The sequence below is a fragment of the Formosa sejongensis genome (assembly GCF_033447105.1).
In the GTDB taxonomy this organism is placed as follows: domain Bacteria; phylum Bacteroidota; class Bacteroidia; order Flavobacteriales; family Flavobacteriaceae; genus Formosa.
Map to the genome: position 1 here is coordinate 1 of NZ_JAWQUN010000030.1, position 45,970 is coordinate 45,970.

The following is a 45,970-nucleotide window of genomic DNA, read 5'->3' on the forward strand; positions in this document are numbered from 1 at the left end:
TAACAACTTCTCGATACAAACTTGTTCCGCTCCGCTCCACAAATTCACTCGAAGTGACATGATCTGTTAACAAACAACACATGATAGCCAAAACCAACAAGCCACAACATAAATCTAAAATAAACGTACGTCAGTTCGAGTGCCGACGAAGAAGGTGTATCGAGAACCGTTAACAACCAAACTTCTCGATAAAAATGTGTTCCGCTTCGCTCCACAAATTCACTCGAAGTGACATGATCTGTTAACAAACAACACACGATAGCCAAAACCATCAAGCCAGCCTATCATTCAGAACGAAGTGAAGAATCTTTTCAATTAAAACAACAACAGAGAACTCTCAACTTAAAACTGCCAACTGATAACCAACAAGCCACAACATAAATCTAAAACAACCATATGTCAGTTCGAGTGCCGACGCAGGAGGTGTATCGAGAACCTACACCAATAACAACTTCTCGATAAAAATGTGTTCCACTCCGCTCCACAAATTCACTCGAAGTGACATGATCTGTTAACAAACAACAACAGAGAACCCTCAACTGCCAACTGCCAACTGATAACCAACAAGCCACAACATAAATCTAAAACAAACATACGTCAGTTCGAGTACCGATGAAGTAGGTGTATCGAGAACCTATACCAGCCAATACTTCTCGATACAAATGTATTTCGCTTCTCTCCACAAATTCACTCGAAGTTACATGATCTGTTAACAAACAACACACGATAGCCAAAACCATCAAGCCAGCCTATCATTCAGAACAAAATGAAGAATCTTTTCAATTAAAACAAAACAGTCAACAGACAACAGACAACTGCCAACTGATAACCAACAAGCCACAACATAAATCTAAAACAAACGTATGTCAGTTCGAGTGCCGACGAAGAAGGTGTATCGAGAACCTTTAACAACCAAACTTCTCGATAAAAATGTGTTCCACTCCGCTCCACAAATTCACTCGAAGTGACATCATGTATCTAGAATATGTACCAACCTTAGTTTTTTGGCATTTCCAAACTTTAAACTAGTTTCCCTACCCGAGTGAGATACAGGAACAAGCCCGGCATGACGTGGCCAAGAACCAAAAATGATTAAAAGTAAAACCAAATATTTAGTAAAACCGTACGTCAGTTCGAGTACCGACGAAGAAGGTGTATCGAGAACCTTTACCAACCAAACTTCTCGATACAAATGTGTACCGCTCTGCTCCACAAATTCACTCGAAGTGACATGATCTGTTAACAAACAGCACACGATAGCCAAAACCATCAAGCCACAACATAAATCTAAAACAACCGTATGTCAGTTCGGGTACCGACGCAGGAGGTGTATCGAGAACCTACACCAATAACAACTTCTCGATAAAAATGTGTTCCGCGCTGCTCCACAAATTCACTCGAAGTGACATGATCTGTTAACAAACAACACACGATAGCCAAAACCGTCAAGCCACAACATAAATCTAAAACAACCGTATGTCAGTTCGAGTACCGACAAAGAAGGTGTATCGAGAACCTACATCAATAACAACTTCTCGATACAAACTTGTTCCGCTCCGCTCCACAAATTCACTCGAAGTGACATGATCTGTTAACAAACAACACATGATAGCCAAAACCAACAAGCCACAACATAAATCTAAAATAACCGTATGTCAGTTCGAGTGCCGACGAAGAAGGTGTATCGAGAACCTACACCAATAACAACTTCTCGATAAAAATGTGTTCCACTCCGCTCCACAAATTCACTCGAAGTGACATGATCTGTTAACAAACAACACACGATAGCCAAAACCATCAAGCCACAACATAAATCTAAAACAACCGTATGTCAGTTCGAGTGCCGACGCAGGAGGTGTATCGAGAACCTTTACCAACCAAACTTCTCGATACAAATGTGTACCGCTCTGCTCCACAAATTCACTCGAAGTGACATCATGTATCTAGAATATGTACCAACCTTAGTTTTTTGGCATTTTCAAACTTTAAACTATTTTCCCTACTCGAGTGAGATACCGGAACAAGCCCGGCATGACGTGGCCAAGAACCAAAAATGATTAAAAGTAAAACCAAATATTTAGTAAAAACCGTACGTCAGTTCATGTGCCGACGCAGGAGGTGTATCGAGAACCTACACCAACCAATACTTCTCGATACAAATGTGTTCCACTCCGCTCCACAAATTCACTCGAAGTGACATGATCTGTTAACAAACAACACACGATAGCCAAAACCATCAAGCCAGCCTATCATTCAGAACGAAGTGAAGAATCTTTTCAATTAAAACAACAACAGAGAACCCTCAACTGAAAACTGATAACCAACAAGCCACAACATAAATCTAAAACAAACGTATGTCAGTTCGAGTGCCGACGAAGAAGGTGTATCGAGAACCGTTAACAACCAAACTTCTCGATACAAATGTGTTCCACTCCGCGCCACAAATTCACTCGAAGTGACATGATCTGTTAACAAACAACACACGAAAGCCAAAACCGACAAGCCACAACATAAATCTAAAACAAACGTATGTCAGTTCGAGTGCCGACGCAGGAGGTGTATCGAGAACCGTTAACAACCAAACTTCTCGATACAAATGTGTTCCACTCCGCTCCACAAATTCACTCGAAGTGACATGATCTCTTAACAAACAATACACAATAGCCAAAACCATCAAGCCAGCCTATCATTCAGAACGAAGTGAAGAATCTTTTCAATTTAAACAACAACAGAGAACCCTCAACTGATAACTGATAACAGTCAACAGTCAACTAACAACCTTCCCCCCCTTTCTACTGCCCTCTAAAAAAGATAACAGTACTAACCGTTTTTACAATCACATTTAAATCTAAGAAGAAACTACGATGTTTAATGTAGAATAAATCGTATTGCAATTTCATAAGGCTATCAGAAACCGATTCGCCATATCGAACCTTAACTTGTGCCCATCCAGTAATGCCAGGTTTAATCATGTGGCGTGCTTCATAAAACGGAATCACCTCAGCCAATTCCTTTACAAACTTAGGACGTTCTGGTCGCGGGCCAATAAGACTCATTTCACCTTTCAGTATATTAAAACATTGCGGAATTTCATCAATTCGAGAGCGTCTAAGAAATTTTCCAAAAAGGGTAATCCGTGCATCATTTTTAGAAGCCCAAACTGCTCCATTTTTTTCAGCATCAACCACCATAGTTCGGAATTTTAGTATCGAAAATAATTTTCCATGCTCCCCTACCCGTTCCTGACTGTAAAACAACGGTCCGCGATTTCCAATAATATTCCCCAAGAGTACAAACGGCAGAAGCAAAACACCAATTATACATCCTGAAATAGAAAAAATCATATCGAGAATCCACCGCTGAAGCATGTATAATTTATTATGATTATTCCGATTGAACGGAAAATACTTATAAAAATCTTTCCCCAAATAGTGAACAGGTATTCTATACGTCATCTCCTCGAAAGCTTGAGTGTACTCTTTAATCGGAAAACCACGTTCCAATAACGACATCAATTCTTGATATAAATCGGGTGTAATTAATTCAGAATTATAGGTGGCTACAATAATCTCAGACACATTATTGTCCTTAATAATCCGATTAAGATCTGCTGCTTTATAAGCTGTTGTTAGACAGGTTACAGATGTGTTCTCTGGTTCACAATTAATAAATCCAACAATATTATAATTAGGGTCTACCGCCTTAAAAGACGAAACAATCTCATCGATATGCTGAGGTTCTCCTACTAAAAGCACATGTTTATAAAAACGCGGACTAGAAATTAAAGTGATATACAAAGCCCTCCAAAACAATATACCGCCAAGAATCCCTAAAAAGAAAAATAGAATTTGTATACGTTTATCTGGAAGAAAGGGAGTGAAAAAAGGTGTCATTAAATAAAAACAAACCACCACCAATGCTGTCATAAATACATTAGGTAAAGTGGACTGAAAAGTGCTAGATTTTTGTAAATCATAAATTTCAAAAACAGTTCCAAAAATCGAAATATAAATAACCAATACAATCAACCAAGGCCAATTTTCATTTGATATTTTGAAATAATCAAAATCAAAATATGAACTCAACCCATATAATACAGCTAAAACGATACAGATATCTACAATACGTAATAAAATCTTTCGTTCGGAGATATTGAAAGATATTTTGAATTTTGGCATGGAATAATAGCAATTACAAAGTAAATATATAAGAATAAGATTTGTAAAACCATCCTAACTATCAGCAATCGATGTATGGTTAATAATCCCGACAAGTAGTAATGGATAGTAAAATTAAACTTTTCAATATTAAAAATTCAAAAAACAATTAAAACCATCATTTCGAAAAGATTTCATTAGTAAAAAAAGACTCAAAATAGTGAGACATTGCGGAAATCAAGAACTTTAAACAATAGCGTCCTAAACGATTACTCTCTTTTTCTACAAAGATTTACCACTGCTGACTTTATAAAGTTAGTTGTACTTAGGGGGGTACTTTTTCTATATAAGTTGAATTTTGTTTTTTTGAATGGCCTATCGAAAATTTATCGTAAAATTTGAAGAGAAAGTATCGTAAAATTTAAAGCTGTTTGAGCTAAACGAATGTAACTATTTGTCTAAATTTTCAGTAGCGTGTTCTTTAAATTTAGATAGTGAACGAAAAATTTAGATAAAAGTTCGTAAGCCTAGATTTTTTTTGGCTTGGTTTATCCAGAGCGAAGCCGAAGGATTTTTTTATCAATGAAAAAAATGAACATATAATATTATTTAGGACACGATTGAACTTTAGAACAATTTAGAAATTCCTAAAAACAAAATAACGAATACCATAAACAACAATGATAGATAAATATCAGAATACAACACTACGCGTGTTCTAATATTTATCTATCATAACTGTAATAAATAACTACTCTTTATATTTAAAGAATATCGGTAATGCATAAGACACCTTCACTGGTCTACCACGTTGCAACCCTGGCGACATTCTAGGTAAAATACGCACAATACGCTCGGCTTCTCTTTCTAAAATTTTATCTGGCCCTCTAGATTTTATTCCAATAACATTTCCATTTTCATCTATAATAAACATCACAGAAACACGCCCCTGTATCCCTAAATCTAAAGCATCTTGTGGATAATTAAAGTGATTTTTTATATGTTCAATCATTTTTTGTTGAAAACAAGCCTTAGCTTTTTGGTTAGAGAGTCCTTCGCATCCGGGAAAAACGGGAATATTTTCTATCACTGCAAAAGGAACTTCCACATCTTCTTCAACCTCTTCCACTTGAACCTCATTCACTTCTATAACAGGAGCAGGTGCTAATACAGCAACCTCTTGAGACGATTCCGTACTCTCGATTACAGTCTCTTCTATTTCGGCAATAGACTCTACAACCTTTATAGTGGTACTTACTGTAATGGGCGGTGGTAAGGGGATACTAAACTTGGTTACGGGTATGTCTTCTTGAAAATCAGATGAAATATCAAGAATTTCAATAGGATCTATTTCGGTTTCAAAAGTTCTATATTCGAGGCCTTGCCACGTAAAAAACAACATTAAATTTAACCCAATAGCAAAATATATATTGCTATTTCTCCCAATCTCTAAATCCGGGTTTTTCTTAGCTTTCATAATTATATATTTTAATGAACATTCAGTTTCAACTCCTATTAAGGTAGAACAAATGCCTAAAAAAAACTATGATAATTATCATGTTACAAGCTCTACACAAACACTCAAAAACATCTTAAACAAATACAAATCAACATGTAAAAACTAGTAAATGGTAAAAAACAATAAATCCATAAAATCAAAATCCCAAACGGATTATTTTAAAATCAGTTCAGGTTTATATTAACAATAAAAATTAGAGTCCTCCTAACCTCAGAATGACATCTGACCTCAAAACACAAACCCACCTCTCATTCAGAACTAAGCCCAACGAAATGAAAAATCTCATGAAATAAACTCAGAACCAAAAACAGAAAACCGACAACAAAAAACCCAGAACAGATAACCAACAACCGCCAACAGATAACCCACAACCAACACCCCTACTCCAAAACCTCCAACCACAACGCCTTAACAACCTCCCAATCAAACCCCTCAACCTTCTCACGAGCCTTCAAAACCATAGTTTTAGTTTGCTCAGAATCCAACCTCAACCCTAAAATAGCCGCCACAAAAGCCTCAGCATCATTTGGTGGTACCAAAACACCATCAACACCATCATCTATCAAAAAAGGCATCCCACCGACATTGGTGGACACTATAGGCAAGCCCAAAGCCATAGCTTCAATCACACTGACAGGCATATTATCGAAATTCGTAGTATTTATAAATACGTTATAATCTCGAGCAAGCGTTGTCCATTCCGTTTTGCTAAGTTTCCCAGGTGTTAGAAGGTCTACGCCCAAAGCTTTAGCATGGGCTTGTACTTTAGCAAGGGAACCATCCGTATCAGGCCCTGCCATACATAACGTAGCGTCATACCCTAAATCTTGCAATATTTTTAAAATATCGACAGCTAGACACGGATTATAAATTTCAGAAAAAGACCTCACCCACAATAAACGAATCGTATCTAATTTTCTTGGAAGAAACGTATAGTTCTGCAACTGCAAACTATTCGGAATATAAACCACATTGTCAAACCCATGTTTAACAAAAGCTCCTTTTAGATACAACGACGGAGATACCAAAACCTTAGCAGGTTTAAACAGAAAACGACTCAATCTCGGACTATGTTCCAAACGATGTGGTAAATTCCCCCCATGTAAAACAGGAACATAAGGTAAACCAATAAGCCTACAACACAGACTCACAACCACGGCATAATAAAAGTTCTGAGTACTATAGGTGTCTATTAAGGCAACATCCATACGGTGTCCATGTATAAAAACACCTTTAACCATATCTATAATACGTCCTAGTTTATTCTGTATAGCCGACTTACAAACCACAGTAACCCCATCTCTCTCCAAGGCTTGCGTTAAGCCTTTCATATAAGACACGTTTGTTTTACTGCTCGATAAGTTGTTTCCTAGGTAGAGGACGTTTTTTTTCATCAGTTACATTTAATAAAGCCAATCCATACATAAATGCAGGCATCGCAATACGCATTCCAGAGTGGTTAATTGTTGCAAACCAAAGGCATAGAAAGGCATAAAAAAACACATTACTCTTATTTTGAGAACGATAAATTAAAGGTTTAAAAATTAAAATAATTAATACAATAACTCCAAATATACCATGTTCTGCTAAAGTCCGACTCACTTCATTATGAGATATCGTAACTTGACCTGTGTTTTCTATCCGTTGATCTTTAACCCGACTCGAACCAACACCTGTAAATGGGTTAGATATAAATCCATCAATTTCATCTAAAAATAAGTCTGTACGCCCTGTACTTATATCTCCTTTTTCTCGACCTAAAGCATCTTCATTACTATAGCGCTTATACAACATTCCATTCGTCTGTATGGAAGCATAAATTAAAGAAGCAAAAACCCCCACACAAAACAGTCCTAATAATAATATAAGTTCGTTTTTTCTACGCTTATTTATCAATCTATAATAAATGACTATAAAGGCAATCAAACCAATAATAGCAGCGAAAATACCACCACGACTTAAAGTCACCAAAGCTCTAAAACTCATAATAATAAATAGACTGATATTAACTATCTTTAATCCCTTATTAGGGGATGTCATAAAAAAACGAACGGCTAATATAAACATACCTAAGCCAAAAACGGTCGACACTTGATTTGCCCCAAAACCTCCAGCTGCGTCTTTATTTGATGCCGTACTTGAAATAATTTCTTTTAAATCTGGTGTATAAAAAAAATTATAACTTACATGGACTATAAGTGGCAATAAAATATACAACAACACCGTATGGATCTCCTTTAATTTTATTTTTTTATCGTAACAATACATAGCTGCAACACCTAAACAGATAGGTCCACTTAACACAAAAGCAATATTTTTTCTAAAGTTGGCATCAAAACTTAAAGTCGTACTTGCAATAAAAATAGAAGGCACTAAACACAATAAATATATAAAATAAGGATAGGCTTTTCCTGAGATGCCTTTATAAAACATCCCGATTAGCATAAACAAAATGACCAAATACTTCGAAGCTTCATACGAAATGGAACCTTTAGTGGTACGCATTAACACCTCTAACCCCACGAAATACGCACAAGCTTTTAAAACCTCAATATTTTTTTGGGAAGTAGCAGACATGATAACCCGGTACAAAAAGTAAAAAAGGGCGCCAAAAAAGTATAGTTTAGCAAGACTTTCATTAAAATAAATCAACATTCCTAATGCGGCATGCAACGCTATGGCACTAATGTAGTTGATATCGGTTTTCAATGTTCTTTATAATAAGTTTAAGATGACCCGCAAGTTAGTATAAAATAGAGATTTAACTAAATTGAGTATAGCAATAATCTATAAGAATATATTTTTATAATCGTCTATAGGGAATTTATAATGGTAACTTTTACCTGTAACATACACCATAAAATGTATAATAAAAACGGGAATGTGAGGTCTACCCCGCTCTAGGTAGTAATCATAAGTTTTGTTATGATAGTTACAAATTAAAAATGGCGTAATATCTGTATTCAAATAATTTTTCATCAAAGGCGCTTCATCTATAGTTTTACCATCTATAAAGCAATAGTTTTTCACAGTGGCACCTGACCTAGCTAATTCAAACAATTCTAAAACAGAGACAGGTTCATCTTGAGCATTATAAAGTAACATCCCCCAAGACGGATCAATAAACACCCATTTTTTTAATTTAGTGACATACACCTCGTTAAAAGAATGGCCCCCATTACCTGTATTAAATGGTGCACTTGTGGTTCCCCATTCTCTCACTTTAACATCATTTATAACACAAAAATTATTGAAAATTTGTGCCATATCACTACAAACCCCTCCGCTACCATAAAGCATCGTTTCCAAAGCTTTTGCAGAAGATTCACTTAACCCTGGGCCCACTTTAGTATGCGCACACAACCAAACCGATAATTGAATGGCAAATTCTAATTCAGAATTAGGTTTACCTTCCGAAAAAATTTTAGAGTTAATCTTATTAAAATAATCAGGAATATCTGCTTTTGTATTCCAATCATTGTAAGACAACTCAGAGATGGCGTTGGCATTAGAGTTTTGAGATAACAATCTAAACCTTGACGTATATAGAAAAGGATGCCTCTTTAAAGTCCAGCGTAGTTTTTTAAGTAGCATCAATACATAGCAATATTAATTTGGATAAAAATATCAATTTATTTTTTATTAGAAAGATTAATTTTAATTAATAAAATAGTTGTAACTATTTTATTAAAATCTTGTTATTATAATAACGGATAACTAAAATATATGACAAAAAAAGCAGCTATATATAAATTATTCAGTGGTACAGGAATTATATATTAGTGATTATTTCTGATTCTATACGATGATTATAATAATTAAAGCTAAATGTACCCACAAGAGTTCTTTGATTCACCAATTGTTTATTAAACTCTGCGTCTGTCATTTTTAAAAGTGCGCGCATAGCACTTTGAACCCCTAAGGGCGTCACGGCTTCTAAACATATTCCGGTTTGAAGATTTATAATATATTGTCCTATTGAAGAAATATCTGAAACGACTGGTATACATCCATAGTTCATGGCTTCTGCTATCACTTTTGGGAACCCTTCAGAGGCCGTAGTAGGCATTAAGAACACTTGACTTTTTTTATAAATATTAAAAACGTCTGCACGAGATAAAAACCCATGAAACACAAAATGTACCCCAGAGGCTTCGGCTAAGGTTTTAAAATAAGCTTTATCAGGACCATCACCTACAAGGTGTACAGCTTTAATCCGTTGTTTCTCAACCGCTTTTAAACCAGAAATCCCTTTTATAAGACGTTCTACTCCCTTTGGCTTTTCTAAACGTCCCACAAAACAACACGTCAATTCACCGGAAATAACCTTTTGGCTTCCTAATTTAGCCCCTTCTATTAATTCCGCATCAGTTAGACAGGGATTCTCAAATGTTAAACAATGTTCTGGCTGATGCTTCCAGCTTCCGTTAATCGTTACTGTTCGCGATTGCTTTTTTAACATCCAACGTTGCAATCGATAGCCTATTGGTGGCTTGTCCTGATTCCAATTCCCTGCATATTTAAACCATCCAGGTGTGTGTATACATAGTGTTAAAAAAGGAATAACATACACCCCAATGCCTGTCGGCCCACGAAATTGAAAATAATCAACTTGCTTTAGTGTTGTATGGATAATTTGTATCACTTTTGGAGATTTCCATAGCAATTGTAATTTAGCCCCTAGAGTTTGACCGCCCAGAGCGGGCAAAGGAACAAAAATAATACGATCAGACACATAAGGTAATGCGCTAGGTGGTGCCTCGATGTCATGATACATGGCGACGTGATAAATAGTATCAAAAACATCTAGCAAATGATTCAATTCTGAAATAGTTGGTCCCCAACCCACAATTTGTCCGTCTGAGTTTGTATAATGTTCGGTATGCGAAATAATAGCAAGTTTCATAAATTAGGATGCAATAACCTTTATATAACGTTTAATAATAGCATTCCAAGAATGCGTTTTAGCCCATGACACAGCTTCTTTTTTAAAAACTTCTGGATGTTCTAAAATACCAAATAAAGCAGCTTCAAATGCTAATGTGTTATCACGTTCTATTAAAAAACCTGATTTACCATCTAAAATAGCGTCTTCAATCCCACAGTCTTTAGAACCAATACTAGGAATCCCTAAAGCATTAGCTTCTAAAATGGCAATCCCAAAACCTTCCACATCTCCGGTGGTGCTTTCGGTACTTAACATCACAAAAACATCAGTAGCCATAAGCATCTCCTTTAAAATCTTAGCATCTACTACCCCATGAAATGTAATATATGAATCGACACTAAGGCTTTTAGCCTGAGCCATAAAAGCATCAGCTTCTGTAGGAATACCGATACAATGATAGTGTACATCTGGAAATGTTTTTATCAATTCGGGTAAATGGCTAATCACTTGTAACTGTCCTTTTCGTGTACTCACCCGACCTACGGTTGTTAACACAGGATACCCCTTTAGACGTGCTGGAGTTAAACCTTCTGCTTCCCATTGGGCTATCTCAATACCGTTTGGAATAACAGTAACGTCTTTTTCTAGATGACTTACCAATTGACTAGTGTAATTAGAAACAGCGACTATAGTACCAAATCGATTTAAAGCCAAATCCACAGCTTTTTTTAAATACCCATTTTTAAAATTCACTTCTGTCCCATGAATCACAGCCAATGTTTTACGATTGTAAAATCTCGAACAAAAAGCAACATTCCAAAGCGAAAATTTCCCCGTTGCAATCACATAGTCTGCTTTTTTAAAAGCGTTCATGGTTTTAACTACACGATTAAAATACATGCCTAATCGTGGCGTTTTTAAAGCAATGCGTTCTACTCTAAAAGGCAGATTAGCATCAAAAGCAAGTTCCTCAACATTAATTACATCGCGCTGATCCGCAATCACAGTCACCGTATAATCGTTTTTATACAAATACAACGCTAAATAATAAGCATGATTCCCTATCCCACCAGGCTGTGGAGGAAATTCAGAAGTTACTATGAGTATGTGCTTGATCTTCATTCTAAATTATTTTCTTTCTGTCATTGCGAGACCTGAGGCACGAGCAACGTGGCAATCTCATTCACAACATACCCTCACTGTCATTGCGAACGCAGTGAAGCAATCTCATGAAACAACCTATATATTAAAAACAGTTTATTTCGTCCGCTGTCCTAGTAAAGACGTGTCCCATTGTGCATTCTTAATTATTCATCATTAATTGTTAATTATCCATTATCAATCGTCAATCGTCAATTCCTCTATCAAAGCCCCTTCCTCCAATTTCACACTAGCCAAACGCCAACTCTTCCAAACCTGAAAACATACCAAAGGCGTTAATAAAACACATAAAAAAAGTCCTACAACTAACATCGGCTTATTCTTTTTAAACTGATAAGGCATAATAGATAATGGGACAGTTCTAAACAAAGCCCAGATAGCTGCTTGCCGTCCAAAGTAACTTCTGTATAAATACAATACACTTGGAATAGGTCTTGGTGAAAACCATTTTTTTGTACGGAATGCATCCCAACTTCCCATTTCTCTTAATCCTCCAATACTTGCTTTTACATCTACACAGGATGCCAAAGGATTCGAAACACTTCGAATACCTTCCAAATACACGCGTAATCCAAACTCCCCATCACCCATACGTTGTTTTTCAAATTGCCGATCGAATAAACCTACCCTTTCAAAAACTGATTTATAAAGCATCGCATTTCCTGTTGCAAACTGTGAGGCCTGCATAAAAAACGAACGTTCTTCCGGTATTTGTTTCCCTTCCGGATAAAAGACACCTGCTGAAACCTTGGCTTTAAAAAAGTCCAAACATTTTAAATGAGTTGAAATCCAATCAGGAAAAACACGAACATCATCTTCAGATAACGCAATTAAACCTCCTTTCGAAGCTTTAATTGCTGTATTTCTAGCCAACCATAATGCTTTTTCTTCCTGTTGTATAACCTGTATATTTAAATTGAAAGCTGTATAAAATTCAGACTGAAAAGGCTCTGATTGATCGACTACAATAATTTCAAAATTAGAATAATCTTGTTTCTCAAAATCATGTAATACATCTTTTAAATATTCATATCTATTCAATGTTGGGATCACCACACTAACTAAAGATTCTTGTACTATTAAATTAGATTCATATCCTTCCCATGCTTCATACTTGATCGCTTCGATAGGCTCCTTTTTAACATGGGAAGTATTCATCCATGCTCGAATTTCAGTAATAGGATCATGGAAAGTTAATAATCGGATGAATAGCACATAAAATACCCAACCTGGATGAAATTGTTTTCTGATAAAGTGATAATTATCCTGAACAGGTACGGGCTCGAAATCTAAATAAGTTTTAGCATCTCCAATATAACCAGTTTGAACCGCTTGCCAAGACAAATCGTAATCTTTTGCGAAGTCCGAAACGTAATATGAATCTTGTTTTAATTTAGCGACTACACTATTTGGTAAATCATTAACTAAGGGAAAAACACTTTGTCCATTGGCTCTAGGTAATTGAAAATAATGAGTGGGTTGTAAATATTTTAAAAATTCGAATAGCATTAGTCAAGTTTAAAAGTGAAATTATAGAGAATTAAGATGTTTTACGCTAATCCATGACTATTTTTTATAAGAATTCTTTTTTGCTCATAAAAAAAACCTGAAAGTGTTAATTTTTCTTCCCACAACGTTCTATTCTTTTTAAATATAGACAATAACTTTTCTTGATCCAATTTCTGATGAAAATCTAACAAGATTTCACCTATTAGATGTCGATCTTTATAATCTACCCAGACCACATGTTTTTTCCAATCAATTTCATCCGACAATGGTAAGTATCCATCAGTATGCACATATAAAGGGATTCGTCCCATCATTAAGGTTTCATAGAAACGCACAGAAAAATTTCCAGCACCACGAACACATAAAACATATTGCGACTCTAAAATATTGTTGTAAAATTGAATTGTTGTGTTATGTGTCTCTTTGTTTTCAGTTACACCTGCCCGATACTGCTTACGTTTAATAAAAAGACTATTTATTTTAGGATTAATTTCAAGTTTCTTTAACAGCGATCCGCGTAAGTAACTATTAGATAAAAGGTCTTGAGGTTCTAATTTACTCAGACCACTATAATTCTTGAAATTTCGAAGGACTTGTTTTGTTAGTTCTTTAACCGCTTCAACTCTGGAGAATTTTGCTTGGCCACAAAACCCAACCTTAGGAAACTCATCATAGTTACTTTCTAAATACAAGTCTTTCAAGTTATTCAAACTCAAGTAATCTTGAATAAAAGAAGGATACCCTACATGACCTTCTTGATTATTAATCACATAACCGCCTTGTCTAAAAACAGTAAGATTTTTTATTTTCGATAATTTCACACCAAAATCCCCATTATTAATAGACCATATTGGTTTTACAACTTGTTTAGCTTCTTCTACAAATTTGTACGCTAAATCCATCTGTTTTGTACGGGCAAAGTAATACCAAGACATGGGTAAAACAATTACATCACACGCCTCAATCGTTTCTACAATTTCAAAATCTTGCTCACTTACACCATATACTCTAACTCGTTCTGCATCTGTAAAGTTTTCGTTTTTTAGAAAGGGTTTTAACAATGGAAACAACTGACCTCTAAACTGTGAATCATAAAGATGTGAAGGATAATATATTTTCATATTCAAATTTAATATACTTTAGTTGATGAAGTAATTATCTATTAATAAACTTGTAAATGTCATATCTCCTTTTTTGATTTAAACGCCAATCCCACCAATCATAAAACACATAACTCTTTAATACAATATAAACGATTTGCCATTTTAAGTTCTTAATTAATACAAACCTATATATAACAAATACTAAAGGTAAAAACAGCAAAACCTAAGGAACTAAATAACATATTATAAATTAATCGGTATAAAACTTATGAAATTTTTTCTTTTGTTGCTCCAGATTAAATTGATTTTGAACTCGTACTATGGCTGCATCAGCTATGTCTAATTTTTGGCTAGCGGTTAAATTGGAAATTTCTATAATTCTTCTAGCCATAGCATTACAATCAAATGGCTCGACTAACCACCCTGTTTTTTTATCCTGAATATTCTCTGCCAATCCTCCAACATTAAAAGTAACGCATGGTATTCCTAATGCCTGAGCTTCTAAAACAGCATTACAAAACCCTTCGTTTAAACTGGGTTGTACATATACATCTGCGATGGTTAATTCTTTTAAAGTTTCCGAATGTGTTCGTTTTCCGAGTAAATGTACATGCTGTTTTAGCTCTTTTTCATAAATATGATAGAGGTATTTTTCTTTTTCAGCATCTTCACCCGAACCAATTACCTGCCATTCAAAATCTAAGCCTGAATGTTTTAAAAAACTTGCAACTTCTATTAAATAATCTATCCCCTTAATCCAATTAAATCGGGCAATGGTAAGAATATTTAAGGGGGTTGAGTTCTCTTTCTTTTGTTTTTCAGGCAAATTAACAAGATCTACTGCAGGCGTAATAATCTGATATGGTGTATTTTCAGATAATCCAAGTCCGTAAGCCTTTTGCAAAAGATATTTCGATATAGATTGTACCTTATCAACCTGCTGCCATAATAATCTATAACAATTTGGGTGTTTTAACGGATACACATTAATATCGAACCCTCTAAAACTAACCGCCATTTTTGCACCTATCGCTTCAGCTACCAACTCGCGATCTAAGGCTAATGTAGCAAATCCAAAATGAATCCAATCCCCTTTATATTTTAATAATTGAGAATTAAGATATATTTTTTCGATAATTCGTTTTAAATCAGTGCCTTCATTTTGTTCTCGTTTAAAATACCTTAATACGACTTTAATATGTGGAATTAGCTGAAAGGCAACAACGCACATCATTATAATTTGAATTAAAAAAAAATTATAAACTTTAGGGTTCATCTTATGTGCACTGTATGTAAATACAGTGTTACTTGGACCTGTAAACAAAGTAATTTCATGTCCGTTTTCTTGCAATCCTTTTATTTTAGAATTAAAAAAGGTTTCGGAATAGCCTGGAGGTTTCGCTAATACTAAAGCTATTTTCATATACCCGTTTGTCTTTCGTAAAAATCTATTTTAAATAGATCTAAATACGTGTTTATACGTTTAAATTCTTCTTGAGTAAAAGGAGATTGTTTTTTATGACCTGTAATAATAGTACTATTCGGATGGGTTTTACTAGAGGGATGGGTAAACTTAATACTTAAATCTTCCAGAGGTTTTAAATCATGACGACTACAGAAATCTATAAATAAATTAATATTATCCCTAAAGTCTTCATATTTATATATTTCAAATTTAGCCTGATCCGAATGTAATAAAGGGACAGCATTTTCTATACACCAACGAATACATAGCGCATCTAAATCGCTTAAATGGTGTTGATTTCTTAAATTAAATCCATAATTTTTTAATAACAAATCGCACAATTCCTCCTGGCTCTTAAACCAACTTAAATCGTATAGCCAAGGAAACTTTACGCGTTGTTGGGAAGCAATAACATCGTAAGGGTTTCTTAATATAAAAACAACAGGAATATTAAACTGTTCTGCCAAATACTGTGCAGACAAATTACAACGCACAAATTTTATAATGTACTTTTTAGGTATAAAAGGCCATAAATGTCGTTTCCATGTTCTATTACTTACTTGGCCAATCCAATCACTATCTACACGATTTGCAAAAACTTGATTTAAATAGGTATCACAACTAGGGGTACTTGTTTCTGAAGTTAATAAACGATCACAAATTAATTTTCCTTCTTTTGTGTTAAACTCATGTTCTGGTTCAAACAACAATCGGTAACGATGCTGCAACGCTATAAGTTCAGAAAACCAACTGGTTCCACTTCGAGCGGAACCTAAAATAACAATATGTTTACGATAATGTCGCACTATAATTTTTTATATAAATATTCGTAAGCTTGTACTTCTTTCAGGAGATCGAATTCACGAGCTACAACAACAGCTTCTCTCTTTTTTTGCTGAAAATACACTTTATTTTGAACATAATCCAAGAGCAATTCTTTAAATTCCAATGGGTGACTTAAATCAAAAACAACCCCGCCTTTTCCGGCCTTAAAGATATAGTTAGTACCTCCTCCAGATTCCGAGCACAATACAGGAACACCACAAGCAAGCGCTTCCAATATGGAAACAGGAAGTCCTTCCCGTTTAGAAACGAGTAGGAACACATCGAAATTATTCAACACAGTTGCTAATTGATTATTCGGTACAAATTCACGGAAGTGCACACGTTGCTCTAATTTTTCCTTTTTCAGATATGTTTTACAGCGCATTAAATAGTCCGGATCGGCATTTCCGAATAGATATAAATGTATGGTTTCTGGTAATGCTTTAAGCTGCTCTAAAATATAAAGTTGATTTTTATTATCTCCTATATTCCCAATACAACACATTTTAAAAATACCATCTTCTTTAATTTTAGGTTTCGCATTGGGTTTAAATTGTTTCAAATCTATACCATGAGGAATAAAACCTACTTTATTACGCAATAACCAATGACTGAAAAACTGTGATTTCATTTCAGGGTGGTTATAAGCTATATGAGATGACAACATGCTTTTTAAAAACCACCGTTTAGACCAAGCTGCATTTTTTTTAGTATATATATACGTTTTAAAGGCTAACTTACATGCAAAAGCTTCAATAAAATTAGATTTGTAATCCCAAGAATGCACGATATCTATCTTATGTTGTGTAATAATTTTAGCAAAACGATAGGTGTCTTTGTAAAAATCTCCTGTAAACCCTAAGTTTAGCTTTCGATTTTCATGAACAACGTCCGGTATTAATTCCGGCTTATTTTCTACACCTATAAAAACATCAAATGCATCATGGTCGAGCTTACTAATAATAGCTAACAACACATATTGGCTTCCTGCTGTTTTAAAATTGGGGATAGTAAAAATTATTCGTGTTTTGCTCGTCATAGAACCTCTTAAAATTCAAAAATACATTTTTAAATACACTTTCAAAACACTATTTAGGGGCATTACTATTAATAACAATAAATGAATGCTCATTATAAGACCAATAGAAACGATTTGATTAAAATACGCTTAAATCGAGCAGAGTCAATAATGAATTTAAAGGCTGTCGACAGTACTCAAACTGACAATTAAGTCAATGAGAACTAAAAACATATATTCTTAAAAACATTTTATTTTATACTTCTTAAGTGTGTCTATTAATAAAATCTTCTATTTACTTTTATTATGCCATAAGGAAAGAGTTAAAAGCATACTCACGGGGTGAGAATATTCTACAGCATCCTCAGTATTAAATTTAGCATACATCTGCCTTGCAATATCGCTTCCTAAAAAATCATTAAAAGATGTATTAAAAAGATGATGCTCTAATTGGTTCGCATTTTCTTTCCCTAAAAATTGAAGTTCCCAATTACGCTGCACATATTTTTTTCCAATAAAGGCATTTAATTCACGTTGTAATTTATTTTTTACCCGGTAGGTTAAATATTTAAACGGTTGTGGTTCCTTATAGTTGTTTAGATTAAATGGCATACGGTCTTGCCATTCAATTTCTGCGACTTTTGGATTACGTTTTTTTATATAGGCGATCTGAAGTTTTCGATCTGCCAAATATGCCTCCGGTATTTCACAAATAAAACGACACATCCGGTCGTCGTAATAAGGTGCATTTACAGGATGGACAGCATCAAAGAAACTTAAACTTACAGATGTCCATCGCGGTGCCCAATACAAACTCTTAAAAGCACGGATTCTAGCACTTTTATTATCAATGGCAATGCCATCTAAAAGAGTTTGTAATCTTGTTTTTAAATACATTTCAAAGTCACCTTCCAAATTCCAAGACCTCCAAAGTTTTTGTGCCAATTCAAGACCTCCCTTTTTAATTATTTTTTTAAAAATCAGATCCACATCAGATAGTAGAGCATCTTTCTCTGCAATACCTCTATCGAACAACACATCTCCCCAATGCCCTAAAGAGAATGTACCTTCCATTTTTCTAAACTCATACAAAACAGCCATTTGCCTGGGATGTGTATACTCGGAATAACATTTATTAATATCTGCTGCCTCGTCTAATACATGCCATAAATAATTGGGAGGAATAATAAACGAATCAAATTTATAATCGCAAGCTTGTGCAATTTGTTCACTAATTTTATGCTCTTTAAAACCTCCAGAAAACGAATACGAATAACTGTGTACATCGGCATTTAGATGTTTTAGTGCTACAGCCTGACTTCGACTATCTAATCCACCAGATAAAGGCAAAATCACTTTGCCCTCTCCCGTTTGTTCTTTTACAATACGTTCAAATAAAGATGTAAACTCCTCTAAAGCTGTATGAAACGAAATATCTCTAGGTTTATAATACCACTTAAAATGTGCCGCTTCACTTTTCACACCTCCATCCTGATCTAAAACATATGTAGTTCCTGGTTTTAAAACAACCTCATCCTTCCAATAGGTATCCTGATCTAAAAAAAAACCGATAGCCGCAAAGACACAAATGGCCTCGTAATTTGGCACGTGCTCCGCTTCAATCTTAGCAAAGGTCTGTTTTAATGGAATTATAGGTGTCGTAATTGTTTTCATGATTGAAATTAAAGAAAGGAATAATTTAAATTTAAAAAATATTATTTAAAGGATTCTAGAGTAAGACCAAAGTAAGCAAAAACCGCTTTAATTTGCCTATCATTATCACTATTAAATACATTGGTCGAATATAAATTTTCGGTTTGTGATTCGGGTATTTCTATAAATTGCCTAAAATAAAAATTAGTAAACACTACAGGTATATTATTACTAATCTGTCCAGCTTTTAACCAAATATCATCACCTATACAATTTGTTTTTTTTATCCCCTCTAAATCATAGAACGTTTTTTTAAATAAATGAGGTTGATATAGCACCCCTCCAACTCCTGTAGAAAACAGTTTTTTTGAAGGATTTTCACCGAGTAATATATTTATAGGCCATTGCCTATATGGTTTGAATCCATCACCTTCTGTTTCCATAAATCTAACCCGGTTGGCAACAACGCTATTTGGGAATTTTTGATGATTCTCTAATAAGACTAATAATAAATTTCTAGGATATAAAACATCATCATCTACAGTAACCACTAAATCATTTGGATATTTTTGGAAAGCAAAATAATATTTTTTATGCGCTTTAAGATCTTTGCAAAATTCAATTTCTAAACCGAACGGTTTTAATTCCAATAAGGAGTTTGGCAATCCCTCCTCCCTAAGTGGAAATTGTTCAATGCCCAACCATAATACTATTTTTTGAGGCTTTGTAATTTGATTAAGCATACTTATGATAGATAAATAAATGACATCTATTCTAGCTGGAAAGGACGTCAAGCTTACAATTACATTACTATTAGTATCAATTCCTAAGGTACGCTTGTCAATCTTTTTATAATTTTTAACCAAATAAATTTTCAAGTATTTATAAAGTTGCCATTGCAACCAAACATATAGCTTACTTTTTTTTTTATCTGGTTTCCTAGTTAAAAAGTAGTTGTATAAATAATGAATCATATAGGGTTGGGTTATGAAAAAAGTCCTTTTAAATATATTTATGAGAGTTCTAAAATTTTAGGTTGTAATATAGGTGTATATTTTTTATTTTAATTTGTTTATCCATTTTTATCAAAGAAGTAAATTGATTTAAAGCTTCATATTTATCTGCGAAAACATAAAGTTTCTTATTCCTTAACAGCTTTTGACTTCATTAGTTATATACAGTAAATTACTATTAAAATATTCTTTTAATTATTCTTTAGAAAACCCTTGACTGTTTACTACATCTTTCAACACTAAATTTAGAAGTTCCACACGATTTCCTAATAAAAAATGATCAGTATGATTACTGATTTTTTAATAAAATTGGTGGCATCAAAAGAAAGATACATTATTCTTTAGGCATAAAATGCATTTTTAAATATATAAAAATCTTCTCAAATCATTCAAGGTTTTCTTCCTCCCAATCCTAAATTTATTTTGCTTCCAATAAAGAGTCATTGCCTTAAATTTACCAAGTGCATTATTAAAGGAATATACGGTATAGTTTTGATCAATTTCTTTGGTCCATTTAAATTTATAGTCTTCTGTGCCTCTAAGAAAATCGAAATACCTAAAATTATGGACAATCAAATAATCCATCATCTTTCCTATCAAAACTACACCCAAACTATATTTAGAATAACGCGGATCGATGCCTGCGGCAAAATACACGAATCGATTTGCAGAAATAAATCCATAAAGAGTTCCGATAACGGCTTCATCTCTCAAAGCTTGAATAATTAGAGTAGGGTTACTGCTATGCCCTTGAATTATTTCGTGAAAGGCCTGGGAATCAGGTTTTAAAAACTTAGACTCCATGCTCATTTCTGTCATACGTAATTTATGCAATCGATTCAAATCAATTAAAGCTGCAGGCAATAAATCTTTATGTGAATTTGATAAAAAGACAAAACTCACACCATGTTTTTCGCAAAAGTTAGTTCTGTTTTTCAACATGCGTTTAAAGGAAACGCTTAGAGACTCTAAATAATCGTTATATAATTGCGGTAAATGGACATACGGACATTTAAACTTTTTAAAAGCTACCGGGCCAGCAGTATATTTCGTAATAATTTGATAGCAAGATTGACTAATATTTTTGTATACAATTAATTGAAAAGTTTTAAATAATTCTGTAAAAAAGATTTGTAATGTGTGCTCTGTGACCTCTCTATCCATCAAAAAATTAAGATTATCCCAGCCCAGATAACTTAGATTGAAGAATTTATTTTTCCTCTTATCGAAAATACCGGGAAGTGCCATAAGAATTTTATTGTCCTTTTTGTATACAACAACCGTTACCTTTTTTTCTGTCGATTTTTCGTAGGCACTTAAAAATGGATACTGATAAAACAATACGGGGTCGCTACAGGCTTCATGGAAGCTGGACCAATCTTGCTCGATAATTTCAGAAAAAGGTACTATCTCTAATTTTTCCATTCTATATTAAACTCCCTAAGATCTCAATTAAGTCGATTTCGGAGTAATTGTATTATTTTAGAATTGTTTATAAATTCTATTTTACGTTTTTTACCTGTTCCGAATTCACTGTAGTGTCCATTATTTATAACTGCTTCACTAAATTCCTCCGATGTTAAAAACCGGCAACCTCTTTTTATCAGGTCTCCTATTAATTTATCAAGATCCTCTCTGCCCTCTTCACCAAATTTCCCAACATAGTTTATTCTATGTGAATCAATGATGACTGGTATTTTCTTATTAATTAAATTCACACATTTTTTTATAACAGACTCATATTTCCAATCGGTATTACCTCTGGAAGGTTCAAATTTAATATTTCTACTTGAAGCTATTAATCCTTTATAATACGTTGAACCGGTGGGAATATTTTTTAATCTTTTTAAATTATTCTTTTTATAGGCCTGCATATTGGTACCTTGGATAGATTGAAACCCCAACTCTGCAAACGCTCTAGCTGTTGTTGGCGTGAATACATATTGTGGGGCAATTGTACTTTTAGGATAATACCCAAACACATTAAAAAAATCTGAAATCCCTACTTCTATCCATTGCAACAATTGGTTATAAGGCAATTCCGTACCATCCTCCCATCTTTGATATTCGCTATGTAATGTCCAATTCCCTTTGTTATAATTGTTTACTCCTCCATGAAGTTGTAAATCAAATATCGCTTTACTTTCAGGATCATTCTGAATCATATCCAGCATTTTATCATAATTAAAATGCAAGCGTCCATGATATTGGGGAATAAATATTCTCCTTTTTACCCCTTCGTTCCATTTCTTGTTGAGCTCGGAATATTGTGATATAGATTTTAAAACTATGGACTGGTATCCATTTTCTTTTGTAGCCTCGAAATCCGGATTAGATACAATAAAGTTGGCTTCAATTAATGGTGGGTTGTCATTTGCATCTTTATACTTTAAAAGCATTTGAAAAATGAGCTCCAACTCCTCCTCCGATTCCAATTGGTCATACGCCCAAATTTTTGGCTCTCCAAAATTTGAAATAAAATCCTTGTTCTCTGGAGCTCTTACCATGCCCCAGTCGTCACTTTGAAATATAACAATAGGTTGCTTACATTTTAATGTCGAAAATGCTCGTAACCTTGATTTTATTCTGCTTTTAATTTTCATATTTATACTTGCGATGGATTACTTGACAAATCCATCTTTTATATCCATTATGACAAAATATATTTAAACTAATTGAAACAATTATACCGTATTCATTCTGTAAAAATACGCGCTGTAAAAGCTTTATTAAAAAACCTAAAATAATTCTGATTTGCGAAAATATAACGATGCCTAAATTTTAAGCTACAGGTTTGTTTATAAATTTTAAACCCCAGCTTTTCCAATCCTTTCCGGTTGGCACTATTTTTACTGTCGGTGTAAATCCAAACCTGATCAATGTCATTGTCCTTACAGTACCCAAGAATTTCGGAATAAACCATCCCGTTTATTTTATTACCCCTAAATTTTTCCTCCACAAATACATGATATATTACGGCTGTTCCCGGCTGAATATCCTTCCACTCTCCAGTAGGCCCAATATAATGTTTTCCATTTGTTTGCAACCAATGAAAGCTTGATAAACGGCCTGACTTTTCGGTAAGAAAACATTTATCTCCATTTTCTAAGCGTTTTTTTAAAGTTTCAATACTAAACCTTTTTTCAAGAATTGGGTCTGAGATATTGTTTATATCCAATATTCTTAAGGACACTGGAATTTTAGATTCTTCTTTCACCCATGTATCAAGAGGATGTTCGTAGAACAAACATGTATTAAGCTTAATTCTAAAATTTTCTCTAATTAAATTTTTCATACAAATTAACGTGATACTATATTGAAAAGATATATTTTTAAAATTTGAAACTTAGACCAATTATTTCGATCAGAAAAATAAATTAATGCGTAAAAATAAATTTAACTCCCAAAACTTAAGAGATAAACGTTTCAAAAGTTTTCTGCACTGATTTGATTTCTCCTAGTGGTTTGGGTTTAATCTTAAAAAAAAGATAACGCCTTCCTATTTTGAACTTTCTAATACTTATCGCCCCAAAAAGAATATTTTCTTTATAATAATTTTTCAGCTCATCCTCATTTAAATTCAATTTATTCACCACATCCCGCAACAATAATTTTAATTCCACAACTTTATTTCCCGAAAGGAATGTATTAGGATGATTCTCGAAGTTTTTAAATTTCTTTATAAAATCATTTGCATCATATATATGATAATGAAGCAAATACCCTGCAACACGTCGTAATGGTTTACTTCCATCCTTTCGGATAAAATGATGCACATTATGAGGTATTAGATCACTACTTATGCGTATGGCCGATTTTCCTACTTCATGACCATACCACCAATTAGTCTTTAATTTTGTGGAATTAAATGGGTTATTTATGTATCTATAAAACGCAACTCTATTAAATTTAAACAACGTTTCCTCGGCAAACACATTTTTATAATGCATACGTCTTTGCAAAGCTTCTAAAGTTTTAAAACTTATGACCTCTATATTTTTGGGCACAGTCTGGAAGAACACCTTTAAATTAGAGGAATCCTCCAAACCATCGGTAATAAGTTCATCCGCATCAATGGATATTAACCAATCAATCTTTTCACTTTCACATATTTTTTGTGCGTCAAAAGCATTTAAACATTGTCTGGCCGTATGGTGTTCGATAGCTTGAGAAGTGAATTTATGAAGGTAATCCAAATGAGCATAGGTCTCTGCTGGCACTGAATTTGAAATAGTCACGAAATTTAAATCCGCAATGCTTTCTTTGCCATTGTCAGTTGTATTGTCAAAATAAACAAAAGCTCTATCCACTCCAATCGCTTTATGATATAGCAAATGGTTACGCAAGAGTCGGCTTTCGTTTTTAACCGTTAAGACTAGGGCTATTTTCATTTAATAAATTTCACGTCTTTAATTATAAAATTTTCACTATTAATAAAATTATCTCATGAGCTGCTTTAATTCTTTTAATAAGCGATATCTTGATCTTGTTAATTTTAACGTAAAAATAGAGCCAATAAATTTTTTATGATAAACATCTATAATATTTTTTTTTAAAACATCTGCTAGTTCATCTGAAAAATGTTTTTTACACATTTTATAGGTATGAACATCAAGCATTAAAGTTCTACTTCCTACATCTCGCGAACCTCCAACAGGAGCTCTAGCATGTAATAATTTTGCTTTAGAATTGTACCAAGTTGTATAGCCTTTTTTATATAGTTTTATAGCAACCTCTCTATCTTCACCAGCACCAGTCGGATCCAAAGTTTCGTCAAATCCCCCAATTTCATGAAAAACTTTAGTTAATATAGAAGCACAACAGCCGGGAAAAGACAATGTGATTCGAGATTCAGAAGAATTAGGATTACTAGTTAATACTTTTATAAAGTTTAAATTATTCCGTGTAAGATAATCTCCTTTCTCTAGTAAATAATTCCCTTCTAAATCACACATTGCTCCAGCTACAGCATCAAACCTATCCTTTATAATTGGTGCAGTAATTTCTTCAATAAAATCAGGATTCACCCTAGCATCATCATCTAAAAAAACTAAAATATCTCCTTTAGCTTTTGCAACTCCAATATTTCTAGAAACACATGGCCCTGTTGTCTCTGTATAAATATAGATGCAATTATTAATTGTTTTTTCAATATTTGACTGATCTACAACTATTACTTCAAAATCTGAAACTGTTTGGTTTTGAAGATCATTAATTAATAGGTTTATGTAATCGAATCTATTTCTGGTGGGAATAATAACAGATATTTTCATTATGGATATTTATTTTACTCGAACTAAAGGGTCTGTCCCGTCTTTGGGAGATTTCAAATATATTAGTTATTATTTTAGTAAGCGTCTATAGTTTAAAATCACCAAGAATAAGTCACATCATTACGACTAATAATTCAGTATTTTTTATTTAAATTTAATGATAGTTTCAATTTATATAAAAAATACAAATTCAAATATTCTAAGCTACGCTTTTGTTTAAAAGAAACCCGATTACTCACCCGATTATAAAATCTGGAAACATAACGCTTATATGCTTTATTTGTCATCGCTTTATCTGTCGCTTTTGCATAAGAAATAAATTGGCAATGCTCTTTAAAATATTTTGAATAATACCTTAAATCCCTATAATCTAATTTAGAAATACTTGAGTCACTTTGTCTAAAATAATTAAGTGTTTTAGCATTAAAAATAAAAGCTGCATTTCTAAAACACTCAAAATAGAATACCCGATCTCCTATAATTTTAAAGCTACTATAAAAATTATCTTTTGTACCATCTAGTAACGAAGTCTTAAAGAGCAAACAACTCACGTTTAATATAGGACAATACAAAATAGAGTCCTTTTGTTTCTCTTCACTAAAAATAGGATGTGAAACTTCAGATTTAGATTTGTCTTTTACAAACGCTATCGTTTTTGCCACAGCCACATCTGAAGCATCCAAACACTCAAGTTGTGATTCTAAAAAATTAAGATCGCAAAAATCGTCGCTTTCTGCAATCCAAATAAAATCGCCTTTAATCAACTCCAACCCCTTCTCCCACTGCTTAAAAGGGGAGCCACTATTATTTTCGTTAATAATAAAATGAGATACCTTGGGATTGTTTTTATAAGGATTTAACAATTCTAAACTATGGTCTGTAGAGGCATCGTCTAATATAATGACTTCAAAATTTTGATACGACTGGTTAAAAATACTATCTAATCTGTCTTGTAGAAAAGCAGCATGATTGTAATTTGGTAGGATGATGGAGACTAACGAATTCATTAAAAACAAACTTATAAAAAAATTGTTAAATTGTATTTTTATTTACTCATTAAATGAATAAAATAATTAAATAGAAAAACAATATTTTAGACTTATCTAAAAGCATTTCCAAAATTTAAAGCACAGAAACAAATTATTACATAAATTATAATATTTAGCATCTATCTTTGGAAACCGTTTATGCTAATAATTTAAATCTATTACACTAAAAAATGAGGCTAGAGCAAATAACCTTTACACGATTTTTGGCAGCAATTTCAATTGTTATATTTCATCATGGTAAGAATATATTTCCCTTTAATCAAGAAGGTGTCTCCTTTATAATTAAACAAGCGAATATTGGAGTAAGTTATTTCTTTATCCTTTCTGGATTTGTAATGGTAATTGCTTATGGAAACAAAAAATAGATTTCACAGACTATATTAAGCGGAGATTTGCAAGAATTTACCCTGTTTACGTATTAGCGATACTTATTCTATTCATTTATTATTTAGCCATACATAAAGAAATTGATTATTACGGATTACTATTAAATATTTTAATGATACAGAGTTGGATTCCCAATTACGCATTATCTTTTAACACACCTGGATGGTCCCTATCTGTAGAATTATTCTTTTATATTACTTTCCCCTTTCTATTTAATCATTTTTACAAAAAACTACCCTTAAAAAAACTAATTCTTCCATTGTTTATATGTTTTATTATAAGCCAGATAGTACTTCATGTCTTGCTCAATTCAATTTTTTTTGAAGGACACCCTTCTGCAAGCCATAATTTTACATATTACTTTCCATTAATGCATTTCAGTGAATTTTTAATAGGAAATTTAGCTGGTCTATTTTTTCTGAAAGTTATTAAAATTAAAAATTATGACTTACCTATTATTAGCCTTATTATGTTAACAGTAATTGTATTGAAAATAAATATTAGAATTTCTTATCACAATGGAATGTTGGCTTTTTTGTTTATTCCTATAATTATACTTATTTCAGCAAATAATGGACAAATAACTAAAATTTCCAATATGAAACTTCCCGTTTTTCTAGGAGAAATAAGCTATAGTATATATATACTACAAAAACCCATTTTTTTATGGGTTAATAAGATTATGCACTATTTAAGCTTAGATAATAAAATTATTATCTTTTATTCTGCCACATTAATTTTAATTATAATATCCGGAGTAAGCTATACGTATTTTGAGACACCGCTTAGAAAAAGAATAAATAAAAAGGTTATAATAACAACTACTTAAAACACAAATCAGATTCATTATCATTAGTTATTAATCATCTTAATCTAAGCTACTCAAAACCATTTGCACTAATAATACGTTTCTAAAATGCGATAAATATATTGTAACCCTTCGCCTTTTTTAGACTCAATTTCTGTCAATTCATGTTTTATCGCAGTAATATTAATATCTAATTTACAGCCCTTAGGTACGATTACTTTTACACTCGTTCTACCCAAGAATTGTTCTACTTGTTCTAAAATATCTGTCACGTCTTCACTTTGTCTAACCGCCACATTTACGATACAGTTTTTAAATCCTGAATTAATTTTACTATCCACTATAAATTTAACGTCATCTACATCTATAATGTTTCGTTGTGCAAATTCCCAAACTTTTATATTGTGACCAGCCTTAATAGCATAGACAAAAAAATTAATTAAAGTATTTGGATTACTGGTGTGACCAACGACATTAGACACGCGGAAAATAATAAAATCCTTACACTTTGATTTTACAAGTGTTTCCATTGCCAATTTATGCTTTACATATGCATTATCTATTATAGACAAATCATACACACTACACGTACTAAAATAAATAAACGTCTTATCCGGGTGTTGTTCAATTGTTTTTAGCAGTAACTGTTTTTCTCTATCAAACGCCTTAACATCGTTTGTAGTCGAATTTGAAACACCAGATGCGAAAATTAATGTTTTGCTATCTAACTTATAGTCCGAGAACACTTTCCCAATTAAACCGCTACCTATAACCATAAACAGTACATTACTTTTGTATAAATTTTTCTATAATACTAACAATTTGAGGCGCGTTCAACTCAATATCATGACTTTTAATCGACTTCTCTGTTATGTAGCTACTATTTTCAATTAGTAAACTCCTATTATCATTGAAGAATTTTATCTTTTGTGCCGCTTCCTCAGGATCTCCATAAGGCACTAGTTCTCCTGTTTTACTATCTATAAACTCTTGCGTTCCTCCTGCATTTTCAAAGCAAATTAAAGGAATACCGTAAGACGTCGCTTCCATACTAACCATAGGGTAAGGATCTTCTCGAGAGCTTAAGAAAAATAAATCTATAATATTAAAATATTTAGCAAAATTTGGACTAGGTGGTAAAAAAATAATATTAATATTTTTGTTAGCTCTATCTAAATCATATGTGATTAGTTCCATCAACTTTTGGTTACTTGCACCTATCCATAAAAACCACACGTTTTTTGAGTCTAATCGGCTAGCAGTGTTAGCAAAAATATCGGCTCCCTTTCTCCAATTTAATTTCCCCATCATCCCCACGACCATAGAGTCTGCAGGAATGGAAAGTGATTTTCTTATCTCTTCGGCTATTTTTTTGTTTTTAGAATTGCCTTTAAGTTCAGCAAAAGAATTAACAACAGCTGTTTTAGAAGGGTTAATATTATGATTATCTATTAAGTTATTTTTTACCATATGCGAACCACATATAAAAAAGTCAGATTTCGTTAATGTTCCTTCAACAACACCTAAATTCTTATATTCATTTATACTATACTCCAATTCATGTATATAAGAAATTACCGGTGTATCGCCTTTTTTTAAAAATTTTATTTGCTTACCATTTACTATGGTATTAGAAAAAATCAAATCGAAATTCGTATTCTTTAACCACAATTTAGTTTTTCTATTTTGAATTTTATTCAATAAAACATTTAGATAATGAAACTTGGTATCGGTTTTAGTATTGAATAATTTTACATCCACTAATTTTCTAAAATCTTCGATCAAGGGTCCTCCTGTAACCGCTAATAACGTTATTTTATAATCTTTACTTTTATTATCAACTAACCAATGAATAAGATTAAGTAACAAAATAGGTGCACCAGTTCGACTTGCATTATTTGTAATAAACAAAATGTTTTTCATGCTTTTCTATTCTTAAAGTAACAACCTATAATTTATTGATTTTTATTTTATACCATGTCCGATTCGAATAATTATCGACTTCAAATCTATTATAAAAAAATATCTTTTTGGCAACTAATGTTACCGCTATAATTGCCTTTCTATAAACTTTAAATTTCAATTTTCTATGTAAAGAATACTGCTTCCAAAAATTAAAGTCTACTTTAGGAATAGCTTCTAATTCCTTCTGCAACTTACTCCAAATTTCAGATTCATTGGCCAATTTTGAATCACTTAATGTAAAATAAAAGAGTTTAAAAACTAACTTCTGAACCTCCTCTGTAAAAACGTTATTCGCTTTTAAAATTGAAATTAGTTTGAAAAAAAAATCTATTCTATTCGTAATAACGTTATAAGTCTCCTTTCTTCGAATAGATTCTCCTTTATGAAAACGCTGATAAACTCCTATCTTCGAATTTGTAACCTTAAAATAATTGGGTTTCAATAATAATGCTCTAATATGAAAATCTAAATCCTGCCAAGATTTAAGTGATTCATCAAACCTTAAATTACTCTGTATTAAAAATCCCCGCTTCCAAATTGGACCATAAATACTCCAAACTGGATTTAAACTTAAAAAATCTAAAAGATCCTCCGTATTAGGTTTTGATAAATCATTCCATATACAGTCAGAACTTGTTAAAGTATCAAAAAAACGACTGGTTTGAAATACCAAAAAATCATGATTTAAACACTTACTTATATAAGTAACTCGAAATTCTAAAGCTTCTTTGGAAAATAAATCATCCGAATCGAAAAAAATCACATAATCACCAGTACTCAACTCTAACCCATAATTACGCGCGGCATTCCCTCCTGGTAAACGTTCTGCTGGGCAGTGGTGGTATTGAAAGCGAGTGTATTTAGCACAATAGGTCTCCATTAACTTAGTTGTCCCATCTGTACTCCCATCATCCACGACAATACACTCCCAATTAGTGTAAGTTTGAGCACTTATAGAATCTAAAGTTGCTCCTATTAAATGGGCACGGTTATAAGTGGGGATAATTATGGAGACTAGCGGTTGCTTAGGCATAAAAAATATTTATTCGAATAAAAAGAATTTTATCTAAGTTGAAAAGGTCTTGCTAAAAATTGTTCTTTTGGATTGAAAATTGCGTAGCGCTCTATGATTCTACCTTTACAATTCAAACTAGTATTCCATGCCTCTAAAATTTGTTGTTCATCTTCCCTACCAACATCATCTAAAAAAACAGAATAACTTGAAGCTAATTTATCTTTGAGAAAAGGCAATGCTGAATAACGTGAATTAGGTGTCAAGCCTCCAAATGGTCCATCTACCAAAACAAGATCTATAGTATGAATTGACTTTAATTGCTCTTTAATTACAGACACATCATACCACAACTTTTGTTCTCCCAATGCTAAAGTTGGATCTATAGATTGAATTGGCGCATTAATAATTGTTACATAACTTGTTAAATCTAAAACTTCTAACTGTTTTATTATTTTATTTCCCCAATCTAAATCTGATTCTACCGAGTAAAAAGTTGCTTGAATATTATTAGACTTTAATAACTTAGCGATATAAAGTGTAGAAGCTCCGGAACCAAATTCAATAATACTTTTTCTATTATTAACGACTATATCATTTAAAACATGCGTAATGGTACTTGGAGAGATTGCCCAATCAGATAATGGAATAAAAAAGGAAGTATCTGTAAATAATTGATTTAATTGTGCGTAATTAAACTGAATCTGATTTATTTTTCTATGCTTTTCAAATAGCCTTTTCAATTTGCCATCTACATAGGTATTGATTCTATTTTTAATTTTTTTTATCATTATTTAATATAATTTGGATAATAGGTTAAAAACAAGTCTTCTTTTTGCAATTGAATAGTTTTTTCTATATTTCTTATAAGTTCATCAGACTTTAGTTCTTTACTACTTCTATTCGTTATTTCATTTTTAAAGTAAAAATGTGGATCCAAGTTACATTGAGGTTTAATCACTTTATTCATATCATCAACAAATGTTTCAAGCTTCACAACCCCCCATTTGTTCTCATCTAACATTTTCAAGTCATTATTGATATTGGTGTTAACATAACTCCAGTACCATAAACATTTTTCAGTTTGATTCATTTTACTCCAAACAGTGTAATCCACATCATGTACTTTAAAACCACATAGGCGATATTTATCAAATATAGTTATTGAAGATTCTTTAGAGGTTGGTAAGTGCCAATCCCTTTGAATATAAGATTTAACAGAATCAGAAGGATTCCTGATTAAATGAATAAAAAATGCATTTTTAAAGTATTTGGATAAATAAGGTACTAAATTCCATAAGCGATGATCAGAATGCACAATGATTTGATCATTTTTTGCTTCCCAAATACGTTCAGCGAATATAAAATCTAATTTAGAATAAATTTCCTTTTCTTGGTGTGCATTCTCTGCCAATCGTGTAGACAATTCAATTAATGGAGTTATTTCTTCATGAAAAGCCATAAACCTCGAGTGCTGATTAAATATGTTCTTAATACTAGTAGAACCACACCTCCCCGTACTTAAGATAAAAATAATAGGTTTATCTCGTTTTCCTTTATAGGTATAACCAAAAAGCCTTAGCAAATAATTTGCCATTTGGACCTTAGTCTTTTTTAATCTTTTAATTATTTTTTTTAAATCCATTTATAATTTGTGTAAAACCCTTTTTTATTGGCGGCTGGTAATTTACCGAACCCATAAAAATCGCCTTCTTCTATTACAATCTGTCCAATGCTTACCATGTGCTCTAATGAAATATTAGATTCATGAATAGAGGTATTATATGTATAAACACCTTTACTAATTGGCCATTTTTCTATAGAGAGTATTGCTTCCCCTTCCTTCTCTGAATAACTTTTATTTATTACATCACTGCGACAACCAAATAAGAAATCATCGTATTCATTATAAAAACCCAAGGATATAGACAAAATTCTTTCTTCTGGGTTTTTATAAGATACTTTTAAACGAACCTCTTGCCCTACTAAAGCATTGTCAATTCTTTGGTTTTTAGAATTTAAAAATTCAACTTTACAAATTCCAAAACTCTTATCAAAATCTTCATAAACCATAGGCTTAGACATTTTATTGTTTATGTAAAAACTTACAGCCTCATCAGTCTCTCCTTCAAATACAGAAGTCCCATGCTCCAAGACGACTGCCCGCGTACACAAGCTTTTTACAGCCGCCATGTTATGACTCACAAATAACACCGTACGACCATCACCTTTAGAAATATCCTGCATCTTCCCTATCGCCTTTTTCTGAAACTCAGCATCACCAACAGCTAGTACCTCATCAATAACTAATATATCGGGTTCTAAAAACGCAGCGACTGCAAAGGCTAATCGCACACGCATACCAGAAGAATAGCGTTTTACCGGGGTATCTACATATCTAGCACAACCTGAAAACTCTATAATTTCTGCTTCTTTGTCTTTAATTTCGGCTTTGGTCATACCAAGTATGGCACCATTTAAGTAGATATTTTCTCGCCCTGTAAGTTCGGGGTGGAAACCTGTCCCTACTTCTAATAAAGAAGCAATCCGGCCACGGGTTTTTATCTCACCTGTGGTTGGGCTCGTAACCCGAGACAATATTTTAAGCAACGTAGATTTCCCTGCTCCGTTTTTACCAATAATACCAAGAACCTCCCCTTGTTGGACTTCAAAATTAATATCTCGCAATGCCCAAGCATACTCACTTTTACCTGTACTACTGCGGTCGTTAACTTCACCAATTTTTAAATACGGATCGTCTTTACCACGTACGCGATGCCACCAACGGTTTAAATCGTGACTAATCGTACCTGTACCAATAAGACCCAGGCGGTATTGTTTACTTATGTTTTCGGCTTTAAGGATTGTCATTTGTTATTGGTTAAATGGGGTAAATAGTTAAATAGGATAATGGGTTAAAAATCATCTTATAATAAATTATTTTTAATATATTTTTTATACCCTATTAATAATTTTCTAACCGAATACAATTGTTTCATAACTATTTCATTTTTTTCATTTGTATACCCTAATTTTATTGCAATCAGAATTTGTGTTTCTAATTCACTAGCAGATCCCATAGCTATCCCAACAAATTGAAATAACTCTTTATAACCATTTCTAGCGCTCCCTTCTGCTATATTAGAAGGAATCGAGACAGCTGCTCTTCGCATCTGTGAAGTTAAACCATACAGTTCCGATTTAGGGAAATCAACTGTTAACTTATAAATATACTCCACAAGAACCATGGACTCCTTCCAAACTTCTAAGTCTTTATGATCCATAACTCCCGATATTAGTTAGTTTCATCATCTTATTCGTAAAATCACCTTCCAATTCACTTCTCCTCCATTCTACCATTTCACCACTACACCATTCTACCATTCCAATACTCCTCCACTAAACCATTACACCATTATCCCATTCAACCACTACACTGCACTAACTACAAAAACAATGGGCTAATATAATAAAAGCATCCGACTTAAAAGTTTTCAATTATTATAAAATAGAGAAAAGACCGCTAAGCTAAAAGAACAAATACTCTTAATATATCAATTTGATAATGTACCAATGACTTTCTATAAGATCCAAGACCGCTACGCTGCAAGAACAAAGAATATAGACTGATTACGTTATTAAAATATAATTCTAAAACAAATCATCATAGAACCTATGAATTTTCAATAATAAACCAAAATAAGATGACAAAACGATTGTCAGTTCGAGTGCCGACAAAGGAGGTGTATCGAGAACCTGTACTAACCAAACTTCTCGATACAAATGTGTTCCGCTCTGCTCCACAAATTCACTCGAAGTGACATGATCAATTGTATCCAACATTCGTTATTAAAATCATCAACCCAACATGTCATTTAGAACGAGAGCAGCGTAGTGAATAATCTTTTAATAGAACCCTAAAACACGATACAACCGTCAACCTGAACGCGTTTCATGTTCCCACAGGAGTAGAACACATCCTTGTTATTAAACACACAAACAAAAAACCACTCAAATGAGATACCGGAACAAGCCCGGCATGACGTAAACAAGAAACAACCTGTCATTCAGAAGAAATTTCACCCAGAAACATGAATCAAAATAGTACTGAATATTTACAGGGTGCTTGAGCGGAGTCGAAAGCTTACTAAACAATATCTCGACTCCGCTCGATAACCATTTATTTTCAAGATTTAAACCGAGCTAAAACCCATCCAATCTCAAACCATCAAACCAGCCTGTCATTTAGAACGAGAGCAGCGTAGTGAATAATCTTTTAATTAAACCCTCAAATCACGATACAACCGTCAACCTGAACGCGTTTCATGTTCCCACAGGAGTAGAACACATCCTTGTTATTAAACACACAAACAAAAAACCACTCAAATGAGATACCGGAACAAGCCCAGCATGACGTAAACAAGAAACAATCTGTCATTCAGAAGAAATTTCACCCAGAAACATGAATCAAAATAGTACTGAATATTTACAGGGTGCTTGAGCGGAGTCGAAAGCTTACTAAACAATATCTCGACTCCGCTCGATAACCATTTATTTTCAAGATTTAAACCTGGCTAAAATCCATCTAACCCCAAATTATGAAACCAACCGTCATTCAGAACGAAGAGCAATGATGTGAAGAATCTCGCGAATAGAACCCTAAAACACGATACAACCGTCAACCTGAACGCGTTTCATGTTCCCACAGGAGTAGAACACATCCTTGTTATTAAACATACAAACAAAAAACCACTCGAATGAGATACCGGAACAAGCCCGGCATGACGTAAACAAGAAACAACCTGTCATGCAGAAGAAATTTCACCCAGAAACATGAATCAAAATAGTACTGAATATTTACAGGGTGCTTGAGCGGAGTCGAAAGCTTACTAAACAATATCTCGACTCCGCTCGATAACCATTTATTTTCAAGATTTAAACCGAGCTAAAACCCATCCAATCTCAAACCATCAAACCAACTGTCATTCAAAGCGAAGAGCAAAGATGTGAAGAATCTCATGATTTAAACAAACCTAATAATATTCCCCCTACCTCTATTTTCTATGCTCTCTTTTCTATATTCTGTATTCTATATTCCAAAACCTAACAACCAAAAACCAACTCCTAAACCGTATCTATAAACTTCTTCTCCGTCCCATTAAACACGATAAGTCCAAACAAAAACACCAACACACTAACAATACCAATATATAATATTTGCACCGTTGAAATATGCCCAACACCCAACGTAATATAACGAAAAGACTCAATAACAATAGTCATAGGGTTATAAGCAACAAGCCAAGACACACTAGGTAATTTTTCTTCAAAAAAGGATAACGGATACATCACTGCCGACCCGTACATAAGTAACTGCACCCCAAAACCGACTAAAAAGGTAAGATCCCGATATTTAGTCGTCATAGAAGATATAATCATCCCAAAACCTAAACCTAACAATCCCATTATAAAGACCAAAACTGGTAATAGTATCAAACTTATATGCGGACTAGCAGCATAGGCTTTGTCTGTAAACACTATGAAATACACATAGAACCCCACAAATACCAGCATTTGAATACCAAATTTCACCAAGTTAGAAACCACAATAGACATAGGAATAATCACTCTAGGAAAATACACTTTCCCGAAAATAGACTGGTTTTTAGTAAATGTATCGCTAGTTCCCGTAAGACAGGCAGAAAAGTAATTCCATGCCGTTATCCCAGCAAGGTTAAACAAAAAGGCGGGCACACCAGGTTTAATAGGAATAGCTGCCAAATTATTAAAGATAACAGTGAATATAATAGACGTAAACAGTGGCTGTATAAAATACCACAACGGTCCCAAAATAGTCTGCTTATACACCGTAACAATATCACGTTTTACAAATAGGGATAGTAAATCCTTATATCTCCAAATTTCTTTAAAATTAAGATTAATCAATTTACTCTTTGGGGAAATGGTATATAACCAAGGAAGCTCGGTTTGGTTGGATGGATTCAATGGACTGATTTTAGTTGCGCTAATATAATAAATGCAGATGAATTATGGTTTAGGTTTTTTGTTTTGTTGGTTTATTGAAGTCTCAAAGTCTCTTAGATGCAAAGTTACAAAGGGAAAGAGCTATTGAATGGTTAGGGTTGAGTAGTAAGTAGTAAAAATATAGATGTCACTTCGAGTGGTTTTCTCATCTTTTCGTGTGAAAATTGTATCGAGAAGCAAGAACTCAACACGCTTTCCTATACACGAATGTCACTTCGAGTGGATTTGTGAAGAGAAACGAAACAAATTTGTATCGAGAAGCAAGAACTCAACACGCTTTCCTATACACGAATGTCACTTCGAGTGAATTTGTGAAGAGCAACGGAACAAATTTGTATCGAGAAGCAAGAACTCAACACGCTTTCCTATACACGAATATCACTTCGAGTGAATTTGTGAAGAGCAACGGAACAAATTTGTATCGAGAAGCAAGAACTCAACACGCTTTCCTATACAAGAATGTCACTTCGAGTGGATTTGTGAAGAGCAACGAAACAAATTTGTATCGAGAAGTTTGGTTAGTAAAGGTTCTCGATACACCTCCTTTGTCGGCACTCGAACTGACAAACAAAAAACCACTCAAATGAGATACCGGAACAAGCCCGGCATGATGTAAACAAGAAACAACCTGTCATTCAGAAGAAATTTCACCCAGAAACATGAATCAAAATAGTACTGAATATTTACAGGGTGCTTGAGCGGAGTCGAAAGCTTACTAAACAATATCTCGACTCCGCTCGATAACCATTTATTTTCAAGATTTAAACCGAGCTAAAACCCATCCAATCTCAAACCATCAAACCAACCGTCATTCAGAACGAAGAGCAACGATGTGAAGAATCTCATGATTTAAACAAACCTAATAATATTCCCCCTTCCTCTATTTTCTATTCTCTCTTTTCTATATTCTGTATTCTATATTCCAAAACCTAACAACCAAAAACCAACTCCTAAACCGTATCTATAAACTTCTTCTCCGTCCCATTAAACACGATAAGTCCAAACAAAAACACCAACACACTAACAATACCAATATATAATATTTGCACCGTTGAAATATGCCCAACACCCAACGTAATATAACGAAAAGACTCAATAACAATAGTCATGGGATTATAAGCAACAAGCCAAGACACACTAGGCAATTTTTCTTCAAAAAAGGATAACGGATACATCACTGCCGACCCGTACATAAGTAACTGCACCCCAAAACCAACTAAAAAGGTAAGATCACGATATTTAGTAGTCATAGAAGATATAATCATCCCAAAGCCTAAGCCTAAAAGCCCCATTATAAAGACCAAAACTGGTAATAGTATCAAACTTATATGCGGACTAGCAGCATAGGCTTTGTCTGTAAACACTATGAAATACACATAGAACCCCACAAATACCAGCATTTGAATACCAAATTTGACCAAATTAGAAACCACAATAGACATAGGAATAATCACTCTAGGAAAATACACTTTCCCGAAAATAGACTGATTTTTAGTAAATGTATCGCTAGTTCCCGTAAGACAGGCAGAAAAGTAATTCCATGCCGTTATCCCAGCAAGGTTAAACAAAAAGGCGGGCACACCAGGTTTAATAGGAATAGCTGCCAAATTATTAAAGATAACAGTGAATATAATAGACGTAAACAGTGGCTGTATAAAATACCACAACGGTCCCAAAATAGTCTGCTTATACACCGTAACAATATCACGTTTTACAAATAAGAATAGTAAATCCTTATATCTCCAAATTTCTTTAAAATTAAGATTAATCAATTTACTCTTTGGGGAAATGGTATATAACCAAGGAAGCTCGGTTTGGTTGGATGGATTCAATGGACAGATTTTAGTTGCGCTAATATATGAAATGCTTGGGAATTACAAATTATGATTTTGGTTTTGTTGATTTATTGAAGTCTCAAAGTTTCTTAGATGCAAAGTTACAAAGGGAAAGAGCTATTGAATGGTTAGGGTTGAGTAGTAAGTAGTAAAAATATAGATGTCACTTCGAGTGGTTTTCTCATCTTTTCGTGTGAAAATTGTATCGAGAATCAAGAACTCAACACGCTTTCCTATACACGAATGTCACTTCGAGTGAATTTGTATAGAGCAACGGAACAAATTTGTATCGAGAAGCAAGAACTCAACACGCTTTCCTATACAAGAATGTCACTTCGAGTGAATTTGTGAAGAGCAACAAAACAAATTTGTATCGAGAAGCAAGAACTCAACACGCTTTCCTATACACGAATGTCACTTTGAGTGAATTTGTGAAGAGAAACGAAACAAATTTGTATCGGGAAGTTTGGTTAGTAAAGGTTCTCGATACACCTCCTTTGTCGGCACTCGAACTGACATACGTTTGTTTTAGATTTATGTTGTAGGTTTAATTCATGAGATTCTTCTCTTCGTTCTCTATGATAGGATGGATTGATGGTTTTTGGCTATCGTGTGTTGTTTGTTAACAGATCATGTCACTTCGAGTGAATTTGTATAGAGCAACGGAACAAATTTGTATCGAGAAGTTTGGTTAGAACAGCTTCTCGATACACCATGTCATTTTGAGTGATTTACGTAGAGTAATGTAGAAAAATTGTATCGATGAAACACCCCCTTTTTACATAAAAAACATATCAGCACCTTACTTTTTTGTAAATTACAACCTATGAAAACTTATTATGTTTACATCTTAAATTGCAATGACAATAGTTATTACACAGGAATCACATCTAATCTAGAACAGCGATTTAAGGACCATCAAGCAGCAAAACATCAAAATAGTTATACGGCATCTCGCAGACCTCTACAACTAGTGTTTTACACAACATTTACTGAAGTTGAATTAGCTATATCGGCAGAAAAACAAATTAAAAAATGGTCTAGAGTAAAAAAGGAAGCACTAATAACCAGTGACTTTAAAACGTTACCTAATTTGGCTAAAAAGAGTTTTAATAAATAGCTATTTTTTAGTCCTTGTCACTTCGAGTGGATTTGTGAAGAGCAACGAAACAAATTTGTATCGAGAAGCATGGTTAGTACAGGTTCTCGATACACCTCCTTTGTCGGCACTCGAACTGACATACGTTTGTTTTAGATTTATGTTGTCGGTTTAATTCATGAGATTCTTCTCTTCGTTCTCAATGATAGGATGGATTGATGGTTTTTGGCTATCGTGTGTTGTTTGTTAACAGATCTTGTCACTTCGAGTGAATTTGTGAAGAGAAACGAAACAAATTTGTATCGAGAAGTTTGGTTAGTAAAGGTTCTCGATACACCTCCTTTGTCGGCACTCGAACTGACATACGTTTATTTTAGATTTATGTTGTAGGTTTAATTCATGAGATTCTTCTCTTCGTTCTCAATGATAGGATGGATTGATGGTTTTTGGCTATCGTGTGTTGTTTGTTAACAGATCTTGTCACTTCGAGTGAATTTGTATAGAGCAACGAAACAAATTTGTATCGAGAAGTTTGGTTAGTAAAGGTTCTCGATACACCTCCTTTGTCGGCACTCGAACTGACATACGTTTGTTTTAGATTTATGTTGTCGGTTTAATTCATGAGATTCTTCTCTTCGTTCTCAATGATAGGCTGGATTGATGGTTTTTGGCTATCGTGTGTTGTTTGTTAACAGATCATGTCACTTCGAGTGGATTTGTGAAGAGCAACAAAACAAATTTGTATCGAGAAGTTTGGTTAGTAAAGGTTCTCGATACACCTCCTTTGTCGGCACTCGAACTGACAAACATGGTCATGCAAAAGGTATAATCCAGAGCACTCCACCTACCCAGTTAATCATTCAATATTAAACCATAAACTTTTCGACCTTTAAACGGTTCACTTTAATTAACCGAGAACCGAGAACCACCTAAAAAATAACATCCCCATAACACCTCGAACTCATTTAATACCGTATTTTTGAAGCTTCAAAAAAAACACCCTATGGAATTATCTCAAGTAAAACTCGTTGTTACCGATATGGATGGAACCTTACTAAACTCTAAAGGTGAAGTAAGTCCTAATTTTTACAACCTATTTCGTGAATTACAGGCTAATAACATTCAATTTATAGCCGCTAGTGGCCGACAATATTTTAGTATTATTGAAAAGCTAGACGCTATTAAAGATGAGATTACCATTATTGCTGAAAATGGCGGTATTACTAAACGTGGCGATCAAGAATTATCAAAGATGTTATTGTCGAAAGATAAAATCAATGCTATTTTACCGCTTTTAAGAACTATAGATGATATTTTTATCGTGTTATGCGGAAAGAATAAAGCATATATAGAAACTCAAGATTTACACTTTCCTAAACTGTTAAGTGAATATTACACCGAATTTAATACGGTTGATGATCTTACTGAAGTCAACGATGATGAGTTCCTTAAAATTGCTATTTATCACATTGAAAACTCTGAAGAATTTATTTATCCACGTGTGAAACATTTGGAAGGAGAACTTCAAATTAAAGTCTCTGGAGAACACTGGTTAGACATCTCTCATCATGATGCTAATAAAGGTTTTGCTTTAAAACTGGTACAAGATGAACTGGGAATTTCGGAAGATGAAACCATGGTTTTTGGTGATTATAACAACGATTTAGAAATGCTTGAACGTGCATATTTTAGTTATGCTATGAAAAATGCGCATCCAAATGTGAAAGCTATCGCTCGTTTTGAAACAAAAAGTAATGATGAGCTTGGTGTTGAGACCATTTTAGAAGCATTGATTGCAGCTAAGAAATAGGTCAAAAGAAAAAGAAAGACAAGAATATAGAGCCTAGAACATAGGTGGCTTTAGTACTATAATTCTTAATTGAAACACGGATTTTGATTACACCGTCATTCTGAATTTATTTAAGAATCTCACATCTAACTCATAACTTACTCTTATGCGATAGCGAAACAAGTTCGGTATGATTTGACTAATTATTCTAATGTGATAATTACTTAATTTGAAAATACAGCAATTAGATATACGGAAAACAAGAAGTAAGAACCAGGAAACAGGACGCTGTTAGTCGATTCTATTTATAATTTTGAAAATGTAATTTACTTTATGAGATACCAGAGAAGAGAATATGGAAAAGAGACTTGCTACTAACTATCATTTTCTATTTCAGGACACTTGAAACTTTAGCCTTTTTAAACTTTAAACCTACTCTTATGGGATACCGAGTCAAGTTCCTTATTACGTAATCAAAAAAGGTGAACTCAAAATATTACTAGAAATTATTCTATTGCACCTTAAAACAAAATACCAATCACCTCTGTCATTCTGAATTTATTTATTCATTCTTTTCTATTATATTTCAAGGAATTCATGAATCTGCGATTTCAGAATCACACATCTAACTCACACCTTACTCAACTGCGATACCGAATCAAGTTGGGCATGACGTGACTAATTATTATAATGTGATAATTACTTAATTTGAAAATGTAGCAATTGAACACACGGAAAAACAAGAAGTAAGAACCAGGAAACAGGACGCTGTTAGTCGATTCTATTTATAATTTTGAAAATGTAATTTACTTTATGAGATACCAGAGAAGAGAATATAGAAAAGAAACTTGCTACTAACTATCATTTTCTATTTCAGAAAACTTGAAACTTTAGACTTTTAAACCTACTCTTATGGGATACCTAATCTAGTTAGATATAACGTAATCTAAAAAAGTGAACTCAAAATATTACTAGAAATTATTCTATTACACTTTAAAACAAAATACCAATCACCTCCGTCATTCTGAATTGATTTCAGAATCCTACATCTAACTCATAACTTACTCTTATGCGATAGCGAAACAAGTTCGGCATGACGAAATCCTAAACAGCACTACAAAACAATAAGTAATTACACCCCAAAAGCCGTAACAACAAGTTGCCTGGAACCTCCATAATCACGATGTTCGCATAAATAAATCCCTTGCCAAACACCTAAATTTAACCGTCCGTTTGTTATTGGAATTTGAACACTCACCCCCATTAATGACGACTTTATATGTGCTGGCATATCGTCGGCACCTTCATACGTATGAATATAATACGGCTGATTTTCGGGTACCATCTCATTCATATGACTTTCAAAATCGACACGCACTGAAGGATCTGCATTTTCATTAATAGTTAAACTTGCAGAAGTGTGCTTTATAAATACTTGAAGCATCCCTACTTTTATATGTTTCAATTCAGGAAACTCCTTTATAATCACATCTGTAATAATATGGAATCCCCGTTTATAAGGTTTTAAATTGATTTCTTTTTGATAGACCATAGCAAAGCATTTAATATAAAGATACAAACTGAATATAAATATAGAATGACCTATATAACATCATAAGCAAGTTCAACCTACCTTGAACAACATCATCAATCTACAAACACTAAAGTTTGAACACAACACACAAACTTAGTTCTTACTTATTTTTAAGGCTTGCTTTTTAAAAAACAAATACTCTCTATAAACCATATACTGAAATATGATATAAAACAAAGAGTTAAAAATCCAAATATCAATAAAGGGATCTTCATATAAAACCATCTCTAGATTTCCTGATAAAAATATAGTAATACTACAACATAGATACAGAATCAGCCCAATTGAAAAGTTGAAGTACTTATGCTCAACCTCCAAGTTTTTAAAAATATAAACCAACGCATAAAACACTAAAATAAACGAAGTCGATACAATTTCAAATATATTAAACTCCCAAAACAATTGTGGATTCGAATAATAAATCCACCCTAAAATCATTAGTTCTATTACAAAAACGAGGACAATAAATTGTTTGATCTTTTTTTCTTTAAACAATGTATAATATAAGCTACTCATGAATACAAACTGGAATATGAAGTAAAAATGAGAAATAAATAAATTTGAATTGGGATATAAAACCCCAATAACATTACAGCTAATTTCTATAAATGATAACGATACTAAATAGGCTAAGAATGTTTTAGACACTAATACACGAACAGTTTTATCTGTTAAAAATAAAGTCGTATTAACTACTAAAAAACACAATCCAATAAAGCTAATAGTATACACTAATAGTAAGTTCATATATTATTAAAATTATGTTTTCTGTTTCTTTTTCTTTGCCGCAGGGAATAATACGTTATTAAGAATTAATCTGTATCCTGGCGATGTGGGATGTAATTCTAATTCTGTTTTAGGATCTCCTACTTTATGCGTGTAGTCTTCGGGATCGTGACCACCATAGAACGTAAAAAAGCCTTTCCCCTTTATACCGTGAATGTATTTCGCTTCGCCGTTACTTTTATTCTCTCCCAACACCAAAACATTCGATTTTATCTCATCGCGTGTAAACGACGTTGTTTGTCCCATAAATCCTTTAACCAAAGCGGTATGATTCTGACAAAGCATGGTTGGTAATGGATCCCATTTTGCGGAAAAGTCCATGAGTGTAAAATAGTCGACATCTTTAGAAATTCGGCGTTTAGAGGTCATATCTATAGATGAAAACTCATATACTTTAGGTTCACGTTCTAACGTATAATCTGTAAACGCTAAGGTTTTAGAATAATCGATTTGTTTCTGATAATCGGGATCACTTCCATCTCCATCAAACATCGCTTCGCAAATATCGACACCTTCAGCAGATAATGCGATATCGAAAGAATCGGTTGCGCTACACATGGCAAACATAAACCCGCCACCAACAACATAATCTCTAATTTTTAAAGCGACTGCTAATTTCTCTTCAGAGACCTTATTGTACCCTAAACGCTTAGCCAAGGCTTCTGCATTTTTTTTATCTTCAATATACCAAGACGTGGTTTTAAAACTGTTGTAAAACTTCCCAAACTGTCCTGTAAAATCTTCATGATGTAAATGCAGCCAATCGTAAAGTAAAAGGTTATCGTTTAAAACATCTTCATCGTAAACAGTTGTATACGGAATCTCTGCATAAGTAAGTACCATGGTTACAGCATCGTCCCAAGGCAAATTACCTTTTGGTGTATAAACAGCTATTCTGGGTGCTTTTTCTAATACCACAGCTTCCATATTCTGACTCGGACTATCGATTAATTCCAATATACTTTGCGCTTTATCATTAGATAATACTTCAAAAGATACACCGCGAATCTGACATTCTTTTTGAACAGCATCTGTGTCGGGTAGTAAAAAAGAACCGCCACGGTAATTAAGCAACCATTTTACTTTTAATTGCTTATCTAATGACCAATACGTCATTCCGTATGCTTTCAGATGATTTTTTTGTCCGTCTGCATCCATAGGAATAAGGATGTATGAAGCGAATGATTCTGCTGAAATAAATAGAAATAAGAGTAAGAATAGGATGCGTTTCAAAATAATTGTGGCTGAAAATTGAAGTTGAAAGATACTTAATTTTTGATGTGGATTAAAATAGTTTACCAAAAGATTAAGGTTCTATCTATACAGAAGGACAATTTCTTGTGAGATGCTGAAACGCGTTTAGCATAACGAAAAACATTCTATTTATTAGATTATCAATATTAAAATCTCTGCCGTCAACCTGAACTTGTTTCAGGTTCGCTTACGATTGGGGGTAAGTAACCGCATATAAAAACAGCTTGTTTTTACTTTTTTGCATTGCCAAAAAAAGTAAACAAAAAACGCTAGGCTGACGATACTTTATCTAAATACTTCGTTTGACACCTAAATTTCAGGAACTCGCATTACTGTTTTTAGAAACATTTATAAAAATAGTTTAAAAGTGATCTGCTTACATATAGATTACGTTAGCTCATACAGCCTGAAATTTCACGGTGACTTCACTTCGAATTTTACGATAAAATTTCGATAGGCCGTAAAATAGTACGAATCGACATTAAGCCGTCAACCTGAACTTGTTTCAGGTTCTCATACCAATGAGGGCAAGAAACGGATCAAATGGAAAAGTTGGGGAGAATGTTATCTTTGAATAAAAAGTGTTTAGATTTTGAATATAGAATTAGCCCGTTATTTATTGCCAGAAGGCCTGTTAGAGTATTTTGATATTGTAAACCATAACTCATCAGAAGGTAAGGTCCATTTTTACTTAGAAGAGAAAAACGTGCTTCCCAAGGAGTACCAGTCAGAACTAGCCCAATCCAAAGGCTTCTTACCAGAG

At 33.4% G+C, this 45,970-nt stretch carries 37 protein-coding genes; 5 read left to right on the forward strand and 32 right to left on the reverse strand.

Translation table 11 applies throughout. The features are described from left to right. Positions 1–2,792: 2,792 nt before the first annotated feature. The 20 genes from R6X41_RS18085 to R6X41_RS18180 all read right to left on the reverse strand — a co-directional run bounded on the left by R6X41_RS18085 (position 2,793) and on the right by R6X41_RS18180 (position 26,591). Positions 2,793–4,178, reverse strand: coding sequence for a sugar transferase (locus R6X41_RS18085; protein WP_318501764.1), 1,386 nt, complete (start codon positions 4,176–4,178; stop codon positions 2,793–2,795). 730 nt (positions 4,179–4,908) lie between these two features. Then, complete coding sequence (locus R6X41_RS18090; protein ID WP_318501765.1) at positions 4,909–5,634, reverse strand: energy transducer TonB; 726 nt, start codon at positions 5,632–5,634, stop codon at positions 4,909–4,911. A gap of 422 nt (positions 5,635–6,056) precedes the next feature. Continuing rightward, positions 6,057–7,070, reverse strand: a complete 1,014-nt coding sequence (locus tag R6X41_RS18095) for a glycosyltransferase family 4 protein (protein ID WP_318501766.1) — start codon at positions 7,068–7,070, stop codon at positions 6,057–6,059. Continuing rightward, a complete protein-coding gene (locus tag R6X41_RS18100; protein WP_318501767.1) occupies positions 7,024–8,385 on the reverse strand; it encodes an O-antigen ligase family protein in 1,362 nt (453 codons plus the stop codon). The genes R6X41_RS18095 and R6X41_RS18100 overlap by 47 nt, the downstream gene beginning before the upstream one ends. Positions 8,386–8,463: 78 nt before the next feature. Further along, positions 8,464–9,270, reverse strand: coding sequence for a transglutaminase-like domain-containing protein (locus R6X41_RS18105; protein WP_318501768.1), 807 nt, complete (start codon positions 9,268–9,270; stop codon positions 8,464–8,466). Positions 9,271–9,448: 178 nt separating this feature from the next. Next, a complete protein-coding gene (locus R6X41_RS18110; RefSeq protein ID WP_318501769.1) occupies positions 9,449–10,582 on the reverse strand; it encodes a glycosyltransferase in 1,134 nt (377 codons plus the stop codon). Positions 10,583–10,585: 3 nt separating this feature from the next. Continuing rightward, positions 10,586–11,686, reverse strand: coding sequence for a glycosyltransferase family 4 protein (locus tag R6X41_RS18115; protein ID WP_318501770.1), 1,101 nt, complete (start codon positions 11,684–11,686; stop codon positions 10,586–10,588). Between the two features lie 216 nt (positions 11,687–11,902). Further along, positions 11,903–13,234, reverse strand: a complete 1,332-nt coding sequence (locus tag R6X41_RS18120; RefSeq protein WP_318501771.1) for a glycosyltransferase family A protein — start codon at positions 13,232–13,234, stop codon at positions 11,903–11,905. 41 nt (positions 13,235–13,275) lie between these two features. Beyond that, positions 13,276–14,355, reverse strand: coding sequence for an exostosin domain-containing protein (locus tag R6X41_RS18125; protein WP_318501772.1), 1,080 nt, complete (start codon positions 14,353–14,355; stop codon positions 13,276–13,278). Positions 14,356–14,587: 232 nt separating this feature from the next. Then, positions 14,588–15,760 carry a glycosyltransferase family 4 protein gene (locus R6X41_RS18130; protein WP_318501773.1) on the reverse strand — a complete coding sequence of 391 codons (1,173 nt, stop codon included), beginning with the start codon at positions 15,758–15,760 and terminating at the stop codon, positions 14,588–14,590. Then, positions 15,757–16,608, reverse strand: coding sequence for a sulfotransferase family protein (locus R6X41_RS18135; RefSeq protein ID WP_318501774.1), 852 nt, complete (start codon positions 16,606–16,608; stop codon positions 15,757–15,759). Before R6X41_RS18135 ends, R6X41_RS18130 begins: the two co-directional genes overlap by 4 nt. Continuing rightward, positions 16,608–17,666 carry a glycosyltransferase family 4 protein gene (locus tag R6X41_RS18140; RefSeq protein WP_318501775.1) on the reverse strand — a complete coding sequence of 353 codons (1,059 nt, stop codon included), beginning with the start codon at positions 17,664–17,666 and terminating at the stop codon, positions 16,608–16,610. The genes R6X41_RS18135 and R6X41_RS18140 overlap by 1 nt, the downstream gene beginning before the upstream one ends. Before the next feature lie 270 nt (positions 17,667–17,936). Next, a complete protein-coding gene (locus tag R6X41_RS18145) occupies positions 17,937–19,319 on the reverse strand; it encodes an asparagine synthase-related protein (RefSeq protein WP_318501776.1) in 1,383 nt (460 codons plus the stop codon). A gap of 41 nt (positions 19,320–19,360) precedes the next feature. Next, positions 19,361–20,272 (reverse strand): hypothetical protein, encoded by a 912-nt coding sequence (locus R6X41_RS18150; protein WP_318501777.1) that lies wholly within the window; start codon positions 20,270–20,272, stop codon positions 19,361–19,363. Positions 20,273–20,671: 399 nt separating this feature from the next. Continuing rightward, positions 20,672–21,736, reverse strand: a complete 1,065-nt coding sequence (locus R6X41_RS18155; protein ID WP_318501778.1) for a GNAT family N-acetyltransferase — start codon at positions 21,734–21,736, stop codon at positions 20,672–20,674. 23 nt (positions 21,737–21,759) lie between these two features. Then, positions 21,760–22,914, reverse strand: a complete 1,155-nt coding sequence (locus R6X41_RS18160) for a hypothetical protein (RefSeq protein WP_318501779.1) — start codon at positions 22,912–22,914, stop codon at positions 21,760–21,762. 92 nt (positions 22,915–23,006) lie between these two features. After that, positions 23,007–23,606 (reverse strand): GNAT family N-acetyltransferase, encoded by a 600-nt coding sequence (locus tag R6X41_RS18165; protein ID WP_318501780.1) that lies wholly within the window; start codon positions 23,604–23,606, stop codon positions 23,007–23,009. A 115-nt stretch (positions 23,607–23,721) separates the two neighbouring features. Then, positions 23,722–24,702 carry a glycosyltransferase family 92 protein gene (locus R6X41_RS18170; RefSeq protein WP_318501781.1) on the reverse strand — a complete coding sequence of 327 codons (981 nt, stop codon included), beginning with the start codon at positions 24,700–24,702 and terminating at the stop codon, positions 23,722–23,724. Positions 24,703–24,750: 48 nt separating this feature from the next. Continuing rightward, positions 24,751–25,584, reverse strand: a complete 834-nt coding sequence (locus R6X41_RS18175; RefSeq protein ID WP_318501782.1) for a glycosyltransferase family 2 protein — start codon at positions 25,582–25,584, stop codon at positions 24,751–24,753. 134 nt (positions 25,585–25,718) lie between these two features. Next, positions 25,719–26,591, reverse strand: coding sequence for a glycosyltransferase family 2 protein (locus tag R6X41_RS18180; protein ID WP_318501783.1), 873 nt, complete (start codon positions 26,589–26,591; stop codon positions 25,719–25,721). Positions 26,592–26,803: 212 nt separating this feature from the next. Between R6X41_RS18180 and R6X41_RS18185 the strand changes: the two genes are divergently transcribed. Both R6X41_RS18185 and R6X41_RS18190 read left to right on the forward strand, forming a co-directional pair. After that, a complete protein-coding gene (locus R6X41_RS18185; RefSeq protein WP_318501784.1) occupies positions 26,804–26,998 on the forward strand; it encodes a hypothetical protein in 195 nt (64 codons plus the stop codon). Positions 26,999–27,012: 14 nt separating this feature from the next. Next, positions 27,013–27,849 carry an acyltransferase family protein gene (locus R6X41_RS18190; RefSeq protein WP_412176282.1) on the forward strand — a complete coding sequence of 279 codons (837 nt, stop codon included), beginning with the start codon at positions 27,013–27,015 and terminating at the stop codon, positions 27,847–27,849. Positions 27,850–27,917: 68 nt separating this feature from the next. On the opposite strand, the gene R6X41_RS18195 is transcribed toward R6X41_RS18190, so the two are convergent. From R6X41_RS18195 to R6X41_RS18235, 9 genes are all read right to left on the reverse strand, one after another. Continuing rightward, positions 27,918–28,604 (reverse strand): NAD-dependent epimerase/dehydratase family protein, encoded by a 687-nt coding sequence (locus R6X41_RS18195; RefSeq protein WP_318501785.1) that lies wholly within the window; start codon positions 28,602–28,604, stop codon positions 27,918–27,920. 10 nt (positions 28,605–28,614) lie between these two features. Continuing rightward, on the reverse strand, positions 28,615–29,751 hold the full coding sequence (locus R6X41_RS18200) for a glycosyltransferase (RefSeq protein ID WP_318501786.1): 1,137 nt from the start codon (positions 29,749–29,751) through the stop codon (positions 28,615–28,617). A gap of 25 nt (positions 29,752–29,776) precedes the next feature. Further along, positions 29,777–30,826, reverse strand: a complete 1,050-nt coding sequence (locus R6X41_RS18205; protein WP_318501787.1) for a glycosyltransferase family 2 protein — start codon at positions 30,824–30,826, stop codon at positions 29,777–29,779. 29 nt (positions 30,827–30,855) lie between these two features. Further along, entirely contained in the window at positions 30,856–31,596 is a 741-nt protein-coding gene (locus R6X41_RS18210; protein WP_318501788.1) for a class I SAM-dependent methyltransferase, read from the reverse strand. Beyond that, on the reverse strand, positions 31,596–32,450 hold the full coding sequence (locus tag R6X41_RS18215; RefSeq protein ID WP_318501789.1) for a sulfotransferase: 855 nt from the start codon (positions 32,448–32,450) through the stop codon (positions 31,596–31,598). The genes R6X41_RS18210 and R6X41_RS18215 overlap by 1 nt, the downstream gene beginning before the upstream one ends. Beyond that, a complete protein-coding gene (locus tag R6X41_RS18220) occupies positions 32,441–33,676 on the reverse strand; it encodes an ABC transporter ATP-binding protein (RefSeq protein ID WP_318501790.1) in 1,236 nt (411 codons plus the stop codon). The genes R6X41_RS18215 and R6X41_RS18220 overlap by 10 nt, the downstream gene beginning before the upstream one ends. A gap of 56 nt (positions 33,677–33,732) precedes the next feature. Next, positions 33,733–34,089 (reverse strand): four helix bundle protein, encoded by a 357-nt coding sequence (locus R6X41_RS18225; protein WP_318501791.1) that lies wholly within the window; start codon positions 34,087–34,089, stop codon positions 33,733–33,735. Between the two features lie 1,840 nt (positions 34,090–35,929). Beyond that, positions 35,930–36,811, reverse strand: a complete 882-nt coding sequence (locus R6X41_RS18230) for an ABC transporter permease (RefSeq protein ID WP_318501792.1) — start codon at positions 36,809–36,811, stop codon at positions 35,930–35,932. 989 nt (positions 36,812–37,800) lie between these two features. Then, positions 37,801–38,682 (reverse strand): ABC transporter permease, encoded by an 882-nt coding sequence (locus tag R6X41_RS18235; RefSeq protein WP_318501793.1) that lies wholly within the window; start codon positions 38,680–38,682, stop codon positions 37,801–37,803. Positions 38,683–39,511: 829 nt separating this feature from the next. Between R6X41_RS18235 and R6X41_RS18240 the strand changes: the two genes are divergently transcribed. Together R6X41_RS18240 and R6X41_RS18245 are read left to right on the forward strand one after the other, a co-directional pair. Beyond that, positions 39,512–39,805, forward strand: coding sequence for a GIY-YIG nuclease family protein (locus R6X41_RS18240; RefSeq protein ID WP_318501794.1), 294 nt, complete (start codon positions 39,512–39,514; stop codon positions 39,803–39,805). A 982-nt stretch (positions 39,806–40,787) separates the two neighbouring features. After that, complete coding sequence (locus tag R6X41_RS18245) at positions 40,788–41,594, forward strand: HAD family hydrolase (protein ID WP_318501795.1); 807 nt, start codon at positions 40,788–40,790, stop codon at positions 41,592–41,594. Positions 41,595–42,705: 1,111 nt separating this feature from the next. On the opposite strand, the gene R6X41_RS18250 is transcribed toward R6X41_RS18245, so the two are convergent. The 3 genes from R6X41_RS18250 to R6X41_RS18260 form a co-directional block, all read right to left on the reverse strand. Next, complete coding sequence (locus R6X41_RS18250) at positions 42,706–43,125, reverse strand: secondary thiamine-phosphate synthase enzyme YjbQ (protein WP_318501796.1); 420 nt, start codon at positions 43,123–43,125, stop codon at positions 42,706–42,708. Positions 43,126–43,260: 135 nt separating this feature from the next. Next, the gene (locus R6X41_RS18255; RefSeq protein WP_318501797.1) at positions 43,261–43,914 is read right to left on the reverse strand and encodes a hypothetical protein; all 654 of its coding nucleotides are present in this window, start codon (positions 43,912–43,914) and stop codon (positions 43,261–43,263) included. 12 nt (positions 43,915–43,926) lie between these two features. Continuing rightward, complete coding sequence (locus R6X41_RS18260; protein WP_318501799.1) at positions 43,927–45,111, reverse strand: asparagine synthetase B; 1,185 nt, start codon at positions 45,109–45,111, stop codon at positions 43,927–43,929. 688 nt (positions 45,112–45,799) lie between these two features. On the opposite strand from R6X41_RS18260, the gene R6X41_RS19855 reads away from it, so the two are divergent. After that, positions 45,800–45,970 (forward strand): ISAon1 family transposase N-terminal region protein (locus tag R6X41_RS19855; RefSeq protein ID WP_489670892.1); only part of this gene is annotated, 171 nt, incomplete at its 3' end.

Bases quoted from the DNA above. Each gene is read 5' to 3' on its own strand.
- R6X41_RS18255 (WP_318501797.1), bottom strand. From the start codon at position 43,914: ATGAACTTACTATTAGTGTATACTATTAGCTTTATTGGATTGTGTTTT.
- R6X41_RS18120 (WP_318501771.1), bottom strand. From the start codon at position 13,234: ATGCTATTCGAATTTTTAAAATATTTACAACCCACTCATTATTTTCAA.
- R6X41_RS18215 (WP_318501789.1), bottom strand. From the start codon at position 32,450: ATGGATTTAAAAAAAATAATTAAAAGATTAAAAAAGACTAAGGTCCAA.
- R6X41_RS18105 (WP_318501768.1), bottom strand. From the start codon at position 9,270: ATGCTACTTAAAAAACTACGCTGGACTTTAAAGAGGCATCCTTTTCTA.
- R6X41_RS18085 (WP_318501764.1), bottom strand. From the start codon at position 4,178: ATGCCAAAATTCAAAATATCTTTCAATATCTCCGAACGAAAGATTTTA.
- R6X41_RS18165 (WP_318501780.1), bottom strand. From the start codon at position 23,606: ATGAAAAATTTAATTAGAGAAAATTTTAGAATTAAGCTTAATACATGT.
- R6X41_RS18180 (WP_318501783.1), bottom strand. From the start codon at position 26,591: ATGAATTCGTTAGTCTCCATCATCCTACCAAATTACAATCATGCTGCT.
- R6X41_RS18185 (WP_318501784.1), top strand. From the start codon at position 26,804: ATGAGGCTAGAGCAAATAACCTTTACACGATTTTTGGCAGCAATTTCA.
- R6X41_RS18130 (WP_318501773.1), bottom strand. From the start codon at position 15,760: ATGAAAATAGCTTTAGTATTAGCGAAACCTCCAGGCTATTCCGAAACC.
- R6X41_RS18240 (WP_318501794.1), top strand. From the start codon at position 39,512: ATGAAAACTTATTATGTTTACATCTTAAATTGCAATGACAATAGTTAT.
- R6X41_RS18155 (WP_318501778.1), bottom strand. From the start codon at position 21,736: ATGGAAAAATTAGAGATAGTACCTTTTTCTGAAATTATCGAGCAAGAT.
- R6X41_RS18170 (WP_318501781.1), bottom strand. From the start codon at position 24,702: ATGAAAATAGCCCTAGTCTTAACGGTTAAAAACGAAAGCCGACTCTTG.
- R6X41_RS18090 (WP_318501765.1), bottom strand. From the start codon at position 5,634: ATGAAAGCTAAGAAAAACCCGGATTTAGAGATTGGGAGAAATAGCAAT.
- R6X41_RS18225 (WP_318501791.1), bottom strand. From the start codon at position 34,089: ATGGATCATAAAGACTTAGAAGTTTGGAAGGAGTCCATGGTTCTTGTG.
- R6X41_RS18145 (WP_318501776.1), bottom strand. From the start codon at position 19,319: ATGAAAACAATTACGACACCTATAATTCCATTAAAACAGACCTTTGCT.
- R6X41_RS18205 (WP_318501787.1), bottom strand. From the start codon at position 30,826: ATGCCTAAGCAACCGCTAGTCTCCATAATTATCCCCACTTATAACCGT.
- R6X41_RS18160 (WP_318501779.1), bottom strand. From the start codon at position 22,914: ATGAAAATTAAAAGCAGAATAAAATCAAGGTTACGAGCATTTTCGACA.
- R6X41_RS18110 (WP_318501769.1), bottom strand. From the start codon at position 10,582: ATGAAACTTGCTATTATTTCGCATACCGAACATTATACAAACTCAGAC.
- R6X41_RS18095 (WP_318501766.1), bottom strand. From the start codon at position 7,070: ATGAAAAAAAACGTCCTCTACCTAGGAAACAACTTATCGAGCAGTAAA.
- R6X41_RS18220 (WP_318501790.1), bottom strand. From the start codon at position 33,676: ATGACAATCCTTAAAGCCGAAAACATAAGTAAACAATACCGCCTGGGT.
- R6X41_RS18175 (WP_318501782.1), bottom strand. From the start codon at position 25,584: ATGAAAATATCTGTTATTATTCCCACCAGAAATAGATTCGATTACATA.
- R6X41_RS18140 (WP_318501775.1), bottom strand. From the start codon at position 17,666: ATGACGAGCAAAACACGAATAATTTTTACTATCCCCAATTTTAAAACA.
- R6X41_RS18260 (WP_318501799.1), bottom strand. From the start codon at position 45,111: ATGGATGCAGACGGACAAAAAAATCATCTGAAAGCATACGGAATGACG.
- R6X41_RS18210 (WP_318501788.1), bottom strand. From the start codon at position 31,596: ATGATAAAAAAAATTAAAAATAGAATCAATACCTATGTAGATGGCAAA.
- R6X41_RS18200 (WP_318501786.1), bottom strand. From the start codon at position 29,751: ATGAAAAACATTTTGTTTATTACAAATAATGCAAGTCGAACTGGTGCA.
- R6X41_RS18245 (WP_318501795.1), top strand. From the start codon at position 40,788: ATGGAATTATCTCAAGTAAAACTCGTTGTTACCGATATGGATGGAACC.
- R6X41_RS18115 (WP_318501770.1), bottom strand. From the start codon at position 11,686: ATGAAGATCAAGCACATACTCATAGTAACTTCTGAATTTCCTCCACAG.
- R6X41_RS18125 (WP_318501772.1), bottom strand. From the start codon at position 14,355: ATGAAAATATATTATCCTTCACATCTTTATGATTCACAGTTTAGAGGT.
- R6X41_RS18195 (WP_318501785.1), bottom strand. From the start codon at position 28,604: ATGGTTATAGGTAGCGGTTTAATTGGGAAAGTGTTCTCGGACTATAAG.
- R6X41_RS18150 (WP_318501777.1), bottom strand. From the start codon at position 20,272: ATGATTCATTATTTATACAACTACTTTTTAACTAGGAAACCAGATAAA.
- R6X41_RS18250 (WP_318501796.1), bottom strand. From the start codon at position 43,125: ATGGTCTATCAAAAAGAAATCAATTTAAAACCTTATAAACGGGGATTC.